At 61.9% G+C, this 57,671-nt stretch carries 35 protein-coding genes; 18 read left to right on the top strand and 17 right to left on the bottom strand.

Going from position 1 to position 57,671, the window contains the following annotated elements:
• The first annotated feature begins 13 nt into the window (after positions 1-13).
• The 6 genes from A7K61_RS13660 to A7K61_RS13635 all read left to right on the top strand — a co-directional run bounded on the left by A7K61_RS13660 (position 14) and on the right by A7K61_RS13635 (position 6,888).
• Positions 14-625, top strand: coding sequence for a cysteine dioxygenase (locus A7K61_RS13660; protein WP_044270771.1), 612 nt, complete (start codon positions 14-16; stop codon positions 623-625).
• Positions 622-2,205, top strand: coding sequence for a rhodanese-related sulfurtransferase (locus A7K61_RS13655; RefSeq protein WP_069557774.1), 1,584 nt, complete (start codon positions 622-624; stop codon positions 2,203-2,205). Before A7K61_RS13660 ends, A7K61_RS13655 begins: the two co-directional genes overlap by 4 nt.
• Before the next feature lie 82 nt (positions 2,206-2,287).
• Entirely contained in the window at positions 2,288-3,262 is a 975-nt protein-coding gene (locus A7K61_RS13650) for an ABC transporter substrate-binding protein (protein WP_069557773.1), read from the top strand.
• Between the two features lie 10 nt (positions 3,263-3,272).
• Complete coding sequence (locus A7K61_RS13645; protein WP_044270768.1) at positions 3,273-4,613, top strand: LLM class flavin-dependent oxidoreductase; 1,341 nt, start codon at positions 3,273-3,275, stop codon at positions 4,611-4,613.
• Between the two features lie 161 nt (positions 4,614-4,774).
• Positions 4,775-5,944: an acyl-CoA dehydrogenase family protein gene (locus A7K61_RS13640; protein ID WP_069557772.1), complete on the top strand. Its 1,170-nt coding sequence runs from the start codon at positions 4,775-4,777 to the stop codon at positions 5,942-5,944.
• Positions 5,941-6,888 (top strand): D-isomer specific 2-hydroxyacid dehydrogenase family protein, encoded by a 948-nt coding sequence (locus tag A7K61_RS13635; RefSeq protein ID WP_069557771.1) that lies wholly within the window; start codon positions 5,941-5,943, stop codon positions 6,886-6,888. The genes A7K61_RS13640 and A7K61_RS13635 overlap by 4 nt, the downstream gene beginning before the upstream one ends.
• A gap of 601 nt (positions 6,889-7,489) precedes the next feature.
• On the opposite strand, the gene A7K61_RS13630 is transcribed toward A7K61_RS13635, so the two are convergent.
• From A7K61_RS13630 to A7K61_RS13610, 5 genes are all read right to left on the bottom strand, one after another.
• Positions 7,490-8,245 carry an energy transducer TonB gene (locus tag A7K61_RS13630; RefSeq protein WP_047711080.1) on the bottom strand — a complete coding sequence of 252 codons (756 nt, stop codon included), beginning with the start codon at positions 8,243-8,245 and terminating at the stop codon, positions 7,490-7,492.
• On the bottom strand, positions 8,242-8,688 hold the full coding sequence (gene tolR, locus A7K61_RS13625; protein ID WP_069557770.1) for a protein TolR: 447 nt from the start codon (positions 8,686-8,688) through the stop codon (positions 8,242-8,244). Before tolR ends, A7K61_RS13630 begins: the two co-directional genes overlap by 4 nt.
• Positions 8,689-8,703: 15 nt before the next feature.
• Positions 8,704-9,396, bottom strand: coding sequence for a protein TolQ (tolQ, locus tag A7K61_RS13620; protein ID WP_069557769.1), 693 nt, complete (start codon positions 9,394-9,396; stop codon positions 8,704-8,706).
• Positions 9,397-9,443: 47 nt separating this feature from the next.
• Positions 9,444-11,309: a phytase gene (locus A7K61_RS13615; RefSeq protein WP_069557768.1), complete on the bottom strand. Its 1,866-nt coding sequence runs from the start codon at positions 11,307-11,309 to the stop codon at positions 9,444-9,446.
• A gap of 171 nt (positions 11,310-11,480) precedes the next feature.
• Positions 11,481-13,994, bottom strand: a complete 2,514-nt coding sequence (locus A7K61_RS13610; RefSeq protein ID WP_069557767.1) for a TonB-dependent receptor — start codon at positions 13,992-13,994, stop codon at positions 11,481-11,483.
• A 771-nt stretch (positions 13,995-14,765) separates the two neighbouring features.
• On the opposite strand from A7K61_RS13610, the gene A7K61_RS13605 reads away from it, so the two are divergent.
• Both A7K61_RS13605 and A7K61_RS13600 read left to right on the top strand, forming a co-directional pair.
• Positions 14,766-15,680 carry a GGDEF domain-containing protein gene (locus tag A7K61_RS13605; protein WP_069557766.1) on the top strand — a complete coding sequence of 305 codons (915 nt, stop codon included), beginning with the start codon at positions 14,766-14,768 and terminating at the stop codon, positions 15,678-15,680.
• A 1-nt stretch (position 15,681) separates the two neighbouring features.
• On the top strand, positions 15,682-16,719 hold the full coding sequence (locus A7K61_RS13600) for an AraC family transcriptional regulator (RefSeq protein WP_069557765.1): 1,038 nt from the start codon (positions 15,682-15,684) through the stop codon (positions 16,717-16,719).
• Here the strand turns inward: A7K61_RS13600 and A7K61_RS13595 are convergent.
• The 5 genes from A7K61_RS13595 to A7K61_RS13575 form a co-directional block, all read right to left on the bottom strand.
• Entirely contained in the window at positions 16,706-17,587 is an 882-nt protein-coding gene (locus tag A7K61_RS13595; protein WP_069557764.1) for a LysR family transcriptional regulator, read from the bottom strand. The genes A7K61_RS13600 and A7K61_RS13595 overlap by 14 nt on opposite strands.
• A gap of 197 nt (positions 17,588-17,784) precedes the next feature.
• Complete coding sequence (gene ycaC / locus A7K61_RS13590; RefSeq protein ID WP_003191905.1) at positions 17,785-18,402, bottom strand: isochorismate family cysteine hydrolase YcaC; 618 nt, start codon at positions 18,400-18,402, stop codon at positions 17,785-17,787.
• A gap of 29 nt (positions 18,403-18,431) precedes the next feature.
• Positions 18,432-20,270 carry an amidohydrolase gene (locus tag A7K61_RS13585; protein ID WP_069557763.1) on the bottom strand — a complete coding sequence of 613 codons (1,839 nt, stop codon included), beginning with the start codon at positions 20,268-20,270 and terminating at the stop codon, positions 18,432-18,434.
• Entirely contained in the window at positions 20,267-20,857 is a 591-nt protein-coding gene (locus tag A7K61_RS13580) for an antibiotic biosynthesis monooxygenase (RefSeq protein ID WP_032896806.1), read from the bottom strand. The genes A7K61_RS13585 and A7K61_RS13580 overlap by 4 nt, the downstream gene beginning before the upstream one ends.
• A 217-nt stretch (positions 20,858-21,074) precedes the next feature.
• Positions 21,075-21,983 carry a LysR family transcriptional regulator gene (locus tag A7K61_RS13575; protein ID WP_003191909.1) on the bottom strand — a complete coding sequence of 303 codons (909 nt, stop codon included), beginning with the start codon at positions 21,981-21,983 and terminating at the stop codon, positions 21,075-21,077.
• A gap of 205 nt (positions 21,984-22,188) precedes the next feature.
• Here A7K61_RS13575 and A7K61_RS13570 point away from each other — a divergent pair, with 205 nt between their 5' ends.
• Positions 22,189-22,587 (top strand): helix-turn-helix domain-containing protein, encoded by a 399-nt coding sequence (locus A7K61_RS13570; RefSeq protein WP_003191911.1) that lies wholly within the window; start codon positions 22,189-22,191, stop codon positions 22,585-22,587.
• 58 nt (positions 22,588-22,645) lie between these two features.
• Positions 22,646-25,408, top strand: a complete 2,763-nt coding sequence (locus A7K61_RS13565; protein ID WP_047711089.1) for a winged helix-turn-helix domain-containing protein — start codon at positions 22,646-22,648, stop codon at positions 25,406-25,408.
• Here A7K61_RS13565 and A7K61_RS13560 read toward each other — a convergent pair.
• Both A7K61_RS13560 and A7K61_RS13555 read right to left on the bottom strand, forming a co-directional pair.
• On the bottom strand, positions 25,355-26,803 hold the full coding sequence (locus A7K61_RS13560; protein WP_069557762.1) for a winged helix-turn-helix domain-containing protein: 1,449 nt from the start codon (positions 26,801-26,803) through the stop codon (positions 25,355-25,357). The genes A7K61_RS13565 and A7K61_RS13560 overlap by 54 nt on opposite strands.
• A gap of 150 nt (positions 26,804-26,953) precedes the next feature.
• Positions 26,954-27,904, bottom strand: a complete 951-nt coding sequence (locus A7K61_RS13555; RefSeq protein ID WP_044269571.1) for a GlxA family transcriptional regulator — start codon at positions 27,902-27,904, stop codon at positions 26,954-26,956.
• A gap of 181 nt (positions 27,905-28,085) precedes the next feature.
• Here A7K61_RS13555 and A7K61_RS13550 point away from each other — a divergent pair, with 181 nt between their 5' ends.
• The gene (locus tag A7K61_RS13550) at positions 28,086-28,808 is read left to right on the top strand and encodes a pirin family protein (protein ID WP_044269568.1); all 723 of its coding nucleotides are present in this window, start codon (positions 28,086-28,088) and stop codon (positions 28,806-28,808) included.
• Between the two features lie 145 nt (positions 28,809-28,953).
• Entirely contained in the window at positions 28,954-29,379 is a 426-nt protein-coding gene (locus A7K61_RS34075; protein ID WP_083263094.1) for a hypothetical protein, read from the top strand.
• Positions 29,380-29,960: 581 nt separating this feature from the next.
• Here A7K61_RS34075 and A7K61_RS13540 read toward each other — a convergent pair.
• Positions 29,961-30,917, bottom strand: a complete 957-nt coding sequence (locus tag A7K61_RS13540; RefSeq protein WP_069557761.1) for a GlxA family transcriptional regulator — start codon at positions 30,915-30,917, stop codon at positions 29,961-29,963.
• Between the two features lie 109 nt (positions 30,918-31,026).
• Here A7K61_RS13540 and A7K61_RS13535 point away from each other — a divergent pair, with 109 nt between their 5' ends.
• Positions 31,027-31,569 (top strand): thioesterase family protein, encoded by a 543-nt coding sequence (locus tag A7K61_RS13535; RefSeq protein ID WP_044274483.1) that lies wholly within the window; start codon positions 31,027-31,029, stop codon positions 31,567-31,569.
• Positions 31,570-31,578: 9 nt separating this feature from the next.
• On the opposite strand, the gene A7K61_RS13530 is transcribed toward A7K61_RS13535, so the two are convergent.
• The gene (locus A7K61_RS13530) at positions 31,579-33,207 is read right to left on the bottom strand and encodes a PvdJ/PvdD/PvdP-like protein (RefSeq protein ID WP_069557760.1); all 1,629 of its coding nucleotides are present in this window, start codon (positions 33,205-33,207) and stop codon (positions 31,579-31,581) included.
• 142 nt (positions 33,208-33,349) lie between these two features.
• Between A7K61_RS13530 and pvdM the strand changes: the two genes are divergently transcribed.
• From pvdM to A7K61_RS13515, 3 genes are read left to right on the top strand one after another with little or no spacing between them, the layout of a single operon-like run.
• On the top strand, positions 33,350-34,699 hold the full coding sequence (gene pvdM / locus A7K61_RS13525; RefSeq protein ID WP_069557759.1) for a pyoverdine-tailoring dipeptidase-like protein PvdM: 1,350 nt from the start codon (positions 33,350-33,352) through the stop codon (positions 34,697-34,699).
• A gap of 18 nt (positions 34,700-34,717) precedes the next feature.
• On the top strand, positions 34,718-35,986 hold the full coding sequence (locus A7K61_RS13520) for an aminotransferase class V-fold PLP-dependent enzyme (RefSeq protein WP_069557758.1): 1,269 nt from the start codon (positions 34,718-34,720) through the stop codon (positions 35,984-35,986).
• A 28-nt stretch (positions 35,987-36,014) separates the two neighbouring features.
• Positions 36,015-36,887: a formylglycine-generating enzyme family protein gene (locus tag A7K61_RS13515; protein ID WP_069557757.1), complete on the top strand. Its 873-nt coding sequence runs from the start codon at positions 36,015-36,017 to the stop codon at positions 36,885-36,887.
• Between the two features lie 109 nt (positions 36,888-36,996).
• Here the strand turns inward: A7K61_RS13515 and A7K61_RS13510 are convergent, their stop codons facing one another.
• The gene (locus A7K61_RS13510) at positions 36,997-37,824 is read right to left on the bottom strand and encodes a N(5)-hydroxyornithine transformylase PvdF (RefSeq protein ID WP_044274493.1); all 828 of its coding nucleotides are present in this window, start codon (positions 37,822-37,824) and stop codon (positions 36,997-36,999) included.
• Positions 37,825-38,026: 202 nt separating this feature from the next.
• On the opposite strand from A7K61_RS13510, the gene A7K61_RS13505 reads away from it, so the two are divergent.
• Positions 38,027-39,679: a cyclic peptide export ABC transporter gene (locus A7K61_RS13505; RefSeq protein ID WP_044274496.1), complete on the top strand. Its 1,653-nt coding sequence runs from the start codon at positions 38,027-38,029 to the stop codon at positions 39,677-39,679.
• A gap of 98 nt (positions 39,680-39,777) precedes the next feature.
• Positions 39,778-42,219, top strand: a complete 2,442-nt coding sequence (locus A7K61_RS13500) for a TonB-dependent siderophore receptor (RefSeq protein WP_003191933.1) — start codon at positions 39,778-39,780, stop codon at positions 42,217-42,219.
• 148 nt (positions 42,220-42,367) lie between these two features.
• Here A7K61_RS13500 and A7K61_RS13495 read toward each other — a convergent pair whose 3' ends face one another.
• Both A7K61_RS13495 and A7K61_RS13490 read right to left on the bottom strand, forming a co-directional pair.
• On the bottom strand, positions 42,368-57,304 hold the full coding sequence (locus A7K61_RS13495; RefSeq protein ID WP_069557756.1) for a non-ribosomal peptide synthetase: 14,937 nt from the start codon (positions 57,302-57,304) through the stop codon (positions 42,368-42,370).
• Positions 57,305-57,314: 10 nt separating this feature from the next.
• Positions 57,315-57,671: phosphopantetheine-binding protein (locus A7K61_RS13490; protein WP_256557835.1), on the bottom strand; the 357-nt coding region annotated here is incomplete at its 5' end.

Genomic DNA, 57,671 nt, shown 5'->3' with positions numbered 1-57,671 from the left:
CGATGGAATGGTCATGACCCAGGCCCGACACCCCGAGAGACTCAGAGCCTTCATAGGCGCCCTGGCGGAATTGATCGACGGCAACCCGCGTGAAGGCGACCTGCTGCACCGTGGCGGCAAGCTGCTGGCGCAACTGGTCAGCCACGATGATTGGCTGCCCGACGAATTCGCCCAGCCCGACCCCGAGCGCTACCAGCAATTCTTGCTGCATGCCGATTCACGCCAGCGCTTCAGCGTGGTCAGCTTTGTGTGGGGGCCGGGGCAACGCACGCCGATTCATGACCACAGGGTGTGGGGACTGATCGGCATGTTGCGCGGGGCGGAGTTTTCCCAGGGGTTTGCCCGGGCGTCGGGCGGCAGCCTGGTAGCGCAAGGCGAACCCGTGCAATTGCTGCCCGGCCAGGTCGAGGCGGTGTCGCCCAAGGTCGGCGATATCCATCAGGTCAGCAATGCCCACGACGACCAAGTTTCCATCAGCATCCACGTATACGGCGCCAATATCGGCGCGGTGCGCCGGGCGGTGTATCAACCCGACGGCAGCGAAAAACTGTTTATCTCCGGTTATTCCAACGCCTATCTCCCGAACATCTGGGACCTGTCCAAAGAAAAGAGCCCTGCCCTATGACCACCCTATCGACCCGCAGCTTTGCGCAGATTCGCCAGGCCCTGTTGGCACGCGAAGAAGTCGCGCTGATCGACGTGCGTGAGGAAGCCCCTTTTGCCGAGGCCCACCCGCTGTTCGCCGCGAATATCCCCTTGTCCAAGCTGGAACTGGAGGTGTACGCGCGCATTCCACGCCGCGATACCCAGGTCACCCTGTACGACAACGGCGAAGGGCTGGCCCAGCGCGCCGCCGAACGCCTGGTTGCACTGGGCTACACCCAGGTCAGCCTGCTGGAGGGTGGGCTGGACGGTTGGCGCCGGGCCGGTGGCGAGTTGTTTATCGACGTCAATGTACCGAGCAAGGCGTTTGGCGAACTGGTGGAGAACCAGCGTCACACGCCGTCCCTGGCCGCCGAAGAGGTCCAGGCCTTGCTCGACAGCCAGGCCGATGTGGTGGTGCTCGATGCACGGCGTTTCGACGAATACCAGACCATGAGCATCCCCACGGGCATCAGCGTGCCGGGGGCCGAGTTGGTGTTGCGCGCCCGTGAGCTGGCGCCCGATCCGGCCACGCGCATCATCGTCAATTGCGCCGGGCGCACTCGCAGCATTATCGGCACCCAGTCGTTGATCAATGCCGGCCTCCCCAACCCGGTGGCGGCCCTGCGCAACGGCACCATCGGTTGGACCTTGGCCGGGCAGACCCTCGCCCATGGGCAGGCGCGCCGCTTTGCGCCGACCTCGGAAAACCATCGCCAGCTCGCCGCCCAAGAGGCCCGTGGTGTTGCCGACAAAGCCTCGGTAAAACGTGCCACCCTCAATGATCTGCAGCGCTGGCAACAGGACGCGACACGCACCACTTACCTGTTCGATGTGCGCACCGTAGAAGAATTCGAAGCCGGCCACCTGCCGGGCGCCCGCGCCACCCCGGGCGGGCAACTGGTGCAGGAAACCGACCACGTTGCCAGTGTGCGCGGTGCGCGCCTGGTACTGGTGGATGACGACGGCGTGCGCGCCAATATGTCCGCGTCATGGCTGGCCCAATTGGGCTGGCAGGTGTACGTATTGGATGACCTGCAAGCGGAGCACTTCAGCGAGCGCGGGGCATGGGTCGCGCCAGTCCCGCAACCGCCCCAGGCCGAACTGATCAGCCCCCACACCCTTGCCGACTGGCTCGGCCATGGCGACACCCTGGTGCTGGACTTCACCGCCAGCGCCAACTACGTGAAACGTCATATCCCCGGCGCCTGGTGGGTGCTTCGCGCGCAACTGCCAGAGGCTCTGGCCAAGGTACCGAGCGCCCAGCGCTATGTGTTGACCTGCGGCAGCAGCCAACTGGCGCGCCTGGCGGTGCCGGAAGTCGAGGCGCTCACCGGCAAGCCGGTCTTTTTGCTGCAGGACGGCACGGCCGGCTGGATCCAGGCGCAACTGCCCCTTGAGTCAGGCGAAAGCCACCTGGCGTCCCCGCGTATTGACCGCTACCGCCGCCCTTACGAAGGCACCGACAACCCACGGGAAGCCATGCAGGCTTACCTGGATTGGGAGTTCGGCCTCGTGGAACAACTGGCCCGCGACGGCACCCATGGTTTCTACGTGATCTGATTCACCGCCGCACCGTTTCGCTCAACCGACCCCTTCTCCAGGCGGAGGTACTTTCCTTTACCTAACGCCTGGAGTTTTGCCCATGCTGTACGCCATTCCATTCAAACGCCTATTGCTGGGCGCTGCCCTCGCCTTCGGCCTGCTTTCTACCGTCCAGGCTGGCGACCTGCAACCGCTGCGCGTGGCCAACCAGAAATCCACGATCAAGGCGCTGCTGGAAGCCTCGGGCGAAAGCCAGAACGTGCCCTACGAGATCAAATGGTCGGAATTCCCCTCGGCCTCGCCCCTGGGCGAAGCGCTGAATGCCGGTGCCGTGGATGTCGGCGCCCTGGGCGATGCCCCTTATGTGTTCGCCCTCGGCGCCGGTGCCTCGATCAAGGTGATCAGCATCATCCATGCCGAAGGCCGTAATACCACCGCGCTGCTGGTGCCCAAGGATTCACCGATCAAGACCGCGGCCGATCTCAAGGGCAAGAAAATCGTCACCGGGCGCGGCTCCATCGGGCATTACCTGGCGATCAAGGCCCTGAACGATGCCGGGCTGACCACCCAGGATGTGCAGTTCATCTTCCTGCTGCCCGCCGAATCCCGGCTGGTACTCGACAACGGCACCGCCGATGCCTGGGCGACATGGGACCCTTACACCACCGTGGTCACCTCACAAAGCGATGCTCGTGTGTTGGTCAGCGGCAAGCACCTGCTGAGCAATCACCTGTACTTCGCCGCCACAGGCCAAGCCATTGCCGACAAGCGCGTGCAACTGGACGACTTTGTCGCCCGCATTGATCGCGCCTACGCCTGGGCCAATACCCATCCCGAACAATACGCCGCTGCCCAGGCCAAGATCACTGGCCTGCCACTGGCCGTGCATATCGAAGTGGCCAAGGACACTCATCTGTCGCCCGTCACGATTGACGATACGGTGATCCACGGCCTGCAAGCCACCGCCGACACCTATGTAAAAGAAGGCCTGCTGAGCCAACACATCGACGTCTCCCAGGGCTTCGATTCCAGCTTCAACGCCCAGCGTATCCCCCTCGAACAAGCCTCGCGCTAAGGAGCAGAACATGAGCAAGCCACGTCAATTGAAACTCGGTGCCATGGTGCACGGCGTCGGCCACGGTTGGGGCGAATGGCGCCACCCGCAGGCACAACCCGACGCCAGCACCAATTTCGGCTTCTACAAGCAGCAGACCGCACTGGCCGAAGCCGCCCGGTTCGACTTCGTGTTCATCGCCGACAGCCTGCATATCCACCCCAAGTCCAGCCCCCATTACCTCAACCGCTTTGAGCCGCTGACGATCCTCTCGGCCCTGGCCGCGCTGACCACTCACATCGGCCTGGTCGCCACCGTGACCGTCAGCTACACCGAGCCTTACCAGGTGGCACGCCAGTTCGCTTCGCTGGACCACATCAGCGGCGGCCGCGCCGGCTGGAACGTGGTCACCTCGTGGCTGAGCGGCACCGCCGATAACTTCGGCAAGGCCGAGCACCCGCCCCACGCCGTGCGTTATCGCATCGCCAAGGAGCATTTGAATGTGGTCAAGGGTCTGTGGGATTCCTGGGAGGACGATGCCTTTGCCTATAACAAACACAGCGGCGAATTCTTCACCCCAGGCAAGTTGCATGCGCTTAACCACAAGGGCGAATTCTTCTCGGTCAAAGGCCCGCTGAACATCGCGCGTTCGCGCCAGGGCCAACCGGCGATTTTCCAGGCGGGCACTTCGGAGGATGGGCGTAACTTTGCCGCTGAAAACGCCGATGCGATTTTCGTGCATGTGGACACTATCGACGAGGGCAAGGCCTACAGCGCCGACTTGAAACGCCGCGCCAAGGGCTTTGGCCGCGACCCGGACAGCCTGTCGATTTTGCCTGGCATTCGCCCGATTGTCGGGCGTGATGCGGCCGAAGTGGAAAGCCGCTACCAGCAAGCCGTGGCGCTGGTCACGGTGGAAGACGCCATCGTCGCCCTCGGCCGGCCGTTCAACGACCATGATTTCAGCCAGTACCCGCTGGATGCGCCCTTCCCCGAACTGGGCGACCTGGGCGCCAACAGCCAGAAAGGTGGCTCCGAGCGTATCAAGCAACTGGCCCGTGACGAAGGCCTGACCCTGCGCGAAGTGGCCCTGCGTTTCTCGCGGCCCCAGCGCGACTTTGTCGGCACCCCGGAACAGGTCGCGGACGCGATCCAGACCTGGTTCGAGAGCGGCGCCAGCGATGGTTTCATCATCAATTCGGTGCTGCCGGATGGCTTGCAGTATTTCACTGAGCTGGTGGTGCCGGTGCTTCAACAGCGGGGGTTGTTCCGTACCGAGTACAGCGGCCATACGTTGCGCGACAACCTCGGCCTGGAGGTGCCAGCGAACCGCTACAGCGTGATTGAAGCCACCGAACAAGCCCTGGCCTGAAGGCCCTCCCCTGTAGGAGCGAGCTTGCTCGCGAAAAACTCAAAGGCGCCGCGTTTATTCAGGAAGTACGCGTTATCGTTGACGTTTTTCGCGAGCAAGCTCGCTCCTACAGGTGTTCAGGGCTTGCCGCCCTGCCACACTTTTGACCGAGTACAGAACTTATGACTCAACCGTCTCTCAAGGCTGTGGAAGCCGTCGATTTCGACGCCCTGCTTGACCACCTCAGCGCCGAGCTGGCCAGTACCGCGCACCTGTATGACGAAAGCGGCGCCTTCCCCCACGCCAATTTCAAACTTCTACACCAACACCACCTCCTCGCCCTGACCGTGCCGAAGAAACTTGGCGGCGGTGGCGCCAGCCTGGTCCAGGCGCGCAAGGTCATCAGCGCCATCGCCAAGGGCGAACCGTCCACGGCATTGATCCTGGTGATGCAGTACCTGCAACACGCACGCCTGCAAGACAGCCAGAGTTGGCCCGCACACCTGCGCGTGCAGGTCGCGCAAGAGGCGGTGCAAAACGGCGCGCTGATCAATGCCCTGCGTGTCGAACCCGACCTGGGCACCCCGGCCCGTGGCGGTTTGCCGGCCACCACCGCGGTGCGCACCGCCGACGGCTGGCGTATCAGTGGGCGCAAGCTCTACTCCACCGGCAGCCATGGCCTGAGCTGGTTCAGCGTGTGGGCGCGCAGCGACGACGCCGACCCGCTGGTAGGCGCCTGGCTGGTGCCCAAGGCCAGCCCCGGCGTCAGCATCATCGACACCTGGGATCACTTGGGCATGCGCGCCACCTGTAGCCATGAGGTGGTGCTCGACAACGTTCTGGTGCCCCTGGACCATGCGGTCAGTGTCAGCCCCTGGAGCGCCCCGCAACCGGAGCTGGATGGCGAAGGCTTCCTGTGGATGTCGGTGTTGCTGTCGTCGGTGTACGACGCCGTGGCTCAGGCGGCACGGGACTGGCTGGTGCACTGGCTGGACGAGCGCAAGCCGTCAAATCTCGGCGCTGCATTGTCCACCCTGCCGCGTTTTCAGGAGACCGTCGGCCATATCGACACGTTGCTGTTTGCCAACCGCAGCCTGCTCGACACTGCCGCCGCGGGCCACACGCCAACAGCCAATGCCGCACAGGTGAAGTACCTGGTGACCGGCAATGCAATCCGTGCGGTCGAGCTGGCCATCGAAGCCTCGGGCAACCCTGGCCTGTCACGCCATAGCCCACTGCAACGGCATTACCGCGATGTACTGTGCAGCCGCGTCCACACTCCGCAAAATGACGCCGTACTGCAAGGCGTCGGCAAAGCGGTGTTCAACCAGCGCCAACAGGAACGCACATGAGCCAGGTGATTATTGCCAGCCAACTGGACGAAGACTTCAACCAGGTGATCCGTGAGCGACTTGCGCCACTGCACCCCCACGCCCAGGTAATCGGCGTGCCGGTCGGTGTGCCCAGTGACTTGCCGCCCCACGCCAATATCCTGCTGCTGCGCCCGATCAATGTGCGTGGCTACATCGCCCCCGACACCCCGCCACCGGGCTGGCCCTACGGCGCACAGTGGGTGCACCTGGTGTCGTCGGGTATCGACTTCTATCCTCGGTGGCTGTTCAACGGCCCACCCGTGACCACTTCCCGCGGCAGCGCCGCCGATAACCTGGCCGAGTTCGCCCTGGCGGCGATCTTTGCCGCGTCCAAGCATTTGCCGGATATCTGGGTAAAGGATGCCCAATGGCAGTTCACCGCGCTGCGCCCGCTCAAAGGCACCACACTGGGCCTTTTGGGCTTTGGCGCGATTGGCGCAAGCCTGGCGCAAAAGGCCCTGGCACTGGGGCTCAAGGTCGTGGCGCTGCGTCAAAGCACAACGCCGTTCGGCCTCGATGGTGTGGAAGCGGCCAACAACATCCACGACCTGTTTGCCCGCGCCGATCACCTGGTGGTGGCGGCCCCCCTGACGGAAGCAACGCGGCATATCATCGATCGTAAGGTACTGGCCAGCGCCAAGCCGGGGCTGCACCTGATCAATATCGCCCGCGGTGGCCTGCTTGATCAGCAAGCGCTGTTGCACGCGCTGGATAACGGCCAGATCGGCCTGGCGTCCCTCGACGTCACCGAGCCAGAGCCCCTGCCCGACGGGCACCCGCTGTACAGCCATCCGAGGGTACGGCTGTCGCCGCATACTTCGGCTATTTCGACCAACAGCAAGGAAGAAATTGCGGATACGTTCCTGGCAAATCTGGAACGGTATGTGGCGGGCCTTGAGTTAAGTAACCTAGCGAATGCTTGAGGGCTTGCTCGCGAAGGCGGTGTGTCAGTCACTGAATCTTCAACTGAACCACCGCTTTCGCAGGCAAGCCAGCTCCCACATTAATCATGTATTGCCCACAAAATCAGCGCCTGGCACCAATCCCCTGTGGGAGCGGGCTTGCTCGCGAAGGCGGTGTGTCAGTCACTGAATCTTCAACTGAACCACCGCTTTCGCAGGCTAGCCAGCACCCACATTGGCTATGTATTGCCCACAAAATCAGCGCCCGGCGCAGATCCCTTGTGGGAGCGGGCTTGCCCGCGAAGGCGGTGTGTCAGTCACTGAATTTTCAACTGAACCACCGCTTTCGCAGGCAAGCCAGCTCCCACATTGGTTATGTATTGCCCACAGAATCAGCGCCCGGCGCAGATCTCCTGTGGGAGCGGGCTTGCTCGCGAAGGCGGTGTGTCAGTCACTGAATCTTCAACTGAACCACCGCTTTCGCAGGCAAGCCAGCTCCCACATTAATCATGTATTGCCCACAAAATCACCGCAGGGCACAGATCCCCTGTGGGAGCGGGCTTGCCCGCGAAGGCGGTGTGTCAGTCACTGCATCTTTAACTGAACCACCGCCAGGAGAAATTCATTTGATGCGGTAGTGGAAGGTATTGCGCACCGCCGGTACGGCAACAGCCTTGCCATCGACGATTCTCGGCTGGTAGCGAAAAGTATTGGCCGCTGCTAATGAGGGCCGAATGAACAACGGATGGCAGCCGTCCAGCACCTTGGGGTTTTCCACGTGGCCCTGGGTGTTGACGGTGTACTCCACTGAACAGTCGCCTTCGATGTTCTTGTCCAGGGCGCGTTCGGGGTAGTCCGGGGCGGCCTTGCTCAAGGGCTGGTACTGGCGACTGTCGAATGCTGGGGTAGGCGCAGGCACGGCGGCTCGGGCTTTTTCCGCAGCGGCACGCGCCTGGCTCAGGCGTTGCTGTTCCAACTCACGATTGCGCTGCTCGGTCGCCATGCGCTGCTGTTGTTGCTCGAGTTTCTTTTCTTCCACCCGCTTGCGCGCCAGGGCGGCTTTCTCGAGCTTTTGCGCCTGGACCTGCGGATCGACCACCGGTTTGGTCGGTACCGGAATCGCAACAGGTTCTGGCAGCGCGGCAGCGACGGGTTCAGGCGTCGGCGCCGGTGCCGGCGCTGGTAAAACCACCAACTGCGTGTGCATCACCCGTGGCGCATCCACCCCTGGTCGCTCCGTTGACCAGCCCAGCATCAACGCCACTGCCACCGCACCATGCAGCGCCACGGCCAGACTCGCTGCCAGGCTTTTGCGCCAGAAACCATCGCCGTTGGGCGCCAAGGCCAGTGCCGGACTGCGCATGCTCATCGCTGTCATTGTGGGGCCTCGGTGACGAGCCCAAGGTTGCTGACACCGCCCTTCTGCAGTACCGCCATGGCCGCCACCACACGGCCGTAACCGGCAGTGTCGTCAGCACGGATATACACCTGGGTATCGCTGCGCGCCGCCACCACCTGCATGACCTTGGCGCTCATTTCTTCCAGCGTCACCGCACTGTCGGTCTGCTGGCGGGTATTCAGCTCGCCCCCCAGGTTCCAGTAGTAGCCACCGTCGGCCTTCACCGATAACGTCAGGATCTGCTGGCGCGTATCGGTGGCCAGCGCCTCGGCGGCGACCTTGGGCAGTTCGATCTTCACACCCTGGGTGAGCATGGGCGCGGTGACCATGAAGATCACCAGCAGCACCAGCATCACGTCGATGTAGGGCACCACATTCATCTCGGCCTTGGGCCCGTGCTTGCGTTGCGGCCTGGTCAACATCGCTTTGCTCCTTGTTCAGGCGGCCACGGCCAGATTGTTCGAGGTACCGCATAGCGTGCGGTGCAGGTGCACTTGCAGCTCATTGCCAAAAGCGTAGTAGCGCGTGAGCAAGGTCTGGCTGCGTGCCGCGAAACGGTTATAGGCGATTACTGCCGGAATCGCCGCAAACAGGCCAATGGCGGTGGCAATCAAGGCTTCGGCAATACCCGGTGCCACGGTCGACAGCGTGGCCTGTTGTACCTGGGACAAGCCGAGGAATGAATTCATGATGCCCCACACAGTCCCGAACAGACCGATATAGGGGCTGACCGACCCCACCGTCGCCAGAAATTGCAGGCCCTTTTCCAGCTCCAGTTCCTGCTCGGTGATCGCTACCTGCAAGGCGCGCTCCACACCCTCGAGCACGGCCGGATCGTGGTGGTGCAGATGCTGGTATTCCTGCATGCCGGCAATAAAGATCGGCGCCACACCGCCCTCGCCTGCCTGCACGGTTTCGCGATACAAGGGCTGCAGGTCCGACGCCACGCGAAAGCGCGCCAGGAAGCCGTTGAGCTGCTGTTCCAGGCCACGCAGCACACCGCTGCGCTGAATGATCAGGTACCAGCTGAGCAAGGACGCCAACAGCAAAGTGACCATCACGGCCTTGACCAACAGGCTGGCGTCGCTGATCAAACTCCAGATCGTCATATGTTCCATCGTCGCGTGCATGGTGAAGCTCCTATTCGATTAAAAACGGATGACTGCGTGATGACAGCTCAAGGTAATTTCAACGCGCGGCTCACCTCGGCCCAGGGCACGAACTTGAAGTTCTGGGCTTGCTCGGGCATGCGCTTGCGCCCGTCCTGCACCACCAGCATGCCCTGGCTCCAGGGCCCGCCGAGGTTGACGGCAGTGACCTCCAGGCCATCGGTTTCCGAGGCGCCATCAATGCCGGCGGCCGCATTGAGGCCAACGCGCAAGGCGCCGCGCACAGCGAATGGTGGCTCGGCGTCCAGCACCAGGTAGCTGTCATTGCCTTGGCTGGAGACCACCAGGTAATCCCGTGCGGGGCTTTGATACAGCGCCAGGCCTTCGACGTCCGCATGCAGTTGCGCGCCGACCTTGATCACCGAAGTGAGCGTGGCCGGTTGCTCGGCACGGGCATCCAGCGCCCACACGCCGACATCTTCCTCACCGATGAACAAGCGTTGGCGCTGGTCATCGGCCACACAGCCCTCGGGTTGGCTGTCGACCTTGAACTGACGCACCAATTCGCCCTGCATACGGCCAGCCGGCGCACTCAGGCGGTATTGCAGGAAGGTGCCATCCTTGTCATTGGCGAACGCGTAGAGCTCACCGCTGGCGGGCTGGTACAGGCAGATGCCGTAGATCTCCTTGAGTGGCGTGGGGACCTCACCGGCTTCACGCAGCTCGCCGCTCTGACGGTCGATGCTGAACAGGCTCAGGCTGTTGCGGTCGCGGTTACTCGCCACGGCCAGGTCGACGGTGTGCGTACCCAGTTTGAAGCCTGGGCGTAGGTCGACATTGTTCAGGCGCCCCACTGCCAGCTCCTGCAGCAACTTGCCGTCGAGATCGTAGGCCAGCAGGCCCTGTTTCTTGTTGGTCCCCAGCACACGACTCTTGGCCGGCGTTTCAGGGTGAATCCAGATGGCCGGGTCATCCGCCGCGTCGCCTTGGCGACCCACGGGTTCGGTCTGGCGCAGTGCGGCGACTTGCGCCAGCACCGGGGCAACCGGCGCCGGCGTGGCCTGCCAGTCGAGGCGGGCCTGATACAGCTGGCCGCTGTCGTCGTCCCGCACCAGCACCTGCCGGCCCTGGATCACCAGTTGCTCCGGTTCTTTGAGCCCCGGCAAGGCCAGGCTGGATTGCCCCACCCAACGCTCCCCGACTTGCTGGAACAGCTGCAACTGCGCGGTTTTCGGGTCCAGCGCGAGCATCCCCCCCGGCACCAGCGCCATGGCGCCTGCTTCGCGCGCGGGGTCGTCGAACAGCGCCATGGGCGTGCGCTTCACCTCCGCTTCCGGGTGCGCCGGGTAGGCCCACCAGCCGACGTTTTGCTCGTTCACCACCAATCGTTCGGCCGCATCATCCACTTGGCAGTACTGCGCCGATGGCGGCAGTGGCAGGCTGCGAACACGCTGCGCCTGGGCCAGCAGGGTCGAACCATTGCCCACCAGCCACTGCTCGCCCTTGCCCTCTTCACCGACCAGGAACACAAACAGGTTGGCCGCCGCATCGCGATAGAGGCACAGGCTATTTACCGCAAAGTCGCGGGTCGGCAGGTACAGCGGCGCCCCCCAGGTTTTGCCGGCGCCATCCAGACCGATCAGCAAGGCCTGCTGGCGGTCGTTGTCGAGGCTGGCGATCAGCGATTGAGTGCCGGCAGCGCGGGTGTCGAGGCTACTGAAACGGCCCTTGAACCGGGCCAGTTCGGCGCCTTTAGCGTCGAGCAACAACAGGCCGTCGCGGGCGCTGGCGGCCACGCGCTGGGTGCCGCCGGGCAGGAAGGCCACGGCTTGGGCATTCAGGCTGGGTGCCCAAGGGGTCAACGCCAGCTCGGTCGCGAACGCATTGCCGCTGGTTATCAACGCAACCAGCAGGCACAGCTTGGAAATTCTCATGAACAGACAATCCTTCGAAAACAATAGAGATCCCGTTTGGGACGGCTTGCCCTGATGCCCTGTAGGAGCGAGCTTGCTCGCGAAAAACGCACAGGCGCCGCGTTCATTCAGGCGACCCGCGTTATCGCTGAGGTTTTTCGCGAGCAAGCTCGCTCCTACAGGGGGTTGGGGTTAGAAATGGGTGAAGGTCAGGCCCAGCTTGTAGGTGGGGCCGTACTCTTCGTACTGGCCGTTGTAGCTACGGTGGCCGGTGTAGACGAAGTACGACTCGTCGGTGAGGTTCTGTGCCTCGAAGCTGACCTGCAGGTTTTTGGTCAGTGAGTAGCGCGCGCTGAAATCGACGAAGGTTTGCGCGTCGACGTGCAGGTCATGGGCCTTGTCATTGATCGACGCCAACTCGTACAAATAGGCCGATTTGTAATTGGCAGACAGGCGCAGGCTGAGCGTGTCGTCTTCCCAACCGAGCATCAAGTTGCCGACGGTGTCTGACTGGTTGGGCAGGCTGATGTTGCGCTTGCGATTGCGCCCGCTGGCGCTGTCGAAGCCCTCGATGTCCGCGCTGGAACGGCTGAAGGTGCTGTTGGCGCCGATCATCAAGCCGTTCCATGGCGCAGGCAGCCAGTCGAACTTCTGTGAGTAGGCCAACTCCAGGCCATAGAGTTTGGCGCTGTCACCGTTGGCAAAGGTGTGCGCCTCGGCGAAGTTGGCCCAGGCACCGGTACCGGCCACGTCGGTGTTGTAGACGAAGTTCTGGATGTCTTTGTAGAACACGAAGGCCGAGACGGTACCGGCGCGGCCCATGAAATGCTCAATGCCCAGGTCCAGGTTGCTCGATTCCAGCGGCTTGAGGTTCGGGTTGCCGAAGGTGGCTTCGTCATCGTCGATCACAAAACCTGGGGCCAGTTGGCCAAAGGTCGGACGCACCACCGATTTGGTCCAGGCGGCGCGCACTTGGGTGTTCTTGTCAATCTGGTAGCGCGCATGCAAGCCCGGCAGCCAATGGTGATAACGGCGCTTGGTCTCGGTGGCGCTGAACTGGCCGTCCGTGGCGCCGGTGCCCTTGGCTTCGAACTCAGTACCCTCGTAACGCATGCCGGCGATGAAGCGCCAGTCGTCAATATCGACGGTGTTCATCAGGTAGCCGGCGTTGATGTCTTCGCGGATCGTGAAGTCGTTGACCCTGGATTCGGTCGGGTCATAGAAGTCATCGCGATTGAGGCCACCGATCAACTGGCGGATATTGCCCGCGCTGATGCCTGGGCCAAAGCGGCCGAGACGGTAGTCGACGTTGCCCTTCTGGAACTGCGTAAGGTTGAGTTGTTCGTCGCTCAAGCCCTGTTCATCCAGGTCCTTGTAGACCCAGGCCTCCAGGTCATTGTCCTTGTGGCGCCGGCTGACCTTGCCGCCGAACTTGAACTGGGATGCGTAACCGCGCAGGTCATAGTCGCGGGCCAGGTCCAGGCGCAGGTTCTTCTCGGTGTCCTGGGTGTGCTGTTTTTCCCAGTCGACTTTGTTGAGGCTGAAATTGGCGGGGTCGTAAAAACCACTGCCAACGATCGGGCGCGGCTTGGACTTGTCGTAGAAGCCGCTGTCGGCAAAGTCACCGCCGTCGAAAGTCGCACCGGCAATATGCCCCGGGCTGTCTTCGCTGGAACGGCTGTACCCGGCCTGGCCGCTCAGGGTCCACAGGCCGAGCATACGTTCACCGCCCACTACGTAGGACTGGATTTGCTGGGTTTCCTCGCGGTTCTTGAGCTTGCGTTTGCCCTCGGCTTCGCCCAATTCGCCGGGCGCTTGCGGGTCAGCGAACTCTAGGCTGGCGGCGTTGCGGGTTTCGGTGTCTTTGTAGCGACTGTAGAGCGTGCGCAGGTAGTAGCTGCTCACGTCATCGGGCTTGTAATCGAAGTTAAGGCCGCCACCGGCGCGTTCACGACTGATGTCATAGTCGCGCTGCTCGAATTCGTTGAGCCGGGCGCCGTTAGTGAAGTCCCAGGCGCCGCCAGTTTCGACATTGTCCGAGCCAAAATCACGCTTCTGCCAACTGAGCGCCGCCGCCACGCCAAAGTTGTCGATACCGTCGCCGAGGCTGAACCGGTTACTGGCGGCGCCGGAGAATTTCGGGCTGGTCTGGTGCGTGTTCTTGTCGTAGCTGGCCTCAGTGCTGCCGGTGTAGAACAGGCCCTTGTGATCGAACGCCGACAGGCTCTTCACATCAACAGTGCCGCCCAGGGAGTTGGCGTCCATGTCCGGTGTGAGCGTCTTGATCACCGACAACGACTGCACCAGCTCCGAAGGCAGAACATCCAGGGCCACGGCACGGCGCTCGCTCTCGGGCGAGGGCACCAGGGTGCCGTTGATGGTCACGCTGTTGAGATCCGGGCCCAGGCCGCGCACGCTCACAAAGCGCCCCTCGCCCTGGTCACGCTCAACACTGATGCCCGGCAAGCGCTGCACCGCCTCGGCAACGTTCTCATCCGGCAACTGCGCGACGCCGTCAGCATGCACCACGCTCTTGATGCTGTCGGAAGAACGTTGCTCCTTGAGGGCGCTGTCGATCGCAGCGGCTTGGCCGACCACATCGACATGCTCGGTGGTGGCCGCTTCGGCGGCATTGACCCGCTCGCAGGCTATCGCCAGGGCCAAGGCGGTAAGCGTAAAGCTGACGAGCCCGGTGCGCTTGTACATGAAACCCTCCCCAAGAATCCGTTGGCGCCAGGCAAGAGGCCCGGCAACTGGGAGGGCACGCTAGGGATGGGGCGTGACGGTTCTGTGACAGGGTTGCGGGCAGAGCCCGCCAAAGCGGAGTTTACAAGCGTGTGGAGGGTTCAAATGAGCTGAAATGACCTCGGTCAGAGGTGGGAGCTGGCTTGCCTGCGAAGGCGGTCGACGGTAACTACGATGCGAAGCGAGCCGCTCTTGATCTTGCTCTTGATCTGCTTGTGATCTTGATCTCAGGCGCCCCGTTAAACCACGCTGGCCGGAATTCGACAGTGATTTGGGGGCTAAACCGGCAGGGATGCCGGTTTAGCCCCCAAATCACTGGCGGATTACGGGCACACCGAGCCTAAGCGAGGTGCCGAGTGGTGGGGCGAGGACCTTTTGGTTACTTTTGGCTGGGCCGGCATTCCGGTCCTTCCAAAAGTGACCGGCCGTCAGGGCGGAACCCTAAGTAGCCGTTACCGCAGCAATGGATATGCACACAATACAACTGTGTTGACTGCCAGGCCGCCTTCGCGAGCAAGCCCGCTCCCACAGTTGGATGGTGGGGTGTCAGATGGATAGGTGTCGGCTGAGAGGCCGTCATCGCAGGCAAGCCAGCTCCCACATGGGGTCCATGTTCAGCTGAAAAATGCACCGAGAGCATGAGCTGATTCGACCCTCCCACCCCGTCATCCAACCGTCACATCCATCTGCTGTGCTGGCGCCCATTACTCATTCGCCCAAGGACCCGTGGCCATGTTTTCCGTGCTCAAACCCCACCGCTGGAAACTCGCGTTGCTACTGATCGCCGCCAACCTCGGACTGCTCCTGCACCTGGCCTGCGGCGAGCTCAAAAGCGTCAGCGAATGGGTGTGGCTGGATATCATCGGCGAAGGCGGTTCGGCGCTGCTCGCGCTGATCTGGCTGGGCCTGGTGTTGAAAAGCCGCCCCGCCGGACGAGTCACCCAATACCTGGCACTGGGGCTGTCGTGCATCTTTTTTTCCTGGTGGATCGACAGCCTCGACGAATTCATCCGCCTGCCTGACAGCATCTCCTGGGATCACTGGCTGGAGTCAGGGCCCATGCCGGTGGGCATGATCCTGCTGACGATCGGTATCTACCACTGGCACCACGAACAACTGGCGATCAGCGCGCAGATGGAAAAACGCGAGCGGTTGTTTCGCGAGCACCGGCTGTTCGACAAGCTCACGCCCCTGGCCGGAGCCGACTACCTCAAGCGCCAACTCGCCGACAGCCTGCGCGACAGCCAAGAGCAGCAACAACCGCTGTCGCTGCTGGCCCTGGACCTGGACAACTTCGCCGCCATCAACCAGGCCTACGGGCATGCCGAGGGTGATGCGGTGCTACAGGCGGTCAGCCATGTGCTGTTGCTCAACCTGCGCCGCCAGGACCTGTTGTGCCGCCTGGCAGGCGATCGTTTTGTGGTGCTGCTGCCCAACACCGGCGAGCGCCAGGCCCAGGGCCTGGCGCTGGAGTTGCAACACGCGGTGCAGAGCCTGGCCCACAAGACCCGGCAACAGGGCGAACGCTTGCAACTGGCGGCCACCACAGCGGTGGTGATGGACTTGCAAGAGTCACCCCCTGAGCTGCTCAAGCGCCTGAACCTGGGCCTGGCCCGGGCCAAGCAGCCCCTTGCGAAAAGCGCCTGAAATGGCCGTGAAAACCCGTTGGTATGAAAACGACAGCCGCTTCATCCCCGGTCATTATCAACCCGCCACGTTGATCGACCTGGGCTTGTCCCGGGACATCGACAGCCATCGCCTGCTGCGCGGCACCGGCCTGTTCCACGAAGACATCCTGGCCGGCAACGCGCGGTTGAGCCCACAGCAGTTCCTGGGATTGATCGGCAACAGCCGCAAATTGCTGGACGCCGATGACAGCAGTTTCCTGTTTGGCCAGCGCCTGCTGCCCGGCTACTACGGCGCCGCCAGTCATGCGCTGGGGCATGCACAGAACCTGCATCAGGCGCTGGAGATCCTGATCCAGCAACAAGTACTGCTCAGCCCGCTGGCCACGCTGCAACTGGAGCTGGATGAGCACCACGCTTACCTGTATTGGTTGGACAGTTGCGGCGCTGGCGAACACTGGCGCTTTCTGCTGGAAGCCAGCATGACTTCGCTGGTCGCCATGAGCCACTGGCTCAGCGGCCAGCGCTTGCCGTGGGTGTGCAGTTTCAGCCATGCCGAACCCCGGTACGTCGAGCAATACTGGGTGCATCTGGGCGAGCACACGCGCTTCGAACGCCCGCTGGACATGATGTGCCTCCCCCGTGAATACCTCACCCACAACTGGCCGGGTGCTTCGGCCACCGCGGGCCAGGTTGCGCGCCAGCAAGCGCTTGAACAAATCGAACAACTGGGCTTTGCCACAAGCTTTCTGGACTGCCTCTACGGCTACCTGCGCGAACACGTGCGCCAGCCACCGAGCCTGGAACAGGCCGCGCACACCTTCGCCATGAGCCCGGCCACGCTAAAGCGCAAGTTGCAACGGCACGACACGGGATTTCAGCAACAGGTCGACCGGGTGCGCAAGCACGTGGCGTTGCACCTGTACCAGGCCAAGGGCTTGAGTAACGAGGAAGTGGCGGCGTACCTGAACTTCAACGATGCGGCGAATTTTCGGCGCTCGTTCAAGCGGTGGACGGGCAGCACGCCCAACCTGATCCGCCAACTGTTCAGCAGCCGCTAGCCAGGCGTTCGCGCAGGAACTCCACCAGCGCTTGCACCGGGCGTGAACTCTGGCGGTGCTGCGGGTACACCGCCGACAGGGTCAAGGCCTCAGGGGCAAAGTCTTCCAATACCTTGACCAAACGACCGTCCTTCAAGGCCTCGCTGACAATGAACGTTGGTAGATAGGTAACGCCCAAACCGGCAATCGCGGTATCGCGCAGCAGGTCACCGTTATTGACGCGCATGCGCCCGCTGACGCTCAAGGCTTGCAACTTGCCTTTGAAACGCCATTGCACCTGGCGGCCGTGGCCGTAAGGCAGGCAGTCGTGCGCCGTTAAGTCCTCGGGTTTCAATGGCGTACCCCGCAGCGCCAGGTAGTCGGGGCTGGCGCAATACACCCGTTCGATAGCCGCAATCCGCCGGGCGATCAGGGTGGAATCTTCCAGGGTGCCGATGCGCAGCACCAGGTCATAGCCCTCGCCGATCAAGTCCACCGGGCGGTCGCTCAGGTCGACTTCAACGCAGACCTGTGGATGCTGGCGCAAAAACAACGGCAGCAGGCAGCCCAGGTGCGCCATGGCGAACGACAAGGGTGCACTGAGGCGAATGGTGCCGCGCGGTTCGCTGTTCTGGCCGGCGATGCCCTGCTCCACCTGCTCCACCTCTGCGAGCAGGCGCAAGGCCGACTCGTAGTAACTCTGGCCCAGCGGCGTGACGTCCAGGCGCCGTGTGGAGCGGTTGAGCAGGCGCACGCCCAGGCGGTCTTCCAGTTGGATCAGGCGGCGGCTGACGAATTGCTTGGACAAGCCCAATTGCTCGGCGGCGGCGGTAAAACTGCCGGATTCCATGACCTGGCAGAACAGGCGCATGTCTTCGAAGGGGTTCATTGTCACTTCTCAGGGGACGATGGGCTGTTTTATAGCCTGTCAGTGGTCACACCACAAACCAAAATGTGAACACCATCAAATGTGGGAGCTGGCTTGCCTGCGATAGCGGTGTATCAGCCAGCAATGCTGTTGACTGGTATACCGCCATCGCAGGCAAGCCAGCTCCCACAGGGTCTTGCGGTGTTTTACAGAGCAGGTTACTTGGCAGCGAACGCCGAGTAGCTGTTCATCAGGTTGCGGTAGTTGGGAATGCGCGGCGAGAGCAGGTTGGCCAGGCCTTCCATGTCGTTGCGCCAGTCCACTTGCAGCTCGCAGGCCACCGAGAACCAGTTGACCAGTTGCGCACCGGCGGCGGTCATACGCGCCCAGGCGGCTTGTTGCACGGTTTCGTTGAAAGTGCCGGAAGCGTCGGTGACCACGAAAACCTCAAAGCCTTCGTCAAGGGCACACAGGGTCGGGAACGCCACGCACACGTCGGTCACCACACCAGCAATGATGATCTGCTTGCGGCCGGTGGCCTTGACGGCCTTGACGAAATCTTCGTTGTCCCACGCGTTGATCTGGCCAGGGCGCGGGATGTACGGCGCGTCGGGGAACAGTTCTTTGAGCTCAGGCACCAGCGGGCCGTTGGGGCCGCTTTCAAAGCTGGTGGTCAGGATGGTCGGCAGGTTGAAGAACTTCGCCACGTCGGCCAGGGCCAGCACGTTGTTCTTGAACTCGTTGGGGGAGAAATCCTGCACCAGGGAGATCAGGCCGGTCTGGTGATCAACCAACAGCACAACAGCATCGTCTTTGTTCAAGCGCTTGTAAGTCATGGGTAACTCCTTTGGGGATGGGGTGTTTTTCAAAAAGCAAAGCAGGAGCAGCCGAACGCCCCCCAGAAACCCTGGAAGTCGCTGACCGGCACGCTGGAAAGGCGCGCTTTTTCATGGCTGTGGGCATGCACGCCACAAGGGCCGCTGCACTGGTGAACCTGGGCCTGCATCGGCGACGTCGGGCGCCAGTGCCCTGGCACCTTGACCACCGGCGACCAGTCGGGCAGCACCGGTACCCGTGGCGGTGCGAAGTCTTCGAAGTCGCCAGCGCCGTACACGACCTTGCCGCCGACCACTGTCAGCACCGACTCGATCCATTTGATGGCTTCTTCCTCGACACTGAAAAAGTCCGCCGACAACGCGGCGACATCCGCCAGTTGGCCGACCTTGATCTGGCCTTTCTTGCCCTGCTCGGACGAGAACCAGGCGCTGCCGTGGGTGAACAACTCCAACGCGGTAAGGCGCGGCAAACCCTCGGCGTGCAGCTCCAGGCCGCCGACGGTACGGCCGCTGACCATCCAGTACAGCGAGGTCCAGGGGTTGTAGCTCGACACGCGGGTGGCATCGGTGCCCGCCCCTACCGGCACGCCTTCGGCCAGCATGCGCTTGATCGGCGGCGTGGCTTCGGCGGCTTTGGCGCCGTAGCGCTCGACAAAGTATTCGCCCTGGAACGCCATGCGATCCTGGATCGCAATACCGCCACCGAGGGCACGCACGCGTTCGATGTTTTTCGGGGTGATGGTTTCGGCGTGGTCGAAGAACCACGGCAAGCCATTGAACGGGATGTCGCGGTTGACCTTCTCGAACACGTCGAGCATGCGCGAGATGGACTCGTCGTAAGTGGCGTGCAAGCGGAACGGCCAGCGCTGTTCTACCAGGTGGCGTACCACCGGTTCCAGTTCCTGCTCCATGGTCAGCGGCAGGTCCGGGCGGGGTTCGAGGAAGTCTTCGAAATCGGCCGCCGAGAACACCAGCATCTCGCCGGCACCGTTGTGGCGCAGGTAGTCATCGCCCTGGTGCAGGGTGACGCTGCCGGTCCAGTTCTTGAAGTCGCTGAGTTCTTCCTTGGGCTTCTGGGTGAACAGGTTGTAGGCGATGCGCACCGTCAACTGTTGATCCTTGGCCAGTTGCTCGATCACCGCGTAGTCATCGGGGTAATTCTGGAAACCGCCGCCGGCATCGATGGCACTGGTCAGGCCCAGGCGATTGAGTTCACGCATGAACTGGCGGGTGGAGTTGACCTGGTATTCCAGGGGCAATTTCGGGCCTTTGGCCAAGGTCGAGTACAAAATCATCGCGTTAGGCCGTGCCACCAGCATGCCGGTGGGGTTGCCGTTGCTGTCGCGCACGATCTCACCGCCCGGCGGGTTCGGCGTGTCCTTGGTGTAGCCCGCCACCCGCAGGGCTGCGCGGTTGAGCAAGGCGCGGTCGTACAGGTGCAGCACGAACACCGGGGTGTCCGGGGCGGCCCGGTTGAGTTCTTCCAGGGTGGGCATGCGCTTTTCAGCGAACTGGAATTCGTTCCAGCCGCCCACCACGCGCACCCATTGCGGCGTGGGCGTGCGGTCGGCCTGGTCCTTGAGCATGCGCAAGGCATCGGCCAGGGACGGCACGCCTTCCCAGCGCAGTTCAAGGTTGTAGTTCAACCCGCCACGAATCAGGTGCAAGTGCGAGTCGTTGAGGCCGGGAATCACGGTGCGGCCCTTGAGGTCGATGACCTGGGTGCCGCTACCACGCAGGGCCATGGCTTCGCCGTCGGTCCCCACGGCGACAAAGCGCCCTTGGTGGATGGCCACGGCGGTGGCGCGTGGGTTTTCCCGGTCCACGGTGTGGAACTGGCCATTGAACAGAATCAGATCGGCGTTCATAGGGTTTCCTTTACAGAGGCTTCAAGCCAGGGAGCGAACAGGCGGGTGGCCGCCGGCATCAGCAGGTACACCACCAGCAACACGATGGTCAGGGTGACCAGGAAGGTGGAGACCACGTAATTGGACAAAAACGGGTGCAACCGCAGGATCGGCCCCCAGATAAACGGCAGCAGCAAGGTTTGCGGCAGGATCACAAACAGGCTGACCACCGCCTGCTTCCAGCGCGGCGGTTTGGCACCGCCCTCGGCCTGGGGCGTGAACCAGAATTCATTGGCCGCGCCGATTTCCGTCTGGTCGCCGTCCGCCAGCATGGGCGCGGCTTCGTCGATCAAGGCCTGGCGTTGCGGGGAACCGAGCCACAGCTCAAGGGCGTTGGTGGAGCTATAGCGCAGTACGCAAGTGAACAGCGCCATGCCGTTTTGCTGGCTGCGCACCACGTCAACACCCAGGTGCCCAGGGCGTTCGCCCGCGATGCGCACGATGCGGCGCAACCAGGCTTCGTACTCGACTTCAAAGCCGGGTTTGACCCGGTGCTTGACGACCAGGGTGACGACTTCGTCGGGGCTGGTGTTGACGGTTGAATCCATGGCTGAGTGCTTCCCCGGAGTATTGAGCGATGGGGAGAGTCTGGCCGTTGAGCGGTGGGGAGAATTGGATGTATGTGCTGTTTGGCTCGTTGCAGGAGCGAGGGGGACGTCTAGTTCTTGCTCGCGAAGAACCTCAACGATAACGCGGGCTTACTGGTTCAACGTGGCGCCCTCAGGTTTTTCGCGAGCAAGCTCGCTCCTACAATTACCGGCAAAGCTACGTCGCCCGGGCCATGTGTTCCGCAATCCTGCCCCTCAGCCACCGCTCCGCCGGGTCGTTGTCATGCACCCCGCTCCACACCATCGACAACTCCGCTGCATCAATCGCAAACGGCGGGTCCTCGGCGCGCAGGCGTGTGCCTTCGGTCAACGCGCACGCGGCGTAATCGGGCACAGTGGCGATAATTTGCGTGCCCGCCAGCAACGCCCGTAACCCGCTGAACTGCGGCACTGCCAGCACCACCCGGCGCGAGCGGCCGATGCGGGCCAGGTCCAGGTCGATATTGCCGCTCAGGTCGCCGGAGAACGACACCATCGCATGGGGCCTGGCGCAGTAGTCATCCAGGGTCAGCGGCGCCTCGCCGTCATCCCCGCGCAGGACCTTGCAGGGGATATCGCGCAGTTTCTTGCGCTTGGCATTGGCCGGCAAATCGGTGGTGTAGCTGACCCCCACGGAGATTTCACCGCTGGCCAGCAGCGAGGGCATCAACAGGTAATTGGCGCGGCGCACCACCACGATGATGCCCGGCGCTTCTTCGCGCAGGCGGCTGAGTAACGACGGAAACAGCCCGAACTCCGCATCATCGGACAGGCCGATGCGAAACACCGCGCAGCTGGTGGAAGGGTCGAAATCCTTGGCACGGCTGACGGCGCCCGAGATGGTGTCCATGGCCGGTTGCAGCTCCTTGAGTATCGCCAGTGCACGCGCGGTGGGTTCCATGGCACGGCCGTTGCGCAGCAGCAACGGGTCGTCGAACAAATCGCGCAAACGGCCCAACGCGGCGCTCACGGCCGGTTGGCCGATAAACAGTTTTTCGGCGACCCGGGTCAGGTTTTTCTCGAACATCAAGGCTTCGAAAATCACCAGCAGGTTCATATCGACGCGGCGCAGATCGTTGCGGTTCATGGGCGCTATCCAAACGTTTTTCAGGGGGCCAGGGAAGCATGCACCGCACGCCAGGGATTGCATAGCTGTGCTGTCTTTTCCAGCACCGCACCTGGCGAAATTAACAACGATTAACTCGTCAGCCAGGCAGCCCGGCAACAAGATGAAGCGCGTCTACACTGCATCCATCCACCGGGAACGTTCCCATCGACTGCGGATATTTGTCATGGCCCGACTCGAGCAATATGCCCCCCGGTTGCCCGCCACCGGTGGCCTGTGCCCCCGCCGTGAGCGCATCGCCAAGCAACTGATCCTTGCCAACCTCGGCGAAAGCCTGGCGATCGCCGACCTGGCCCAGGCCTGCGCCTTGTCGCGCAGCCACTTTTCCCGCGCCTTCAAGTGCACCACCGGGCTGTCGCCTCAGGAATGGATTCGCCAGCAACGCATCCAGCGCGCCAAGGAATTGATTACCGGCTCGTCCCTGAGCCTCACGCAGATCAGCCTGGAATGCGGCTTTTGCGACCAGGCGCACTTTTGCCATATGTTCACCCGCAGCGAAGGCGTCAACCCGATGACCTGGCGAAACCACCACTCGCGCAGCAAACCTGATGTGATCGCTGCCTAGTGGTCTGCGCGCACCTGGAATATGCTGGCCGCTCTCTTCCTCCAGAACCTGGGCAGCCATGAATGACTTGAGCGACCAGGCCGTGCATTTCGGCCCCTACCGCATCCACCCGCGCCAGCGCCTGGTGCTGGAGGCCGGCCGCCCGCTGCGCCTGGGGCGGCGGGCGGTGGACATTTTGCTGATCCTGCTGGAGCACGCCGGCAATGTGGTGAGCAAACAGGAGCTGATCGCACGGGTCTGGCCTAAAAGTGTGGTGGAAGACGGCAACCTGCGGGTGCACATGGCCGCGTTGCGCAAGGCGCTGGGTGACGGCCAGGCCGGGCAGCGCTATATCGTCACGGTCGCCCAGCGCGGCTACAGTTTTGTTGCGCCACTGAGCATCGAACCCATGACGCTGCCCACCGACGGTGCGCCCCAACGCCCCAGCCATAACCTGCCCCTGCGCCGCACACGCATGATCGGCCGCCAAGCGCTGATCGACGCCCTGGTGCAACAACTGCCGCAGCAACGTTTCATCACGCTGACCGGCGCCGGTGGCATCGGCAAGACTACTGTGGCCTTGCGCGTCGCCGAATTGCTGATCGGGCATTACCGCGACGGTATTCACCTGCTGGACCTGGCGCCGCTCAGTGCAGCGTCCATGATCCTGCCCAACCTGGCCGCCTTGCTCGGCCTGACACCGGGCGAAAATACGGCCCTGGCCAGCCTCGCCCGCAGCCTGCAGGCACGCCAGATGCTGCTGGTGATCGACAACTGCGAGCACCTGCTCGACGACATCGCCCTGATCAGTGAAACCCTGCTGCGCCATGCACCGCACCTGCACATCCTTACCACCAGCCGCGAAGCCCTGCGCGCCGAAGGTGAGTATGTGCAGCGCCTTGAACCACTGGCCTGCCCGCCCGCCACCGGCAACCGCGCCCAGGCCCTGGGTTACCCGGCCATGCAATTGCTGATCGAGCGCGCCATGTCCCACCAGGAGAGCTTTGCCCTGAGCGACGCTGAACTGCCCCTGGCGATTGATATCTGCCAGCGCCTGGACGGCATTCCTTTGGCCATCGAACTGGTGGCCGCGCAAATCGAACGGTTTGGCTTGCCGGGCCTGTTGGTGCAGATGGAAGACAACTTTCGCCTGCTGACCCGCGGGCGACGCACTGCCCTGCCCCGCCAGCAGACCCTGCGCGCCACGCTCGACTGGAGCTTTGACCTGCTCACCGAGTGCGAACAAATCTGCCTGCGCCGCCTGGCGGTCTTCCGTGGCGGCTTCAGCCTGGTCAGCGCAGCGGCGGTGATCGCCGGGGAGCAAGTGGCCCCCGCCGAAGTGCTGGGCTCCATCACGCAACTGGTGGCCAAGTCGTTATTGAATGTGGAGGCCAGCGATGACGAAATGGTCTATCGCCTGCTGGACATCACTCGCACCTATGCCCTGGAAAAGCTCAGCCAGGCCTGCGAGCTGCATGCCACGCGAGAGCGCCACGCTGCACGCTGCCTGGCGCTGATGGAACAGGCCCAGGGCGACTGGGACTTGATCGCCACGCAGCCGTGGATCGACCGCTATGCACCGCTGCGCGAAGACGTGCGCGCCGCTCTCGACTGGGGCTTTGCCGATGGCGGTGCGCAGTTGATGGCTATCCGCCTGACGGTCAGCGCAATGCCCCTGTGGCAAGAACTGTCGTTGCTGCGTGAACACGGCGGCTATGTGGACCAGGCGCTGGCGCTGATCGACCAGGTCACCGCGCCCTGCGCGCAATTGACTCTGCAACTGCAATTGGCCCTGGGCAGCCTGTCCTATCACGCCATGGGCGCTGCGCCTCGCACCATTGCAGCATTCGAAGGGGCCGCGCGCCTGGCCGAGGCGCGCCAGGATCGTGCCGGCCAGTTGCGCGCGGTCTCCGGGCTGATGGCGGTGAACCTGTGCGCCGGGCGCTACGGCCCAGCGCAGGAGCTGAGTGTGCAGTTCGAACGCCTCGACCCACGCAACGAGCCGTTGCTGGACCTGAGCGCCCAGCGGCTGCGTGCGCTGGGCCAGCATTACACCGGTAACCAGGCCCTTGCGCGGCACCACGCCGAGCAGGTGCTGCAGCGTATGTCCCAAAGCGGTCACGTGAACCGCTTTGCCCTCGGGGTTGGCGTGCAATACGACCAGAGCGTTGCCTCCTTGACCGTGCTGGCGCGAATCCTGTGGTTGCAAGGCTTTGCCGATCGCGCCTGGCGCACCGCCAGCCAGGCATTGGAGTTGGCGCTGCAGATCAACCATGGCACCTCGATCTGCTACACCCTGGCCCTGGCTGGGGTGGTGATCGCCCGCTACAACGGCGCCGAAGACGACGCCCAAGCCCTGCAACGGCTGCTGCTGGAGCAGTCGCACCAGCATTCGGTGCAGTTGTTCCAGACCTGGGCCGGGCATTACGCCGGTATTCTTGGCCACCCGGATTGGCAAGGCCTGGGCCTGATCCAAGACACCTTGATCACCTTCGGTACCCATGCAGTGGATGCGCCCACCCTGGAGCGCGCGCGCAGTGGTGCGGCGGGCTGGTGCGCCCCGGAGATTGTGCGGGTGTACGCCTTGCAGCTAGAGGATGAGCACGCCGCCGAAGCCCTGCTGCTGGAAGCGCTAGGCCTGGCGCACCAGCAAGGTGCCCTGGCCTGGGAGCTGCGCTGCGGCGAATCCCTGGCGCAATTGTGGCAACAGCAGGGGCGCATTCAGCTCGCCAGGGATTTGCTCGGTTCAATCCATGCACGCTTCAGCGAAGGCTTCGACACCCAGGATCTACTGCGCGTGCGCTGCCTGCTCGACGAGTTGCAGGACAAACGGCCGGCCTGAGAACGCGCCCAGGCAAGGCGCGTAGCCTTGCTGCAAACGCTCGACCTGACGCGGGTCGCGCAGTTGCCCCAAAGCGTAGCTGCGCACACAGTTGAGCAGCCGATAGCGCGCTGGGCCCAGGCCGGGCTCGACGCTCAGCAACGAGACGTTGACCAGGCGTGCCAGCAGGTAAGACAGGTCGGCATGTTCAAGCTCGGTACCGGCCACCATGTCACTCAGGCCAGGTAAGGTGACCGCCATCTTGAACAGGCTCAATTGCAGAAACAGCCAGCACTCCGGCAGGCTCAGGCGCTCGTAGCTCCAATCCAGGGCCGCGGTGAGTGAGCGATGACGCTCCACCGCCGTGCGCCGACCTCGGGCCAGCACTTGCAAGCCCGTGCGCACTTGCATTTGCACACCGCCGATGCCCAACGCATCCACCTGGGCGGCCGCCAATTCCAGGGCTAGCGGCAGGCCGTCCAGGCGCCGACACAGGTCGCGCAGCGGCGCCAAATCCTGGGGCCGCAAATTAAACCCCTGCTGATTGGCACGCGCGCGCGCCACGAACAGTTGCACCGCAGGACAGGCCATCGCCTGTTCGACATTGGCCGACGGCGACGGCACCGCCAGCCTAGGCACGCGCAGCACCCACTCGCCAGGGGCCAGCAAGGCTTCGCGGCTGGTGATCAGCACGCTGATGCCAGGCGCCGTCGCGCGCAGCGCACGCAGTAGCTGTCGGCATGCGCCCAGCAGCAGGTCGGCGCCGTCGAGTATCAGCAGCAACTGGCGCGAGGCCAGGCGCCGGCCCAGTTCGTTGAAACTATCGGGCGTCGAATGCAACTGCAGTACCCTGGCGAGGCTGCCGAGCAGTTCGCTCGGCGCTTGCACAACGGCCATGTCGAGCCACCATACCCCGTCGCGATAACGCGGCAATGCCCGCTCGGCCAGGGCCAGGGCGAGTGTGCTCTTGCCAATGCCGGCCACGCCGGTGAGGGTCAACAACCGCTGCACGGCCAAACGCCGCGCCAGCACGCCCACCAGTGCATCGCGCCCCCACACCGGGCTCAGCCGCGCCGCCAAGTTGTGCTGAGGCAGCAGCGTCGGCAGCGCGTCCTGCGCAGGCGCAGCGAAGCAGTAACCGCGCTGGGGGTGATTGAGGATCCAGCGTTGGCCGTCCAGGGCGCGACGCAATGCGGCAATGTGCACGCGCAGGTTGCTCTCTTCGACGACGCTGTTGGGCCACACCCGCTCGATCAAGGTCGCCTTGCTGATGAAATGCCCGGGCGCTTCGAGCAGTACCGCAAGAATATCCAAGGCTCGCCCGCCCAGCGGTACCGGCCAGCCGGCCTTACTGACCAGGCGCTGCTGCCGATGAAAGGTGTAGGGGCCAAAGCTCACCGCCGTAGCATTTTGCATGTCCGTCACAGCGCTGAAACACCCGTGCTTGAGTGCCTGCGCATCCTTTTTCCATGGGCTCGACGCTATCTTGCCAGTTGGCGATGACAGGACAATGCTGGCACGGGGAGCGATACGGACAATCGGGTGCCTGAGACGGACATGCTGTCGTTAACTGAACTGTTGTCGGTATTGGGTAGGGTTCAAACCGAGCTTTTCGCTGAACAGAAAGCGCATATGCCGCACGCTGCCAAAGCCTGCGTGGAAGGCCACGGTCTTGAGCGGCAGGTCGGTGGTTTCCAGCAGGTGCCGGGCCCGGTCGATACGCGCGCCTTGCAGGAACGCCATGGGCGTCATCTGCACGTCCTTGGCGAACAGCCGCGCAAAGTGGCGCGCGCTCATGCCTGCCAGCTCGGCCATGGACTCGATGGTAAAGGGTTGATCCAGATGCGCCAGCACGTGGTTCTGCACGCGGGTGATCGGGGTCTCTTGCGGCGCCACGGCAGCAGTCATCGGGCTGAACTGGGCCTGGCCGCCCTGGCGTTTCATCACCACCAGCAGCACCTTGGCCACATCCACCGCCACTTGCTTGCCGTGGTCCTGGGCGACGACCGACAGGGCCAGGTCGATACCTGCGGTGACGCCGCCAGAGGTGATCAGGCGCCCGTCCTGCAAATAGATGCGATCGGTCTCGACAATGGCGTTGGGAAACGCCTTGATCAACCGCTCGGTGTAGTGCCAATGGGTGGTCACGCGGTGCCCGTCGAGCAAGCCTGCGTGGCCGAGCACAAAAGCGCCGGTGCAGATCGAGCCAAAACGCCGAGCCCGTGGCGCCGCCGCTTTGAGCCAGGGCAACAACGCGGGATGGCATTCGTTATAGGCGCCGGGGCCGCCGGGCACCAACAGCAGGTCATAGGCCGCCTGGGCCTGTTCCAACAGCAGATCGGTCTGCACGCTCACGCCGTTGGAGGCCCGCAACGGGCCGGGCTCGGTGCCGACGGTCAGGATCTGGTAGTGATCGGCCGCCGGCAGATAGCGGTTGGCAATCGAAAACACTTCCAGCGGCCCGGCCATGTCGAGCAGCAGGAAGTCCGGGAACAGCGCCATGGCCACGGTTTTCATAAGCGGGAAATGTCCATCGAGAAGGAGTGCGGCGGGCATTATGGCACGACTTTAACTGTCAACCTGAAAGAGACAGTTATTCTATTTTCATCTTCTTAATCAATCATTCGTTAACCATTAACCTTCTTCTCAACGCAAGCGCCCTGCATCTCGCAGCCCGCGCTCACTTGAGGACTGGACCATGCTGACCCTTCGCAAAGCTTCCGAACGCGGCGCCGCCAATCACGGTTGGTTGAAGTCGTTCCACACCTTCTCTTTTGCCAACTACTGGAACCCCAAGGAACAGGGTTTTTCCGACCTGCTGGTGATCAACGATGACCGCGTCGCCGCAGGCAAAGGCTTCGGCCAGCACCCGCACCGCGACATGGAAATCTTCTCCTACGTGCTCGAAGGCGCGCTGGAGCACAAGGACACCCTGGGCACCGGCTCAGTGATCCGCCCCGGCGATGTGCAACTGATGAGTGCCGGCAGCGGCGTGGCCCACAGCGAGTTCAACCATAGCCAGCGTCATGGCGTGCACTTCCTGCAAATCTGGATCGTGCCCAACGAAGCCGGCGCCAAACCGCGCTATCAGCAAGAGCATTTCACTGAAGCGCAAAAACGTGGGCGCTTGCAGTTGATCATCTCGCCGGAGGGCGCCAACGGTTCGCTGAAAGTGCGCCAGGACGCACGAGTGTATGCCGGACTCTTCGACGCTGACGAAAGTGCCCGCCTGGAACTGGCGCCAGATCGCTACGCCTACGTCCATGTGGCGCGCGGCAGCATTGAACTCAACGGCCAGCGCTTGCAGGAAGGCGACGGTGTACGTGTACGGGACGAACGCCAGATCCGCCTGAGCCATGGCGAAGACGCCGAAGTGCTGGTGTTTGACCTGCGCCCCAACGAACTGCCGCAAATGCCATGACGGCCGCAGTGATGGTCCCGCCAACGGGACCATCGTTGGCGTCGATAGTCACCATCAGCGCAATGAAGTTCTCTTAAAAAATGCAACGCGTAACATCAAACCCATGCCAAACGGCACCCAACTAAAACACTCGGAGCACACCATCATGAAACGCCAACTCTTGCTTAGCCTCGCTTTCTCGGTACTCGCTGCAAACGCTTTTGCCCACCCGGTTGTCGCTGAAGGCGGCGCGGATCGCCTGATAGAAACCCGCGTTGCCGAAGGTGGCGCGGATCGCCTGCAAGAACGCGGTTTGGCTGAAGGTGGTGCTGATCGCCTGCAAGAACGCGGTTTGGCTGAAGGTGGTGCTGATCGCCTGCAAGAACGCGGTCTGGCTGAAGGCGGTGCTGATCGCCTGCAAGAACGTGGCCTGGCTGAAGGCGGAGCGGATCGCCTGCAAGAACGCGGTCTGGCTGAAGGCGGTGCTGATCGCTTGCAGGAACGTGGTCTGGCTGAAGGCGGTGCTGATCGCTTGCAAGAACGTGGTCTGGCTGAAGGCGGTGCCGAGCGCTTGCTGAGCACCCACGTATAACCCCGCACTGTTGGCGGGACACCCCAAACCGGCCTGATCAGCCGGTTTTTTTTCGTCTTCAATTTCTATCACACTGCCCCCCGTAACCACGATGCGAAGCGAGCCGCTCTTGATCTGCTCTTGATCTTGATCTCAGGCGCCCCGTTAAACCACGCTGGCCGGAATTCGACAGAGATTTGGGGGGTAAACCGGCAGGGATGCCGGTTTAGCCGCCCCGCGCCATGGATGGCGCGTGGCGGCGGCCCCCTAAATCACTGGCGGATTGCGGGCACACCGAGCCTAAGCGAGGTGCCGAGTGGTGGGGCAAGAGCGCTTTGCTTACTTTCGCGCTTTTCGAAAGTGAGCCGCCGTCAGGGCGGAACCCTAGGCGGCCGTTACCGAAGAAATGGATATGTACACAATCCAGCTGTGTTGACTGTCAGGCCGCCTTCGCGAGCAAGCCCGCTCCCACAGTTGGATCTTGGGGTGTCAGGTAGAGGGGTGTCGACCGGCAGGCCGTCATCGCAGGCAAGCCAGCTCCCACATTTGGACTGCGGGGTGTCAGGTAGAGAGGTGTCGGCTGACAGGCTCTCACAGTTTAATCACGGGGCAGTCAGAAACTTCTTGCGATACGCCGCCGGCAGCATCCCCACCCGCTGCTGAAACAACCGCCTAAACGAATTACTGTCCTCATAACCCACCGCATACGTAATGCTATCGAGCGTCATCCGTGTCGACTCAAGCATCTGCTTGGCACGCTCCAGACGCAGGCTCTGCAGATAACCAATCGGCGTACACCCTGTGGCTTCCTTGAAGCGCCGCTTGAAATTACGCACCCCAAAGCCAAAGCGCTGGGCAACCTCGTCGATCACCAATGACTGCGCAAAGTGCTGCTCCAACCAATGCTGCACACGCAGGATCTGCGCATCACCGTGGCTCTTGGGCAGCGACCACATCGCGTAGACCGACTGCTCAGTGCGCCCAGCATCGATCAGCAAATACTTGCCGCAGGTATGAGCCAGCTCCGGCGAACCGAAACGGCGGACCAGCTGCAGCATCAAATCCATCGCCGCCGTAGCGCCGCCACAGGTGATCAGGCGATTGTCTTCGCAGAGGATCTGCCCCTCATCCAGGCTGACCTGGGCATACCGACGCCGGAAAAACCCGGCAAATGCCCAGTGAGTCGTCGCACGCAAGCCGTGCAATAACCCCGTCTCGGCCAGCATGAAGGCCGCCGTGCACATCGAAGCCAACACAGCGCCCTGCCCATGCTGCTCACGCAACCAGGGGCCGTAAGCGGCGAACGTCGGCAGGGCTTCCTTGAGGGTAAAGAGAAAACCGGGAATCAGCACCAGGTCGGTGTGCGCGATCTGCGCCAGTGAACCGTGCACCTGCAGGCATTGCCCACCCCATACCGTCACCGGCTGGCCGTCCAGGGACGCGAGCGTCACCTCGAAGGGTGGGCTTTGCGCGAACAGATTGGCCGCACTGAGCATTTCCATGGCCAGGGTGGCACTGGCAGCGGAACACTGATCCGCCAGGAGCAAGGTGACATGCATGTAAAAACTCCGGCTTGCACTTTTCGCATGTAATAAGTCATTTACGCATCTACCTTAGCCGATTCCGCCCCCGTACAGTGCGGCCATTAATCAACTGTCTGGCGTTTTTATGAATCTCTGGTTTCGATTACTGCTCATGCTGTTGCGCCGCCCCTGGCGCAAACCGGTTCACGGCCTGGCCACCACGGTGGTGCGCATGCGCGTCTGGCCGCTGGACCTGGACCTGAACCGGCATGTCACCAATGGCCGGTATTTCACCCTGGCCGATGTGGCACGCATGGATTTTGTGCTGCGCACGGGCGCCTTTCGCGTGGCGCTGCGTCACAAGGCTATGCCGATAGTCGGCGATACCTGGGGCAAGTTCCGTCGGGAATTGAAGCTGTTTGAGGCATTCGACGTGCACACCCGCATTCTCGGCTGGGACCACAAGTGGAACCTGATGGAGCACCGCTTCGTCAGCAATGGGCGGGTGGTCGGCGTGGTGGTGATGCGCGGGCTGTTTCGCTCCGCCAAGGGCACCCTGCCCCCGGCTGAATTTATTCGCGAACTGGGCTTGGACGACACTTCACCGCCGATGCCGCAATGGTTGAGCGACTGGGCACGCAGTTGCGATGAGATGAGTGCGCAATTGCGCGAGGAAGAGCAGGTTTAAAAACCCCGGCTAAGCCTCGCGTTTGAGCTTCAAATGCCGCGCATACCATGGCCGCTGCGGTACACGTTTGAACAGGCCCTTGAGCAGCTCTTCATCGGCACCGAAGGTAATGCGCAGGGCCAGCTTCATGATCTCCGGATCCATTTCCATCGAACGCCCCTGCTGCAGCCCCGGCGTGGTGCTGCAGCCGTGGGTGTCCGGGCCCAGCCACGGGTCACCTATTTCGACCCAGCGGCCTGGCGCGAACCAGGCCACGCCGTTGACTTCCAGTCGGCTCACCTCACCTGGGTTGAAGCGCTCGTGGGCACGAAACCAGTCTTCGATGCGGTCATCGATCCAGCCGTGAAAATGCCAGAACACCGGGTTTACATGGGATGAAAACGGGTCGCCCAGGAAGTCGTTCTCCGGCGCATACCAACGTGCGGCAAAGTCTGCGGGGTCACGGGCGAAGGGTACCGGGGCGCCATTGGACGGGTCGCGGGGCACCGAGGCCCAGCGCATATGCAGCCAATCGTGCAGGCCCAGTTCCATTTCCGAGCCCAGTTGGCCCAGGCTCAACTTGGCCAGGTAGCGCGGATCGCGGTACTGGGATTCCCACACCTGAAAGTTGCTGTGGTAGGTCTCGGCCGCCTTGATATCGCTGACCCACTGGGTGTAGTCGGCGTCATCTGGCGCCGACCAACAGGGCGGCAGCGCGAAACCGTCGTGGTTGTCGAAGTAGCGCACAAAGCCCAGGCGATCGCGCTCCAACGGCGGTTGCGGCTCGGGGAATTGCGGCCAGGACGGCAAGTCCTGCATGGAACGTGCGGTGCCGAGCATGTGGCGGTGCATGAAGAAGAAGTCGATGCCCGAACCATTGCGGTCCTTGCGCTTGCCACGGGCGTCGCGCTCTTGGCCACGGGGTCCCGGTTGCCAGCCGATGCCGCGCAGGGCCTCGCGTTTTTCTTCGGAGAGTTTGTGCCATTGGTCACGGGTGGCGTGCCAGAGTTGGTGAAACAGCCGGTGCTCGGGAGAAATCAGCCAGGCCAGCAAGGTCGGGTTGAGGCCGATGCGCTGGCGGGCTTCGGGGAACAGTTGTTTATGGGCGATAAAACGGTTGTCGCGTTCGGTCAGCGCCAGGGGCCGCTCAAGGTCGAGGATGTGCCCGCTGAGGGTGGCGCTGCCGGCATTGCCGAAATCGGCCCAGACTTGATCCAGGGTCATCTTGAATTCATAGGCCGGCACGGCGCCGGCGGAATCACGGTCGATCAAGCGCCAATAGAGCACGGTGCCCTCGCCCGTCAGCAGGTCGCCCAAGACGCGGTAGCGCGGCTCGCCTTCAGCGCGCAGCTGCTCGGCGGTGTCCAGGTAACCGCGCAGGCCACGGCCACGGGGGGCGATGTCCAGCAGCAACTCCAGGCCTTGCAGCGGCAGGCCCGCAAGGCCGGCATCGCGGCCTTCCAGGCGCAGGCTCCAAACGCCCCGCAGGGTGTTCGCCAGGTGCTGGCCTTGGGTGTCGGCGAGGTCGACCGTGGCTTCGCCGGGGGTGATGGGAAACGCTTCTTCCCGTGTCAACTCGCGATGGGCATAAAAGGCCGCGGGCACGGCTGCACCGGTCAGCGCCAGGCCTGCGATGAACCCACGTCGAGAGATTGTCATTGGCTACCTTAGGAAACGGCTTGATCAGAGCTAGAACGTTTGCAGCCCGACGAAATTTACCGCCCTGCCCCCGCCACCTAAATTTTCCCCGCCATCGATCGTTCCTCCCTGATAGCAAAGGCCTCAACTGACTGAGATGGCAATGACAAAATCACGTTCGAAAAAGGCGCTGTATATCGGCCTGCCGCTGGCCCTGGCTATCGGCGCCGGGGCGGGCTTGCTGGTCTGGGATCAGTGGTTCAAGGGCAACGCCGGCTACCCGCTGGAGGTGATCAAGCAGGCCAATGAAATGCAGGATCGCCTGTTGTCATTCGACAGCCACATCACCCTGCCCCTGGATTTCGGCACGGCGGGCAATGAGGCCGACAAGGATGGCAGCGGCCAGTTCGACCTGGCCAAGGCTGCCCGCGGCCGATTGTCGGGTGCCGCGCTGACGATCTTCGGCTGGCCGGAAATCTGGAACGGCGCCAACGCCCCGCACAAGCCCACCGATGGTTTTGTCGAGGAGGCCCGCCACGAACAGGAGGTGCGCTACAAGATCATCTCCGGCATGGTGCGTGACTTTCCCAACCAGGTGGGCATCGCCTATACCCCGGACGATATGCGGCGCCTGCACGGCGAAGGCAAGTTCGCGATCTTTATCAGCATGCTCAACGCCTACCCCCTGGGCAATGACCTGAACCAGCTGGACTTATGGGCCGCACGCGGCATGCGCATGTTCGGCTTCAGCTACATCGGCAATAACGCCTGGTCCGACTCGTCGCGACCGCTGCCGTTTTTCAATGACTCCACCGACGCCCTCGAGGGCCTGTCGCCTATAGGCCAGCAAGCGGTGCATCGCCTCAATGACCTGGGGGTGATCATCGACGTGTCGCAGATGTCGACCAAGGCCCTGGAACAGGTCGCGCAGTTGAGCCGCACGCCGATGGTGGCGTCCCACTCGGCGCCACGGGCATCGGTGGACATCCCGCGTAACCTCAGTGACAAGGAACTGCAACTGATCAAGAACAGCGGTGGCGTGGTGCAAGTGGTGGGCTTCCCCGCCTACCTGCGCCCCTTGAGCCAGCCGACCCAGGACAAGCTCAACGTCCTGCGCGCACGCTTCGACCTGCCGCCACTGCCCAACCTGGCCATGGCCTTGATGCCCGGCGATGCAATCATTGCCGCCTGGCCCGAGCAACGCTTCGGCCAGTACGCCAGCGCGCTGTACGGCATTCTCGAGGAAGAACCCAAGGCCACCCTCAAGGACCTGGGCGATGCCATCGACTACACCGTGCGCAAGATCGGCATCGATCATGTCGGTATTGCCTCGGACTTCAATGACGGCGGCGGCCTCCAGGGCTGGGAGAACGTCGGCGAGGTGCGCAACGTCACCGCCGAACTGATCCAACGCGGCTACTCCGAAGCCGATATCGCCAAGCTGTGGGGAGGCAACTTCCTGCGGGTGTGGGAGCAGGTACAAAAATCCGCCAAGCCATTGGCCAATCGCTAACTACCATGAAGTAAGTCCATGACCGACCGCCGTACATTTCTCAAGCAGGCCGGCGTCTTTGCCGCGAGCCTGCCGCTGGGCACCGCATTGCTGCCTCAGGCAGTGGCCGCCGTTACGAACGACCCATGGACGGGATTGAAACAGCTGTTCAACCAGGACCCGAACTACCTGCATTTTTCCAACTTCCTGGTGGCCTCGCACCCAAGACCCGTGCGCGAAGCCATCGAGCGCTACCGCCAGCAGATCGACCGCAACCCCGGCCTGGCCATGGACTGGGACTTGCAGGAAACCTGGAAGCGTGAAGGCCAGGTGCGCGAGTGGGCCGGCCGTTACCTGAACGCCAAACCGGCGCAGATCGCCCTCACCGGCAGCACATCCGAAGGGCTGGCGATGATCTACGGTGGGATCAAGGTGCGCGCCGACCAGGAAATCCTCACCACGGTGCATGAGCACTACGCCACCGCGTTCAGCCTGGATTTCAGGGTGCGCAAGGAGCGGACCCAGGTACGTAAAATACGCCTGTTCAAAACCCCCAATCAGGTCTCGGCCGATGAAGTGCTGGGCAACATCCAGCGTAACATTCGCCCCAACACCCGCGTGCTGGGCATGACCTGGGTGCAGTCCGGCAGCGGCGTGAAACTGCCCATCGGTGAGATCGGCAAGCTGGTGGACGAACACAATCGCAACCGTGACGAGCCAGATCGTCTGCTCTATATCGTCGATGGCGTGCACGGCTTCGGCGTGGAAGACCTCGACTTCCCAAGCATGCACTGCGACTTCTTCATCGCCGGTACTCACAAGTGGATGTTCGGCCCGCGCGGCACTGGCCTGGTGTGCGCCCGCGAGACCGAAAACAAATACGTCACACCGATGATTCCGACCTTCTCCGAAGACAAGGACTTCGCCACGACCATGACGCCCGGTGGCTACCACGCCTTCGAGCATCGCTGGGCCGCCGATGAAGCCTTCAAGTTGCACCTGCAACTGGGCAAGGCGCCGGTGCAGGCACGTATCCATGCCCTCAACACCGAACTCAAGGACCAACTGCTGGCCCACCCGCAGATCGAACTGGTGACACCGCGCAGCCCCGAGCTGTCAGCGGGTTTCACCTTTTTCCGAGTCAAGGATCAGGACAGCGATGCCGTCGCGGCCTACCTGATGAAAAACCGCGTGGTGGTGGACGCAGTGGACCGTGACGTTGGCCCGGTGATTCGCACCTCACCGGGCCTGCTTAACAACTCCGATGAGATCCAGCGCTTCATGACCCTGCTGAGCCAGCGGCTATGACCCTTTTCCCTTTGAACGAGACGCCTTCATGACGCCATTCCGACTCAAACCGCTCACCGCATTGGCCCTCACTGCCCTGTGCGGCGCCCTGCTGCCCGGCCTGGCCCAAGCCGCCGCCCCCCAACCGGGCAAGGTGTTCAAAGACTGCAAGGACTGCCCGGAAATGGTGGTGCTGCCCGCCGGCACCTTCACCATGGGCACGCCCGAAGACGAAGTGGGCCGCGAGCCCGACGAAGGCCCGATGCATGAGGTGACCTTCGCCAAACCGTTCGCCATGAGCCGCTTCCATATCACCGCCGGCGAATGGGACAGCTACGTGCGCCAGACCGGAGTCAAGATCGCCAATGGCGACGACCGCCCCGGCCGTGAATGCATCGCCAGCAAGCCGCGCTACCCCCAGGGGCCACGTCAGCCGGCGGTGTGCATGGACATGGACGACATCAAGCAGTACGTGAGCTGGTTGTCGAAGAAGACCGGGCACACCTACCAAATGGTCAGCGAAGCCCAACGCGAATACGCCGCCCGCGCCGGCACCAGCGGCCCGTTCCCTTTCCCGTTCGACGAAGGCAAGGGCTACAGCATCGCCCAGCACGCCAACACCTACGGCCCGGCGGACGGCTACAGCTATTCGTCGCCCGTGGGCAGCTACCCACCGAATGCGTTTGGCATGTATGACATGCACGGCAACGTGTATGAGCGGGTGGCTGATTGCGAGCACCCCAACTACGTCGGCGCACCGACGGATGGCAGTGCGTGGGTGGAGCCCAACTGCGAGGCCTACCAGATTCGCGGCAATGACTGGGGCGAGGCGCCGGTGTTTTCACGCTCGGGCAATCGCAACAACATCTACCCGCAAACGCGCGGGGATTGGATCGGTTTTCGGGTCGTGCGCGAACTCTAATACCTTGTAGGAGCGAGCTTGCTCGCGAAAAACTCACAGACGCCGCGCTTATTCAGGAAACGCAAGTAATCGTTGACGTTTTTCGCGAGCAAGCTCGCTCCTACAGGGTTCAGCCTTGCTTGGCCAACAGCTCCAAGCCTTCATGCAGTGCCGGGAACAGGCTGTTGTTGAAGTTGTTCCAGCGCAGCTCAAGGATGGTGTCCTCGGGCGAAATCTCGGTCTTGAGCACGTCGTGGAACACCTCTCCCGAATCGATGCCATTATCCACGTAGTGGAATGACGCACCCGTCCAATACAACGGTTCGCACGCCTGCGTCGCTTTGCTCGCCCAGTCGGTGATCGCCTGCCCACGTGCGCCGTACAGCGCATTCCAGGTGGCGTACGCCCCACGGCGTTCGTACGGCGACTCTAGGCGGGTGATGCCCGGATGAATGTTCATGATGCGCCGCGCAAACGGCGCACCCGGGCGCACCAGCTCGTCGAGGATCACCAGCAAACCATCCAGCACCACGATGTCAGCCTTCAACTCCACCAGGGTGTCATGCAGGCGACGCTCGAAATCCTGCTTGCCGGCGACATGTTCGGCGCTGCCCCGTGGCAGGCGGCGATAGGTCGACGGCACGCTCAGCAGCAGGTCATTGACCAACGTGCCCTGCACACGCAAATCCGCCGGGTACAGCCACTGGCGACCCGGCTGGTAAGCAAAGCCATAGTCCGCCACCAACTGCTGGTCCCGCGGGTTTTGCTCATCGTCGTCATACACCACGCCCACCAGGTTGTAAGCCTCGCCCAGCGGCGTGTCGTTGAGCGAGCCCACCAGAAACTCCAGCACCGATTTCATATAGCGCTCGTGGTCTTTATAGGCCACCGGCTGCCCCGCCTTGTCGGCGGCGGCATTTCTCAGGGACCAGACATACACCAGGTTCTTTTTCGTCATGTGTTTCGCTCTCGCTCAAAGGGCCACGCACGGCATTGATACGCGTGCGCCTACAGAACAAGAACGAACCAGGCCCCGGGTAATTTATCGCCCACGGCCACCGCCCGGCACGCCGCGCTAAATAGTCCCGCCACAGCTTCGTTTGTCATGGGTAAGGGTCTGTGTGCCCAGCCCCCTCTTTTTCACTTTCCGGGAAGTATTTATGACCGACCCCAAGCGCGGCGCCTTCAAAGGTTTGCTCGCATTGCTCAGGCCCTTTCGTACCATCGTGACGGTCTCCGTCGCCCTTGGCATGGCGGGCGGCCTGGCCATTACCTTGCTGTTGGCGACGATTAACACTGCGCTGCATTCGTCTACCGGCATGACACAGGGGGTAATCCTGACCTTTGCTGCACTTTGCCTACTGGCCCTGACCAGCTCGATCGTTTCCGATATCGGCACCAACTACGTCGGACAACGGATCATTGCCGCCCTGCGCAAAGATCTCGGCGAAAAAGTCCTGTCAGCACCCATTGAACAGATTGAACAGTATCGTTCCCATCGCCTTATCCCGGTACTGACGCACGACGTCGATACCATCAGCGACTTTTCCTTTGCCTTCACCCCACTGGCCATCGCTACGACCGTGACCCTGGGCTGCCTTGGCTACCTGGCATACCTGTCGGTACCGATGTTCCTGATGATGGTGGTGGCAATCATCATTGGCAGCAGCGTGCAGTTCATTGCCGGCGCAAAAGGCATTCGTGGCTTCGACGAGGCCCGCGATCAAGAAGACGAGCTGCAACGCTATTATTCGGCGATCGCCTCAGGCGCCAAGGAGCTGCGTATCCATCGGCCACGCCGCTACCGCATGAACACTCACCGCATCCAGGAAACCGCCGACCGCATCAGCGATATTCAGGTGCGTTCGGTGAACATCTATATAGTCGCCAAAACCTTCGGCTCGATGCTGTTCTTCGTCGTCATCGGCCTGGCCCTGGCAATGCAAGCCTACAATCCGAATCCAGACCCGGCGGTGATTACCGGTTTCGTGCTGGTGCTGCTGTACATGAAGGGTCCGCTGGAACATGTGGTGGGTTACCTGCCGATCATCGGCAAGGCGCGCATTGCGTTTGCACGCATTACCGAACTGTCCGAACGCTTTTCCTCCCCCGAGCCGCACTTGCTGATGGACGGCAGCGAAGCGCCAATACCCGTGGTGCACAGCCTGGAATTGCGCGGTGTGAGCTACAGCCCGCCGCCAGTGGAAGGCAGCCAGCCGTTCCACCTGGGGCCGATAAACCTGAACATCAAGCAGGGCGATATCGTGTTTATCGTCGGCGAAAACGGCTGTGGCAAGACCACCCTGATCAAGCTGTTGCTGGGCCTGTATCAACCCCACGCCGGCGAAATCCGCCTCAACGGCGAAACCGTGACCGACCCGGCACGCGACGACTACCGACAACTATTCACCACGGTATTCGCCGACTACTACTTGTTCGATGACCTGGTCCAAGGCAGCGCCACTCAATCGCTGGACAGTGCCGCAAGGTACCTTGAGCGCCTGGAAATCGCGCACAAGGTCAGCGTCAAGGACGGCGTGTTCAGCACCACCGACCTCTCCACCGGCCAGCGCAAACGCCTGGCACTTGTGAATGCCTGGCTGGAAGAGCGCCCCGTGCTAGTGTTCGACGAATGGGCGGCCGACCAGGACCCAGCCTTTCGCCGCGTGTTCTATACGGAGCTGCTGCCGGACCTCAAACGCCTGGGCAAGACCATCATTGTGATCAGTCATGACGATCGCTATTTCGATATTGCAGACCAGTTGGTGCGCCTGAGTGCTGGGAAAATCGTCACTGAACTGGAGCCGGCATAAATTTTTCCGGTTTAGGTGGGTGGGAACGTCTCATATGCATCAATGAGAATTAACCGCATTAAGCACTCCTCTGCCAACACTTAAAAAGAGAACAATCCATGCCAGTACGGCTTGCCCTCAGCCCCTTGAGCGCCGCAGTATCCATGCGGCGGGCCTTGAAATTAAACGTTTTGCCCAGCGCCCTGGCCCTTGCGGTCAGCCTGCCGGTGGCGGGCTATGTCCAGGCGCAAGAGTTCGAATTGAACATCCCGGCGCAACCTTTGAGCACGGCATTGCAGGTATTCGGTCAACAGGCCGATCTGCAGATTCTATACAGCCCGGACATGGTTAAAGACAAACACAGCAGCGCCGTCAACGGCAAGATGGATCCCGTGGCCGCCATCGAGCGCCTCCTGGCAGGGACGGGTGTCAGTTACAGCCTGCAAGGCAGCTCGATGATCATCAATGCCCCAAGCGCCGCCACAGACGCTTTGCAACTGGGGGCTACCCAGATCAATGCCAACCAATTGGGCACCATTACCGAAGGCTCCGGTTCTTATACGCCGGGCACTATCGCGACCGCCACCAAGATGGTGCTGACGCCGCGTGAGACGCCTCAGTCGATTTCAGTGGTTACTCGCCAGACTATGGATGACTTCGGTCTGAACGGCATTGACGATGTGATGCGCCACACCCCGGGTATTACCGTCTCCACGTTCGACAGCGAACGAACCAACTACTATTCCCGGGGCTTCCCGATCCAGAACTTCCAATACGATGGCGTGCCAACAACGCGTAACGAAGGTTACTCGGCCGGCCAGACGTTGAGCGATATGGCAATCTATGACCGCGTCGAAGTCCTCAAGGGCACTACGGGCCTGATGACCGGCGCCGGTGGCCCTGGCGGCACCATCAACCTGGTACGCAAGAAGCCTACCGCTGAGTTCCAGGGACATGTGAGCCTCGGCGCTGGGTCGTGGGACAATTATCGTTCAGAGCTGGACGTGGGCGGCCCGCTGACCGAAAGCGGCAACGTTCGCGGACGCGCCGTGGTCGCCTATCAGGACAAGCATTCGTTCATCGATCACTATGAACGCAAGACCAATGTCTACTACGGCATCCTTGAGTTCGACCTGACCCCGGATACCCTGCTGACCATTGGCGCCGACTACCAGAACAATGACCCCAAGGGCTCGAGCTGGTCGGGGAGCCGTTCACTGTTTGATGGCATGGGTAACGACATCAAGTTCGACCGAGGCTACAACAACGGTCCTAAATGGAGCAGTTGGGGTCAATACAGCCGCAGTGTATTCGCGACCCTGGAACATGCCTTGGATAACGGTTGGATCGCCAAGGCCAACTACAGCAACCAGCTCAATGGCTATAACGCGCCGCTGGGGTACGCATCCCCTATTTCGGGCACTACCGACAGAGCGTCGGTCTACGGCTCCAAGTTCACCGGCAAGACCATCAGCAACAACGCAGACTTCTACCTGTCCGGGCCGTTCAGCCTGGGTGGGCGTGAACATCAATTGGTTGTCGGCTCTTCAGTCTCGCGCTCGCACTGGGAAGGCAATGACTATTACGGCTACGAAGCGACTTACAGGGACAGCAACAACTTCCCCCTCTATGAGTGGGACGGTGACAGCCTGGAGCCGGCCTGGGGCCCTGCCCACGAGAAAGACGATATCACCCGTCAGGCGGCCGTCTACTTCTCTACACGCCTGAGCCTCACCGACGACCTGTCCCTGCTGCTTGGTTCACGCTTGACCGACTACCGAGTAACCGGCACCAACGACTCGCGTGAGACCGGCAAGCTCATCCCTTATGCGGGCCTGGTGTACGACCTCAACGAAAATTTCTCGTTGTACGGCAGCTACACCTCCATCTTCATGCCACAACAGTTGCGGCCAGATCGCAATAACAAGATGGTCGAACCGGACGAAGGCGAAAACTATGAACTGGGGGTGAAGGGCGAATTCTATGATGGCCGCCTGAACGCCAGCCTCGCCTACTTCGAGATTCACGAGTCGAATCGGGCCGAGGAAGACACCGAGTACAACAACAACATGCCCGCCAACTCGCCTGTCGAGTGGGCCTACAAAGGCGTCCAGGCGACGACCAAGGGATATGAGGCCGAGATCTCCGGTGAACTGCTGCCTGGATGGCAAGTGCAGGCCGGCTACACCCACAAAGTGATCCGCGATGACGATGGCAAGAAGTTCTCTACCTGGGAGCCTCAGGACCAGCTCAACTTCTACACCAGCTACAAGTTCACCGGCGCGCTCGACAAACTCACCCTCGGCGGCGGTGCTCGTTGGCAGGGAGAGGCCTGGCAAGATGTCTATAACAGAGGCAAAAGTGCCACTCAACGGTTCTCCCAAGACCCATACTGGCTGGTTGACGCCATGGCACGCTACCAAATCAGCAAAAACCTGTCCGCCACGATCAACGTCAACAACGTGTTCGACAAGCGCTATTACACCAACATTGGTTTCTACACATCGTCATACTCCGGCGACCCACGCAACGTTATGCTGTCGACCCGCTGGGACTTCTGACCTGGCTGGTTGAACATCCGCAACACCCAACACCCTGCGCAGGCCGAACCTTCGCAGGGTGTTTTTTTAGGTGTTGGCGGCCTTGTACTTGCCACAAAAAAGCCCCAGGACACTCTACGCGGCCTGGGGCTTTTTGCTCTGCCCGTAATTACTCCATAGCCTTCACAAAGCTGCGCACAAACTCGGCGTTGTCGATGATGCGTTCATGGTCTGCGTCAATCACTACCGACCGCACCACACACGCCCCGCCAATCACCTTTTCCATGCTGGCTTCGATCAATGCCTTGTGCTGGCCTGCACGACTCATGGCCGCCCACCAGCAACTCACCGGTGCCTTGAGTGGCTTGAAGTCAGCCTGCTCCATGCGTTTGAACAACGTGCGATCGACTTCCCAGGAGACCCGAGCCTCATTACCACCCAGCAACGCTTGCTTGATATCGCAGAAGGTCTCACCCAGAGTCACCTCGGCCCATTCTTCGAAGCGTGCCCATTGCTGGCTCTGATCAGCATCGCCCGCCTGCAGATCGTGCCAGGCAGCCTGGATCACCTCGGCAAACGCGGGGAACATCACGCCGAGTAGCGCCACCCGTCGTTCCATATCAGAAACTTCGCTGTCATCGGTGATGACTGCCGCCTCCCAATAAGGTGCAAGCCAGCGCGGTGGCGAAGCGTCGATCCAGCCGACAAACTCCACTTGCCGCCCCGCTTGCTCCAAGCCATAAGCGACCTCCACCGCCAGGTTGCCACCCAGTGACCAACCGGCCAAACGGAAGGCCCCCTCAGTCTGAGCCTCCAACAACTGTGCAGTGTAGTCCTCAATCATGCCAGCCCAAGAGGGTACTTCGGCGCCCTCCTCGGCCAGTGCACGGCAGATCACCCCCACCACCGGTCGCTGCTCGCGTAGCGCCAGAGCGACAGCCTTGTAACAGTGCACCGAGCCGTAACTGGGGTGAAACAGGTACAGCGGCGTGCCTTGGGTGCAGCTGTTAAGCGGTACCAACAGCGAACGGCGCGTCTTGCCTTCAAGGCAGTCGACCTGCGCGCGTACGGTCGGATTGAGCATCAACTGGCTGACCGAAAGGCTGATACCACTGGCTTTGCGAATCCGCTCCTTGAGCATCAATATGCGCAGCGAGTGACCACCCAACTCGAAGAAGTTGTCGTTCACTCCCACCGACTCCACGCCCAATACATCGCTCCAGATGGCAGCGACTTTGCGTTCCATCTCGCTCTTGGGTGCTTCAAAACGCTGGGTAGATTGCACGTCAGGCTTGGGCAATGCCTTTCGGTCCAATTTGCCATTGGGGCTCAAAGGCATCTGTTCCAATACCAGCCATTGCGCGGGCACCATGTAATCCGGCAGATGAGCTGCCAAGTGCGCACTGAGGGTTTCACGCCAGTCATCGCTCTGTGCCTGCAACACCAGGTAACCCACCAAGTGCTTACCGTCCACCGCCAGCACGGCGGCTTCTCGTACCCAATCATGTTCCAGCAATCGCGCTTCAATTTCACCCAGCTCAATACGCATACCGCGCAGCTTGACCTGATGGTCAATACGCCCAGCGTACTCAATCACTCCATCCCCACGATAGCGGGCCAGGTCGCCGGAGCGGTACAGACGCTCCCCCTGGATGAACGGGTGGGCGATAAACCGTTCGGCAGTCAAGCCTGGCCTGCAGTGATAACCACGCGCCAGGCCCATACCGCCGATGAACAACTCGCCCAGCACCCCCGCTGGCACCGGCTCCAGGTTACTGTCCAGCACATAGCAGCCCAAGTTGCCGATCGGCTTGCCGATTGGCACAGCATCACGCCCTTCGTCCAGACAGGTCCAGTGGGTCACGTCGATAGCGGCCTCGGTCGGACCATATAGGTTGTAAAGGCCGACCTGCGGCAACTTGGCGAACACTTGCTGCTGCGCATCCACCGGCAATGCCTCGCCACTGCACACGACACGCAGCAGGCTGGTGCAGGACGACGCGCCAGTATCCTGCAGGAACGCTTGCAACATAGACGGCACAAAATGCAGGGTAGTGACCTGTTCTCGGTTAATCAGTTCGATCAGCTTGGCCGGGTCACGATGGTCACCCGGCGCCGCGACCACCAGGCGTGCGCCGGTCATCAGTGGCCAGAAGAACTCCCATACCGATACATCAAAACTGAACGGGGTTTTCTGCAACACGGTATCGCTGATGTCCAGGGCATATGCCTCCTGCATCCAACACAGGCGGTTAGTCAATGCACAATGCCGGTTGCCCGCGCCTTTAGGCTGGCCGGTAGAGCCGGACGTGTAGATTACGTAGGCGAGGTTTTCGCCATCAAGCGCAACACCCGGGTTGGCCTCGCTGTAAGCCTCCAACCCGCTTTCACCCAATACCAGGGTTTCCAAGCCGGCTGGTATCGGCAGTTGCTCGCGCAAGTGTGCCTGGGTCAGCAGTAATTTCACGCCGCTGTCATCCAGCATATACGCCAGCCGTTCACGCGGGTATTCCGGGTCCAGTGGTACGTAGGCACCACCGGCCTTAAGCACCGCCAACAGACCGACGACCATCTCAATCGAGCGATCCACGGCTAGGCCAACCAGCACGTCCGGACCCACGCCCGCTTCAATCAAACGATGGGCGAGGCGGTTGGCGCGGCAATTCAATTGGGCGTAACTCAGGCACTGTGCGCCAAATACCAAGGCAGGAGCTTGTGGCGCCAGGGCGACCTGCTGTTCGATCAGTTCGTGCACGCTGCGTTGCAGCGGGTATTCGCGCGCCGTCGCATTCCAGTCTTCGACGATCAGTTTGCGCTGGGCAACGGGCAACGATGGCAGGTCCGCCAGCCGCTCCACGTGTGCCAGTGTCAACGCCTGCAGCAACTGCTGGAAATGCTCGGCCAGATGGGTAATGTCGCGCTTGTCGAACGAGGCGTGATCGTAATTGAACTCCACGGACAGGCTGTCGCCCATGGCCAGCAATACGGTCAAGGGGTAGTGAGTCTGCTCCAGGCTGTCCATCTCACCAAAACGCAGGCCGGCCGGGGCCCCCTGCTCCAAGGCCTCGGACACCGGGTAATTCTCGAATACCAGGATACTGTCGAACAGCGCTTCGCCCGCCAGGCCAGCCCAGCGCTGAATTTCGAACAGCGGTGTGTGCTCCTGTTCGCGCAGACGCAGGTTCTGCGCCTGTACCTGCTGCAGCCAGGCATCCACGCTCAGTTGTGGGCTGGGCGTCGCTATCACTGGTAGCGTGTTAATGAACAGGCCGATCTGCTGCTCGATGCCCGCTAACCCAGCCGGACGCCCCGCCACCGTAGCACCGAATGCCACGGTGTCGAGACCCGTATGCCGTTGCAGCAACAAGAGCCAGGTGCTCTGCACCAGGGTGTTGAGGGTGACCTTATGGCGCTGGGCAAACGCCTTGAGCTGCTCGGTGGCCGCCCGCTCCAGCGTCAGCCGGTGAATGCCGTTGATCTGGGCTGCGGCTTGCTCGCGCTTCACCACGCGTGACAGTCGCGTTGGTTCTCGCAGACCCGCCAGTTGTGCCTTCCAGAAGGCTTCGCTGGTGAACGGATCCTGGACCTGCAACCAGGCGATGTAGTCGCGGTAACGCCCATTCGGCGCACGCGCCGGCTCACCCGCGTAGTGCTGCATGACCTCACCAAACAACTGCGAGGCACTCCAGCCATCCATCAGAATATGGTGATTGGTGTAAACCAGATGGTGAGTATCAGGTCCCGTACGCACCACCACAAGGCTCAATAAAGGCGCCTGCTCAAGCACAAAGCCCTCGGCGCGTATGGTTTCGGCCATTGCATCGAGCGCTTCGATGCAGTCAACGCGATGCTGCCAGTCGTGCTCGACCAAAGGCACGTTCACCGACTTATGAACGACTTGCAGCGGCTGCCCGAACTCGGTCTGCCAGAGGAATGCCGTGCGCAAAATAGCGTGGTGCTCCATGGCAACTTGCCAAGCGGCTTGGAACCGTGCGACATCCAGCCCTTGTATGTCGACGCGCATCTGGTTTATGTAGTCGCCGGAACCCTGGCCATACAGGGACTGAAACAGCATGCCCTGTTGCATCGGTGACAGCGGGTAGATGTCCTCGACGCGGCTCAATGGCAGCGATAAGCCGTCCAACTGTGCCTGATTCAAGCCCGCCAGCGGGAAGTCCGATGGCGTAGCGCCAATGTTCTCAGGCTGGCAGCAATGCTCAATCACGGCCTTGAGCTCATCGGCATAGGCATCGGCCAATGACTGGATGATCGCTGGCTCGAACATGTCCTGGCTGAAACTCCAAGTCATGTTCAATTCGCCGCCATACACTTGACCGTTGATTTCCAACCAGTTACCCAAGGATGCCTCGGGGCTTTGATCGGCACCGGCAGCATCACCGGACGGCGCGAACAGCCCTTGCTCTTCGCGGCCCTCAAAGCTGGTGTCGAACTGGCCCAGGTAATTGAAAGTAATGCGCGGCTGTGGCAGACGCGCCATGGCTTCACGCACCGGCGCTTGTCCCAGGTAACGCAAGGCACCGAAGCCGATACCTTTGTCGGGAATCGCGCGCAGTTGCTCCTTGATCCCCTTCAGCGAGCCCGCCAGGGTTTGCTCCGGTGTCAGCTTTACCGGATAGATGCTGGTGAACCAGCCAACGGTGCGAGTCAGGTCGATATCATCGAACAGGTCTTCGCGGCCATGTCCTTCCAGACGGATCAGGGTCGACGCGTGGCCGGTCCACCGCCCGATTACCCGAGCCAGCGCAGTCAGCAACAAGTCGTTGATCTGAGTACGATAGGCCCCCGGTGCATCCTGCAACAGGCGACGGGTATGGGGAACGTCCAGATGAGTGGTCGCGCTGGCAGCATAACGGTTGCTCAAACTGGCATCCGACTTGGCGCCCGGCAAATCCGCTTCGGCACCCTGCAAGCGTGCTTGCCACCTCTCCAGCTCCAGGCGCAGCGCTTCACCTTGGGCGTACTGCTGCAGGCGCTGGGCCCAGTCGCGAGTAGAACTGGTCTTGGCCGGTAATTCTACGGCCGCGCCACGGGTGAGCTGACGGTAGGCGGTCTGCAGGTCTTCAAGCAGAACCCGCCACGACACGCCATCTACCACCAGGTGATGGATCACCAACAGCAAACGCTGGGAACCGTCGTTCAATTGCGCCAGCACCGCGCGCATCAAAGGACCGTGGCTGAGGTTCAGGCTGCGCTGCGCCTCTTCACCCAATGCTGTGAGTCCATCAATGTCATGCAGCCTGCTTTGCCACAGCACGACATCGGCCTGATGCTGCTCGGCACCGCGATAGACGCTCTGCCAGCCGTGCGTACCTGAGTGGAACTGCGAACGCAGAGCATCGTGGTGCACGATCAACGCCTGCAACGCCTGAATAAGGGTTTCCGGGTCGAGGCGCTCATGGGGCTGCAACACCACCGATTGATTCCAGTGATGACGCTCGGCAATCTCATCGGCAAAGAACGCTTGCTGGATCGGTAACAGCATTGCCTCGCCACTCAAAGCAGCCTGGCTGATGCTCGGCCCTTCGACACCCTGTCGCGCAACACCGGCCAGGCTTTGTACAGTCTGGTGCAGGAACACGTCCTTTGGTGTAAACCGAATACCGGCTTGCCGCGCCCGGCTGACCACTTGAATAGAAATGATCGAATCACCGCCCAACTCGAAGAAGTTGTCATTCAAACCCACTTGCGGTAGGCGAAGCACGTCGGCCCAGATCGCCGCGAGCTGGTGCTCCAACTCGCTCTGCGGTGCCACATAGGCTTGCTGCAACAAGCTGGCGTCAGGTTGTGGCAACCCTTTGCGGTCCAGTTTTCCGTTGGGGGTAAGCGGCATGTCGGCCAGGAACATGAAGTAGGTTGGCACCATGTAGTCTGGCAGTCGGGTTTTCAAGGCGCGGCGCAGGTTGTCCCGCAACTCGGCTTCATTGGCCAGGCTGGCGCCGGCCGGCACCACATAGGCCACCAACTGTTTACCAGTCGGCCCGTCCTGAGCCACCACCACGGTTTCACCCACATTGTCCTGTTCACGCAGACGCGCTTCGATTTCCCCCAGTTCGATACGGAAACCCCGGACCTTCACCTGATGGTCCACACGCCCCAGGTAATCCACCACGCCATCCGGACGCCCACGGGTCAGGTCGCCGCTGCGATACACCCGGCTGCCGGGCTTGCCGAACGGGTCCGGCACGAAGCGTTCGGCGGTTAACGCTGGACGCTCCAGATAACCCCGGGCCACGCCCTCGCCGCCCAGGTACAACTCGCCGGCTACGCCGATGGGTTGCAGATTGAGTTGCGCATCCAGAACATAACCGCTGCGGTTGCCCAGCAAGGTGCCGATGGGCGCGTAGACGGCTCCGCAAGGGTCGCCCTTGCGTGCCTTCCACAGCAGCGGCGTGACCACGGTTTCGGTCGGGCCGTAGCCGTTGAACAGGTATTTGGGTTTCAGCGCGCGCCACGCCAGGTCATAGCTGGCTTGAGCAACGGCATCACCACCGAAGCAGTACACCCGCACTGCCGGCGGGTTGCCGTCGCGCTCGGCATGTTCGGCCAACTGTTGCAGGTACACCGGTGGGAACACCGCCATGGTCACGTTGTGGCGATGCATTTGCTCATAGGTGTATTCCGGCAGCCACAGGCTGTCATCACGGATCAACACGCTGGCGCCATTGATCAGCGGGTGCATCCAGCCTTCGTGGGAGCCGTCGAAGGCGAAGGACATGAAGTGCAGTTCGCAATCGGCCGGTGAGGTCTCATAACGCTCGCCAGTGGCAATGATATGCGCCACCAGCGGGCCGTGTGACACCGCCACGCCCTTGGGCAAACCGGTGGAGCCCGAGGTGTAGATCACGTAGGCGAGGTTGTCGCCGTCCAACGCCACATTCGGGGCCGTATCGCTGTAACCGGCCCACTCTTCGGTGCGATCAATCGCCAGGGTATCCAGGCCCTCGGGGACCGGCAGTTGCTGCAACGCCCGGCTGTGGGTTAGCAACAGTTGCGCACGGCTGTCTTGCATCATGTACAGCAGGCGATCACGCGGGTATTCGATATCCAGCGGCACATACACGCCACCGGCTTTCATCACCGCCAGGAACGCCACCATGCTCTCGGCACTGCGCGGCATGGCAATAGCCACCCGCACTTCCGGGCCAACACCACGGGCGATCAGCGCATGGGCCAGGCGGTTGGCCTGGCGATCCAGCTCGCCGTAACTCAGGGTTTGAGCATCGAATTTCACCGCCACCGCGTCCGGGGTTTCCCGGGCGCGATCACCGACCAATTCGTGTACCAGCCGCTCGGCCGAGAAGCCGGCATCGGTCTGGTTCCACAGTTCAAGGATCTGTTGTTGTTCGTCCTGGCCCAGTAGATTCAGTTGACTGATGGACTGCTGTTGGTCAGCAACCATAGCCTGCAACAGGTTCTGCCAGTGCACAGCCATGCGCTCGATGGTCGCCGGGGCAAACAGATCAGTGGCATATCCCAACGAGGCACTCAGCCCCTCGCCCCAGTCGTGAACGTCCAGATCCAGGTCGAAATGTGCGGTATGACTGTTCCAGGCCAGCCCTTCGACATGCAGTTCGCTCGACGCTTGCTGCGTGAAGCGCTGACGGCTGGCGGCCTGGAAGTTGAACATTACTTGGAACAATGGGTTCAGGCTCAGGCTGCGCTCCGGCTGCAGCGCCTCCACCAATTGTTCGAACGGCAGGTCCTGATGGGCCTGTGCGTCCAGTGCCCGCTGCCGGACCTGACGCAGCAACTGGGTAACGCTCGTTTGCCCATCGATATCGGCCTTGAGCACTTGGGTGTTGACGAAGAAGCCTATAAGCCGCTCGGTTTCAGCGCGGTTGCGGTTGGCGATCGGCACGCCGACGCGGATGTCTTGCTGGCCACTGTAGCGATGCAGCAACGTTTGGAACGAAGCGAGCAGCAACATGAACAGCGTCACGCCTTCGCGCTGAGCCAAGGTGTTCAGATCAGCAACCAACGTGGTCGGCAATTCTATAAGCAAACGCGCGCCGCGATGGCTTTGCTCCGCAGGACGCAGGAAGTCGAACGGCAGTTCGAGCACAGGTTGCTCACCGCTCAGCAGGTCGCGCCAGTAGTCGAGTTGACGCGCTTTCTCGCCAGCCTCCATCCAATCACGTTGCCATACGGCGTAATCGGCGTATTGGATCGGCAACGCAGGCAGTTGCAGATCCCGGCCCTGGCTGAACGCGCTGTACAGCTGCACCAGTTCCTCGACCATGACTTGCATCGACCACCCATCGGAGACGATATGGTGCTGCACCAACACCAGTACATGGTCATCCGCGGCGAGGCGCAGCAAATCAACACGCAGCAGCGGTTCATGCTCCAGGTTGAACGTACGGGCAATCTTCGCTTCCACGGTGGCTTGGAGGTCCGCCTCCAGCACGTCGCTGCGGGTGATTGCAACAGGCGCAGGCTCACCTACAACTTGTACAGTTCCGTGGTTTTCCTGGCGCACCAGCGTACGTAAGCTCTCATGACGTGCCACCAGGCGATCAAAGCTGTGTTGCAAGGCGGTTTGATCCAGCGGGCCCTTCAGGCGCAGCACGCTGGGTACGTGGTAAGCGGCACTGTCTGGGTCCAGTTGCCAGAGAAACCATTGGCGTTCCTGGGCATACGACAACGGCAAACCTCGGTCACGCGCCACGGGAACCAAAGCTGGCGCTTTCGCACCTTTAGTATCTTCAAGCGCCAGCAACGCCTCGACAAATCCTTGCAAGCGTGGCTGCTCAAATAGCACCTTGAGCGGCACTTCCAATCCCAGCGTCTGGCGTAACCGTGAGGCTACCTGCATGGCCAGCAGCGAATGCCCGCCCAGCTCGAAAAAGTGATCGGTAAGGCCGACCCGCTCCACACCCAGGATATCGGCCCAGATCGACGCCACTTGGCGTTCGAGATCACTGACCGGCGCCACCCAGGTTTGCAATGACAGACTGGCGTCGGGTTTTGGCAATGCCTGGCGATCCAGCTTGCCGTTGGGGTTCAGCGGCAGGTGTTCAAGAAACATCAGGTGGGCCGGCACCATATAGTCCGGCAGTTGCTCGCGCAGCATTGCTTTGAGTGCTTCGCCCAACGCGTCGTTGTCCGATTGCTCGGCCACCAGATAAGCGAGCAACTGGTTGTCCGCCGCCATCACCACAGCTTCGCGGACGCTGGCCTGGGCCAGCAACAAGGCTTCGATTTCTCCCAGCTCGATACGGAAACCGCGGATCTTCACCTGATGATCGACCCGCCCGACGTATTCGATCACACCGTCGGCACGGTAGCGCGCCAAGTCGCCGGTGCGGTATAGCCGCCCACCGTGACCGCTGAACGGGTCGGCGACAAAGCGTTCGGCCGTCAGCAGCGGACGGTTCAGATAGGCACGCGCCAAGCCGCAGGCGCTGCCGATATACAACTCACCCACGGCGCCCAGAGCTGCAAGGTTGAGGTCGCGGTCCAGCACATACAGAGCGCGCCCTGGCAGAGAGCGTCCAATCGGGCTGGCGGTGGCGCCTATCAACTTATCGCCCGAGGTGCAGTCCAGGACACTGGAAACCACCGTGGCCTCCGTCGGCCCGTAGGTGTTGAGCAGACGCACATGACCTAGCCCTGCCCGCAACCATTGCGCGGGACCGTCCAGCGGCATGGCTTCGCCACCGATATGCACTTGCCTCAGGGCACCATAGCTACGTGGCCCTGCCGCCAGACAGTCGAGCAGAAACAGGTTCCAGTAAGCGGTCGGCAAGTCGGCCAGGGTAATGCTCTGCTCCAGGATTTCGCTGTACAGCCGCCCGCTGTCCCAGAGTTCCGGCCCGCGCAGAACCACGGCGGCGCCATGGGTCAGCGCCGGGTACAACTGTTCAACGAAACCATCGAAGTTCAGAGTTGCGAACTGCAGTACGCGGTCATCGGGGGTCAGCTTCGAATAGTCGGCGGCTATAGCCGCGAACTCGTTCAAGGCGCCATGGTCGATTGCCACACCCTTGGGTTTGCCGGTCGAGCCGGAGGTGTAAATCACATAGGCCAGATTGTCCGGGTGGACGGTTACGTCGAGGTTGCTCTCGGCGTACGACTCCAGTGAGGACGTGTCAATCGCCAAGACTGCCACCCCCTCGGGCAGCGCCATGGGTACATGGGACTGAGTCAGCACCAGGCGCACGCCGCTGTCGTCGAGCATATGAGCCAGGCGTTCGCGCGGGTATTGCGGATCGAGGGGCACGTAGGCGCCACCCGCCTTGAGGACCGCCAGCAGGCTGACCACCATGGCAAAGGATCGCTCTACCGCGACACCCACCAGCACTTCCGGCCCAACGCCTTGGGCTACCAGGCAGCGAGCCAGGCGATTGGCTTGCCGATTGAGCGCGTCATAGCTCAGCGACTCGCGGTTGAGCACCAGCGCGGTGGCTTGCGGACGTTGCAGTACCTGAGCTTCGAACAGCCGATAAACGCCGGCATGCCATTGCGCTGCCGGGCTGCTGGTGTTCCAGGCGTGTAGCAGCGTGTGCTGTTCTTGGGGCGCCAGTAGCGGCAGGCGCGCAATCTGCTGGCTAGGCGTTTTCACAACCGCTTGTAATACACCAAGCCAGTGCTGGGCCATGCGTTCGATGGTGAGTGCGTCGAACAGGTCCGTCGCATAAGTCAGCGACGCCCAGAGCCCATCGGCGGACGCCTGGGTATCCAGGCTCAAGTCAAAGTGTGCGGTGTGGCTGTCCCACGCCAGGCCCTCGACCTGTAAACCTGGAACCGACTGCATGCCTGGCTCGCCGCGTGCGTCGGTCTGGTGATTGAACATCACTTGGAACAAAGGGCTATGGCTCAGACTGCGTTCGGGCTGCAACGCCTCCACCAATTGCTCGAACGGCAGGTCCTGATGTGCCTGCGCATCAAGAGCCGCATGCTTGACCTGCTGCAATAACTCAACAAAGGACAACTCGCCGCTGATATCGGCCTTGAGCACCTGGGTATTGACGAAGAAACCGATCAGGCGCTCGGTCTCGACCCGATTGCGGTTGGCAATCGGCACGCCGACGCGGATATCCGATTGGCCGCTGTAGCGATACAACAAGGTTTGGAAAGACGCCAGCAACAACATGAACAGGGTCACGCCCTGGCTCTGGGCCAACGCCTGCAGCTCATTTGCCAGTGCTGTATCGAACGCCAGGTCCAGACGTGCGCCGCGATGGCTTTGCACCGCCGGGCGCGGATGATCCAGTGGCAATTCCAATACCGGCTGCTCACCGGCCAGGCGCTCGCGCCAATAGGTCAATTGTCGCGCCTGCTCGCCCGCCTCCATCCAGCCACGCTGCCACACCGCATAATCAGCATACTGCACAGGCAGCGCTGGCAACCGAAGCTCCAGGCCCTGGCTGAATGTCCCGTAACTTTGCACCAACTCTTCGACCATCACCTCCATCGACCAGGCGTCGGAAATGATGTGATGCTGCACCAACACCAGCACATGGTCATCCACAGCCAGGCGCAACAACTTAACCCGCAGCAACGGGCCTTTGCACAAGTCAAACGGCCGGGCAATTTCTGCTTCGACCAGGGCCTTTAAGGCTACCGGCTCATCACTGTGCAAGCTCTCGCGGTCGATCAGCAGCGCAGACGGCGGAGCGATCCGCTGTACCGTTCGCTCGCCATCGAGCGCAAACACGGTACGCAGGGACTCATGACGCTCAAGCAAGCCATCAAAGCTGCGCTGCAAAGCCTCGTCATCCAGCGCACCCCGCAAGCGCAGGGCCGCTGGAATGTGGTAGGCCGCACTCTGCGGTTCCAGTTGCCAGAGGAACCACTGCCGCTCCTGGGCATAGGACAGAGCCAGGGGCTGATCACGCCCTAAACGAATAATTGGAGGTGAGTCCAGCGCGCCCGTTGACAGCGCCTGTACAAAACGCCCCAGCACCGGCTGCTCGAACAGCGCTTTCAAAGGCACTTCAATACCCAGCGCCTGGCGTACCCGAGACACCACCCGTGTGGCCAGCAGGGAATGCCCGCCGACTTCAAAAAAGTGGTCTTCCAACCCCACCTGTGCCAACCCCAGAACCTCAGCCCAGATCGCGGCGACCTGACACTCCCGCGCGGTGATCGGTGGCACAAAGCGCTTTTGCAGGGCCGCAGCGTCGGGCTTAGGCAGCGCTTTACGGTCGAGTTTTCCGTTGGGTGTCAAAGGCATCCGCTGCAGAAAGACCAGATAGGCCGGCACCATGTAGTCCGGCAACTGTTCACGCAGAGCGGCTTTGAGCTGTTCGCGAAGGCTGGCCTGCTGCTCCTCCGGCACCGGCTGATGGGCGATCACATAAGCCAGCAATTGGTCATGCTCGGCCACCACCACGGCTTCGCGCACGGCGGGTTGCTCACGCAGGCACGCCTCAATTTCCCCCAGTTCGATACGAAACCCGCGCACCTTGACTTGATGGTCGACGCGGCCGATGTACTCGACCACGCCCTCCTCGCGATAACGCGCCAGGTCGCCCGTGCGATACAACCGTTGGCCGTTGCACGCGAAGGGATCGGGCACAAAGCGCTCGGCGGTCAGCGCCGCCCGCCCGTGATATCCACGGGCCAGGCCAACACCGCCGATCAGCAGTTCGCCGCTGACCCCGACCGGGCATGGCGCGAGCTGGGCATTGAGTATAAACAGTGACGTGTTGGCAATCGGACGACCGACAAAAGGCAGCGGCTCAACCAAGGGGTGGGCCGCCGACCAGATGGTGGTTTCGGTCGGACCATACAGGTTCCACACCGCACCCTGCTGGGCCAGCATGCGCTCAGCCAGATCCGCCGGCAGCGCCTCGCCGCCGCACAGGCACTGGACCCCATGCAACAAGGTACGGCGCTCGCTGTCCAGCAACATGCGCCATGTCGAGGGGGTGGCCTGCACCACATTGATGGAGTGCGCATGCAACAGGCTCAGGATTGCTTCCGGATCCTGGGCCACGTCTTTATCCGCCACAACCACCGTCGCGCCCACCGACAGCGGAACGTAGAGTTCAAGCGCGAAAATGTCGAAAGAGAACGTCGTCAGCGACAGCAGCCGCGCCGTCGCGTCGATGTTTAAGGTCTGCGCCATGCCTTGGGTGAAACTGTCCAGTGCGCCGTGGCGCACCATCACACCCTTGGGCTTGCCGGTAGAACCGGAGGTGTAGATCACATACGCCAAGTGCTCGTCGATCAGCTCGACATCGGGATTATCACTGCTGTAGTGGGCGTCCTCGTGCTCACCCATAAACAGCACCTGCTGATCTGCCGCCAGGGGCAGACGCTCATGCAAGTTACCAGCGGTCAGCAGCACATGTGCACGGCTGTCTTCGAGCATAAACGCCAGTCGATCGGCCGGAAACTGCGGGTCCAACGGTACATAGGCACCTCCCGCCTTGAGCGTCGCCAGCAAGGCCAGCACCATGTCCACCGAACGGTCCAGGGCGACAGCCACCAAGCTGTCCAGGCCGACACCTGCTGCGCGCAAACGATGGGCCAGGCGATTGGCGCGCTGGTTCAGTTCTGCATAGCTCAGCGCCTGACCATTGCATACCAACGCCGTCGCCTGCGGACAGGCAAGCACCTGTGTTTCCAGCAAGCGATGCACGCCCACATTCTGAGGAGGTGCCTGATACGTCTGGTTCCAGTCGCGCATCAACTGCTGCCACTGCGTATCGTCTAGCAACGGCAGCTCACCGACCCGGCGATTGCAGTCCTGAACCACCTGGTGCAACAAACGGTGCCAGTGCGCGAGGAAACGCTCAAGGCCCGGCGCGTCGAACAAGTCGGTGGCATAGGTCAGTGAGGCCTGGATACCGTCAGCCGACTCTTGGGTATCGAGGTTAAGGTCAAACTGAGATGTCTTGCTTTCCCATTCCAATCCCTGCACGTGCAGCCCTGTAACGCTGCCGCCGCCGCCCTGGGTGTCGGTCTGGTGGTTGAACATCACTTGGAACAGTGGGTTGTAGCTCAGGCTACGCTCCGGCTGTAGCGCTTCTACCAATTGTTCGAACGGCAAGTCTTGATGGGCCTGGGCTTCCACCGCGCGCTGGCGGGTCTGTTGCAGCAATTGGCGAAAAGTCATCTGGCCGTCAATGTCGGCCTTGAGGATCTGGGTGTTGACGAAAAAACCGATCAAACGTTCGGTTTCGACCCGGTTACGGTTGGCCACCGGCACGCCGATGCGGATATCACCCTGACCGCTGTAGCGATGCAGCACGGCCTGGAACGACGCCAGCAGCAGCATGAAGATCGTTACGCCCTCGCGCTGTGCCAGGGCCTTGAGGCCCGTCACCAGTGACGCTTCGAGTGCCAGGTCGAGCCGCGCGCCCCGGTAGCTTTGCACTGCGGGCCGTGGCCGGTCCATCGGCATCTCGAGTATCGGTTGCTCGCTGCCGAGCATCCCGGTCCAGTAACCCAGTTGGCGCTCGCGCTCCCCCGCCTCCATCCAACTGCGCTGCCACAGCGCGTAGTCGGCGTATTGGATCGGCAAGTCCGGTAACTGCAAGTCTCGGCCCTGTACATTGGCGGCATACAGTTGCACCAGTTCGTCGACCATTACCTGCATCGACCAGCCATCGGAGACGATGTGATGCTGCACCAGCACCAGCACATGCTCCTGGGGCGCCAGGCGCAGCAACTTGACCCGCAACAACGGGCCTTGCTGCAAATCGAAGGGCTGGGCAATCTCAGCTTCTACCAAGCCTTTGAGGTCAGACTCCCGGGCGTCGACCAACGCAATGTCCACCTGCACCTGTTCGACAATGATTTGCAGGGCACTGTCACCGTCCTCCTGCAAGTGCGTGCGCAGGCTTTCATGGCGCGCCACCAGCGTGTCGAAGCTGCGTTGCAATGCCGGCACATCCAGGTGGCCGCTCAGGCGCAATGCTCTAGGCACTTGATAGGCAGTGCTCTGCGGCTCCAACTGCCACAAAAACCACTGCCGCTCCTGGGCGTAAGAGAGTCGAAGTGGCTCGCCTTCCTGGCGCTTGAAAACCGGGGCGATCTCAAACAGGTTGATACCTTGCTGCTTGAGCATGACCGCCAACGCTTTCTTTTGCTGCGCCGAAAGTGAACCTACCGACTCGATTAATGCTTGCACGCCACGCCCCTCAGGAAATCAATTTATCCAAATCTTCTGCTGATAGACGTTTGAGGGCCTCCAAGGATTTAGCCAATGCGTCCTGCACGGGCGAATTATTTGTTTGCTGGGCCATGACGTAGGCACTGAACTCGGCCAGGCTCGGGGTGGTGAAGATCGACTTGACGTCGAATTCGGCATGCAATTGCTCACGCAGGCGCACCACCACCTGGGTGGCTAACAGGGAGTGTCCGCCCAGTTCAAAGAAGTTATCGTTCATGCCCACACGCTCGACTTCCAGTACTTGGGCCCAGATCGCCGCAATCTGTTGCTCCAGCTCACTGCTCGGCGCCACATACTCACGGGCTTGCACATGGGCATTGGCTTT

Source organism: Pseudomonas sp. AP42 (assembly GCF_001728935.1).
Lineage (GTDB): Bacteria > Pseudomonadota > Gammaproteobacteria > Pseudomonadales > Pseudomonadaceae > Aquipseudomonas > Aquipseudomonas lactis.
Note: the sequence above shows the minus strand (reverse complement) of the source record. Positions and strands in the feature narration are given on the sequence as shown.

Bases quoted from the DNA above. Each gene is read 5' to 3' on its own strand.
- A7K61_RS13660 (WP_044270771.1), top strand. From the start codon at position 14: ATGACCCAGGCCCGACACCCCGAGAGACTCAGAGCCTTCATAGGCGCC.
- A7K61_RS13655 (WP_069557774.1), top strand. From the start codon at position 622: ATGACCACCCTATCGACCCGCAGCTTTGCGCAGATTCGCCAGGCCCTG.
- A7K61_RS13650 (WP_069557773.1), top strand. From the start codon at position 2,288: ATGCTGTACGCCATTCCATTCAAACGCCTATTGCTGGGCGCTGCCCTC.
- A7K61_RS13645 (WP_044270768.1), top strand. From the start codon at position 3,273: ATGAGCAAGCCACGTCAATTGAAACTCGGTGCCATGGTGCACGGCGTC.
- A7K61_RS13640 (WP_069557772.1), top strand. From the start codon at position 4,775: ATGACTCAACCGTCTCTCAAGGCTGTGGAAGCCGTCGATTTCGACGCC.
- A7K61_RS13635 (WP_069557771.1), top strand. From the start codon at position 5,941: ATGAGCCAGGTGATTATTGCCAGCCAACTGGACGAAGACTTCAACCAG.
- A7K61_RS13630 (WP_047711080.1), bottom strand. From the start codon at position 8,245: ATGACAGCGATGAGCATGCGCAGTCCGGCACTGGCCTTGGCGCCCAAC.
- tolR (WP_069557770.1), bottom strand. From the start codon at position 8,688: ATGTTGACCAGGCCGCAACGCAAGCACGGGCCCAAGGCCGAGATGAAT.
- tolQ (WP_069557769.1), bottom strand. From the start codon at position 9,396: ATGCACGCGACGATGGAACATATGACGATCTGGAGTTTGATCAGCGAC.
- A7K61_RS13615 (WP_069557768.1), bottom strand. From the start codon at position 11,309: ATGAGAATTTCCAAGCTGTGCCTGCTGGTTGCGTTGATAACCAGCGGC.
- A7K61_RS13610 (WP_069557767.1), bottom strand. From the start codon at position 13,994: ATGTACAAGCGCACCGGGCTCGTCAGCTTTACGCTTACCGCCTTGGCC.
- A7K61_RS13605 (WP_069557766.1), top strand. From the start codon at position 14,766: ATGTTTTCCGTGCTCAAACCCCACCGCTGGAAACTCGCGTTGCTACTG.
- A7K61_RS13600 (WP_069557765.1), top strand. From the start codon at position 15,682: ATGGCCGTGAAAACCCGTTGGTATGAAAACGACAGCCGCTTCATCCCC.
- A7K61_RS13595 (WP_069557764.1), bottom strand. From the start codon at position 17,587: ATGAACCCCTTCGAAGACATGCGCCTGTTCTGCCAGGTCATGGAATCC.
- ycaC (WP_003191905.1), bottom strand. From the start codon at position 18,402: ATGACTTACAAGCGCTTGAACAAAGACGATGCTGTTGTGCTGTTGGTT.
- A7K61_RS13585 (WP_069557763.1), bottom strand. From the start codon at position 20,270: ATGAACGCCGATCTGATTCTGTTCAATGGCCAGTTCCACACCGTGGAC.
- A7K61_RS13580 (WP_032896806.1), bottom strand. From the start codon at position 20,857: ATGGATTCAACCGTCAACACCAGCCCCGACGAAGTCGTCACCCTGGTC.
- A7K61_RS13575 (WP_003191909.1), bottom strand. From the start codon at position 21,983: ATGAACCGCAACGATCTGCGCCGCGTCGATATGAACCTGCTGGTGATT.
- A7K61_RS13570 (WP_003191911.1), top strand. From the start codon at position 22,189: ATGGCCCGACTCGAGCAATATGCCCCCCGGTTGCCCGCCACCGGTGGC.
- A7K61_RS13565 (WP_047711089.1), top strand. From the start codon at position 22,646: ATGAATGACTTGAGCGACCAGGCCGTGCATTTCGGCCCCTACCGCATC.
- A7K61_RS13560 (WP_069557762.1), bottom strand. From the start codon at position 26,803: ATGCAAAATGCTACGGCGGTGAGCTTTGGCCCCTACACCTTTCATCGG.
- A7K61_RS13555 (WP_044269571.1), bottom strand. From the start codon at position 27,904: ATGAAAACCGTGGCCATGGCGCTGTTCCCGGACTTCCTGCTGCTCGAC.
- A7K61_RS13550 (WP_044269568.1), top strand. From the start codon at position 28,086: ATGCTGACCCTTCGCAAAGCTTCCGAACGCGGCGCCGCCAATCACGGT.
- A7K61_RS34075 (WP_083263094.1), top strand. From the start codon at position 28,954: ATGAAACGCCAACTCTTGCTTAGCCTCGCTTTCTCGGTACTCGCTGCA.
- A7K61_RS13540 (WP_069557761.1), bottom strand. From the start codon at position 30,917: ATGCATGTCACCTTGCTCCTGGCGGATCAGTGTTCCGCTGCCAGTGCC.
- A7K61_RS13535 (WP_044274483.1), top strand. From the start codon at position 31,027: ATGAATCTCTGGTTTCGATTACTGCTCATGCTGTTGCGCCGCCCCTGG.
- A7K61_RS13530 (WP_069557760.1), bottom strand. From the start codon at position 33,207: ATGACAATCTCTCGACGTGGGTTCATCGCAGGCCTGGCGCTGACCGGT.
- pvdM (WP_069557759.1), top strand. From the start codon at position 33,350: ATGACAAAATCACGTTCGAAAAAGGCGCTGTATATCGGCCTGCCGCTG.
- A7K61_RS13520 (WP_069557758.1), top strand. From the start codon at position 34,718: ATGACCGACCGCCGTACATTTCTCAAGCAGGCCGGCGTCTTTGCCGCG.
- A7K61_RS13515 (WP_069557757.1), top strand. From the start codon at position 36,015: ATGACGCCATTCCGACTCAAACCGCTCACCGCATTGGCCCTCACTGCC.
- A7K61_RS13510 (WP_044274493.1), bottom strand. From the start codon at position 37,824: ATGACGAAAAAGAACCTGGTGTATGTCTGGTCCCTGAGAAATGCCGCC.
- A7K61_RS13505 (WP_044274496.1), top strand. From the start codon at position 38,027: ATGACCGACCCCAAGCGCGGCGCCTTCAAAGGTTTGCTCGCATTGCTC.
- A7K61_RS13500 (WP_003191933.1), top strand. From the start codon at position 39,778: ATGCCAGTACGGCTTGCCCTCAGCCCCTTGAGCGCCGCAGTATCCATG.